Annotated in this window: 47 protein-coding genes, 2 rRNA genes and 1 pseudogene (2 of these 50 running past the window's edge); 16 read left to right on the top strand and 34 right to left on the bottom strand. The window is 39.4% G+C overall.

Features of this window, described 5'->3' with window-relative positions; genetic code table 11:
• From MKX65_RS04235 to MKX65_RS04215, 5 genes are all read right to left on the bottom strand, one after another.
• On the bottom strand, positions 1 to 970 hold the 5' portion of the coding sequence (locus MKX65_RS04235) for an ethanolamine ammonia-lyase subunit EutB (protein ID WP_340902510.1). The gene continues 401 nt to the left of window position 1, outside the view; 970 of the gene's 1,371 nt are visible here — the first part of the coding sequence; the start codon lies at positions 968 to 970; its stop codon lies off the left edge, out of view.
• 16 nt (positions 971 to 986) lie between these two features.
• Positions 987 to 2,423 (bottom strand): ethanolamine ammonia-lyase reactivating factor EutA, encoded by a 1,437-nt coding sequence (locus tag MKX65_RS04230; protein WP_340902509.1) that lies wholly within the window; start codon positions 2,421 to 2,423, stop codon positions 987 to 989.
• A gap of 97 nt (positions 2,424 to 2,520) precedes the next feature.
• Positions 2,521 to 3,093: an ANTAR domain-containing response regulator gene (locus tag MKX65_RS04225; protein WP_340902508.1), complete on the bottom strand. Its 573-nt coding sequence runs from the start codon at positions 3,091 to 3,093 to the stop codon at positions 2,521 to 2,523.
• The gene (locus MKX65_RS04220) at positions 3,090 to 4,175 is read right to left on the bottom strand and encodes a sensor histidine kinase (RefSeq protein WP_340902507.1); all 1,086 of its coding nucleotides are present in this window, start codon (positions 4,173 to 4,175) and stop codon (positions 3,090 to 3,092) included. Before MKX65_RS04220 ends, MKX65_RS04225 begins: the two co-directional genes overlap by 4 nt.
• A gap of 175 nt (positions 4,176 to 4,350) precedes the next feature.
• The gene (locus tag MKX65_RS04215) at positions 4,351 to 5,970 is read right to left on the bottom strand and encodes a choice-of-anchor I family protein (protein ID WP_340902506.1); all 1,620 of its coding nucleotides are present in this window, start codon (positions 5,968 to 5,970) and stop codon (positions 4,351 to 4,353) included.
• A gap of 208 nt (positions 5,971 to 6,178) precedes the next feature.
• Here MKX65_RS04215 and MKX65_RS04210 point away from each other — a divergent pair, with 208 nt between their 5' ends.
• From MKX65_RS04210 to MKX65_RS04185, 6 genes are all read left to right on the top strand, one after another.
• On the top strand, positions 6,179 to 7,087 hold the full coding sequence (locus tag MKX65_RS04210; protein ID WP_340902504.1) for a nuclease-related domain-containing protein: 909 nt from the start codon (positions 6,179 to 6,181) through the stop codon (positions 7,085 to 7,087).
• 815 nt (positions 7,088 to 7,902) lie between these two features.
• A complete protein-coding gene (locus tag MKX65_RS04205) occupies positions 7,903 to 8,634 on the top strand; it encodes an FCD domain-containing protein (protein WP_160547318.1) in 732 nt (243 codons plus the stop codon).
• Complete coding sequence (gene gntK, locus MKX65_RS04200; protein ID WP_340902500.1) at positions 8,627 to 10,165, top strand: gluconokinase; 1,539 nt, start codon at positions 8,627 to 8,629, stop codon at positions 10,163 to 10,165. Before MKX65_RS04205 ends, gntK begins: the two co-directional genes overlap by 8 nt.
• A gap of 22 nt (positions 10,166 to 10,187) precedes the next feature.
• Positions 10,188 to 11,534 carry a GntP family permease gene (locus tag MKX65_RS04195; protein WP_340902498.1) on the top strand — a complete coding sequence of 449 codons (1,347 nt, stop codon included), beginning with the start codon at positions 10,188 to 10,190 and terminating at the stop codon, positions 11,532 to 11,534.
• A gap of 17 nt (positions 11,535 to 11,551) precedes the next feature.
• A complete protein-coding gene (gnd, locus tag MKX65_RS04190) occupies positions 11,552 to 12,955 on the top strand; it encodes a decarboxylating NADP(+)-dependent phosphogluconate dehydrogenase (RefSeq protein WP_160547315.1) in 1,404 nt (467 codons plus the stop codon).
• A gap of 77 nt (positions 12,956 to 13,032) precedes the next feature.
• Positions 13,033 to 14,619, top strand: coding sequence for a bifunctional metallophosphatase/5'-nucleotidase (locus MKX65_RS04185; protein WP_340902495.1), 1,587 nt, complete (start codon positions 13,033 to 13,035; stop codon positions 14,617 to 14,619).
• 43 nt (positions 14,620 to 14,662) lie between these two features.
• Here the strand turns inward: MKX65_RS04185 and MKX65_RS04180 are convergent, their stop codons facing one another.
• Positions 14,663 to 15,232, bottom strand: coding sequence for a hypothetical protein (locus MKX65_RS04180; RefSeq protein ID WP_340902494.1), 570 nt, complete (start codon positions 15,230 to 15,232; stop codon positions 14,663 to 14,665).
• Positions 15,233 to 15,413: 181 nt separating this feature from the next.
• Positions 15,414 to 16,121 (bottom strand): M48 family metallopeptidase, encoded by a 708-nt coding sequence (locus tag MKX65_RS04175; RefSeq protein ID WP_340906159.1) that lies wholly within the window; start codon positions 16,119 to 16,121, stop codon positions 15,414 to 15,416.
• A gap of 172 nt (positions 16,122 to 16,293) precedes the next feature.
• Here MKX65_RS04175 and MKX65_RS04170 point away from each other — a divergent pair, with 172 nt between their 5' ends.
• Genes MKX65_RS04170 through MKX65_RS04155 form a run of 4 tightly spaced genes read left to right on the top strand, consistent with a single transcriptional unit; the run spans position 16,294 to position 19,677 of the window.
• On the top strand, positions 16,294 to 17,196 hold the full coding sequence (locus MKX65_RS04170; protein WP_340902492.1) for an ABC transporter ATP-binding protein: 903 nt from the start codon (positions 16,294 to 16,296) through the stop codon (positions 17,194 to 17,196).
• 1 nt (position 17,197) lies between these two features.
• A complete protein-coding gene (locus tag MKX65_RS04165) occupies positions 17,198 to 17,935 on the top strand; it encodes an ABC transporter permease (protein ID WP_340902490.1) in 738 nt (245 codons plus the stop codon).
• Positions 17,936 to 17,941: 6 nt separating this feature from the next.
• Positions 17,942 to 19,078 (top strand): sensor histidine kinase, encoded by a 1,137-nt coding sequence (locus MKX65_RS04160; RefSeq protein ID WP_340902488.1) that lies wholly within the window; start codon positions 17,942 to 17,944, stop codon positions 19,076 to 19,078.
• The gene (locus tag MKX65_RS04155) at positions 19,075 to 19,677 is read left to right on the top strand and encodes a response regulator transcription factor (RefSeq protein WP_340902487.1); all 603 of its coding nucleotides are present in this window, start codon (positions 19,075 to 19,077) and stop codon (positions 19,675 to 19,677) included. The genes MKX65_RS04160 and MKX65_RS04155 overlap by 4 nt, the downstream gene beginning before the upstream one ends.
• A gap of 50 nt (positions 19,678 to 19,727) precedes the next feature.
• On the opposite strand, the gene MKX65_RS04150 is transcribed toward MKX65_RS04155, so the two are convergent.
• The 3 genes from MKX65_RS04150 to MKX65_RS04140 all read right to left on the bottom strand — a co-directional run bounded on the left by MKX65_RS04150 (position 19,728) and on the right by MKX65_RS04140 (position 22,676).
• Complete coding sequence (locus MKX65_RS04150) at positions 19,728 to 20,477, bottom strand: hypothetical protein (protein WP_340902486.1); 750 nt, start codon at positions 20,475 to 20,477, stop codon at positions 19,728 to 19,730.
• A 2-nt stretch (positions 20,478 to 20,479) separates the two neighbouring features.
• Positions 20,480 to 21,193: a hypothetical protein gene (locus MKX65_RS04145; protein WP_340902485.1), complete on the bottom strand. Its 714-nt coding sequence runs from the start codon at positions 21,191 to 21,193 to the stop codon at positions 20,480 to 20,482.
• Positions 21,194 to 21,725: 532 nt separating this feature from the next.
• Positions 21,726 to 22,676, bottom strand: a complete 951-nt coding sequence (locus MKX65_RS04140; RefSeq protein WP_340902484.1) for a ribose-phosphate diphosphokinase — start codon at positions 22,674 to 22,676, stop codon at positions 21,726 to 21,728.
• A gap of 347 nt (positions 22,677 to 23,023) precedes the next feature.
• Between MKX65_RS04140 and MKX65_RS04135 the strand changes: the two genes are divergently transcribed.
• The 3 genes from MKX65_RS04135 to MKX65_RS04125 all read left to right on the top strand — a co-directional run bounded on the left by MKX65_RS04135 (position 23,024) and on the right by MKX65_RS04125 (position 27,114).
• On the top strand, positions 23,024 to 24,820 hold the full coding sequence (locus tag MKX65_RS04135; RefSeq protein WP_340902483.1) for a CotS family spore coat protein: 1,797 nt from the start codon (positions 23,024 to 23,026) through the stop codon (positions 24,818 to 24,820).
• 79 nt (positions 24,821 to 24,899) lie between these two features.
• Positions 24,900 to 26,042 carry a glycosyltransferase gene (locus MKX65_RS04130; RefSeq protein WP_160548731.1) on the top strand — a complete coding sequence of 381 codons (1,143 nt, stop codon included), beginning with the start codon at positions 24,900 to 24,902 and terminating at the stop codon, positions 26,040 to 26,042.
• A 121-nt stretch (positions 26,043 to 26,163) separates the two neighbouring features.
• On the top strand, positions 26,164 to 27,114 hold the full coding sequence (locus tag MKX65_RS04125; protein WP_160548732.1) for an NAD-dependent epimerase/dehydratase family protein: 951 nt from the start codon (positions 26,164 to 26,166) through the stop codon (positions 27,112 to 27,114).
• Positions 27,115 to 27,203: 89 nt separating this feature from the next.
• On the opposite strand, the gene MKX65_RS04120 is transcribed toward MKX65_RS04125, so the two are convergent.
• Entirely contained in the window at positions 27,204 to 27,641 is a 438-nt protein-coding gene (locus tag MKX65_RS04120; RefSeq protein WP_160548733.1) for an ASCH domain-containing protein, read from the bottom strand.
• A 497-nt stretch (positions 27,642 to 28,138) separates the two neighbouring features.
• Between MKX65_RS04120 and MKX65_RS04115 the strand changes: the two genes are divergently transcribed.
• Entirely contained in the window at positions 28,139 to 29,395 is a 1,257-nt protein-coding gene (locus tag MKX65_RS04115; RefSeq protein ID WP_340902479.1) for a S8 family peptidase, read from the top strand.
• A 143-nt stretch (positions 29,396 to 29,538) separates the two neighbouring features.
• On the opposite strand, the gene MKX65_RS04110 is transcribed toward MKX65_RS04115, so the two are convergent.
• From MKX65_RS04110 to MKX65_RS04085, 6 genes are all read right to left on the bottom strand, one after another.
• Positions 29,539 to 29,706 carry an anti-repressor SinI family protein gene (locus MKX65_RS04110; protein WP_340902477.1) on the bottom strand — a complete coding sequence of 56 codons (168 nt, stop codon included), beginning with the start codon at positions 29,704 to 29,706 and terminating at the stop codon, positions 29,539 to 29,541.
• Between the two features lie 108 nt (positions 29,707 to 29,814).
• Positions 29,815 to 30,504, bottom strand: coding sequence for a response regulator transcription factor (locus MKX65_RS04105; RefSeq protein ID WP_340902476.1), 690 nt, complete (start codon positions 30,502 to 30,504; stop codon positions 29,815 to 29,817).
• Positions 30,501 to 32,582, bottom strand: a complete 2,082-nt coding sequence (locus MKX65_RS04100; protein WP_340902475.1) for a 7TM diverse intracellular signaling domain-containing protein — start codon at positions 32,580 to 32,582, stop codon at positions 30,501 to 30,503. The genes MKX65_RS04105 and MKX65_RS04100 overlap by 4 nt, the downstream gene beginning before the upstream one ends.
• Before the next feature lie 225 nt (positions 32,583 to 32,807).
• Positions 32,808 to 34,166, bottom strand: coding sequence for a M14 family zinc carboxypeptidase (locus tag MKX65_RS04095; protein ID WP_340902474.1), 1,359 nt, complete (start codon positions 34,164 to 34,166; stop codon positions 32,808 to 32,810).
• 51 nt (positions 34,167 to 34,217) lie between these two features.
• Entirely contained in the window at positions 34,218 to 35,240 is a 1,023-nt protein-coding gene (locus tag MKX65_RS04090) for a FecCD family ABC transporter permease (protein ID WP_340906158.1), read from the bottom strand.
• Entirely contained in the window at positions 35,240 to 36,253 is a 1,014-nt protein-coding gene (locus tag MKX65_RS04085; RefSeq protein ID WP_340902473.1) for a FecCD family ABC transporter permease, read from the bottom strand. The genes MKX65_RS04090 and MKX65_RS04085 overlap by 1 nt, the downstream gene beginning before the upstream one ends.
• Before the next feature lie 123 nt (positions 36,254 to 36,376).
• On the opposite strand from MKX65_RS04085, the gene MKX65_RS04080 reads away from it, so the two are divergent.
• Both MKX65_RS04080 and MKX65_RS04075 read left to right on the top strand, forming a co-directional pair.
• Positions 36,377 to 37,339 carry an iron-hydroxamate ABC transporter substrate-binding protein gene (locus tag MKX65_RS04080; RefSeq protein ID WP_340902472.1) on the top strand — a complete coding sequence of 321 codons (963 nt, stop codon included), beginning with the start codon at positions 36,377 to 36,379 and terminating at the stop codon, positions 37,337 to 37,339.
• Between the two features lie 166 nt (positions 37,340 to 37,505).
• Positions 37,506 to 38,306, top strand: coding sequence for an ABC transporter ATP-binding protein (locus MKX65_RS04075; protein WP_160548739.1), 801 nt, complete (start codon positions 37,506 to 37,508; stop codon positions 38,304 to 38,306).
• 113 nt (positions 38,307 to 38,419) lie between these two features.
• Here the strand turns inward: MKX65_RS04075 and MKX65_RS04070 are convergent, their stop codons facing one another.
• From MKX65_RS04070 to MKX65_RS03990, 17 genes and pseudogenes are all read right to left on the bottom strand, one after another.
• On the bottom strand, positions 38,420 to 39,568 hold the full coding sequence (locus tag MKX65_RS04070; RefSeq protein WP_340902471.1) for a glycerate kinase: 1,149 nt from the start codon (positions 39,566 to 39,568) through the stop codon (positions 38,420 to 38,422).
• 99 nt (positions 39,569 to 39,667) lie between these two features.
• Positions 39,668 to 39,890 (bottom strand): annotated as a pseudogene (locus tag MKX65_RS04065) (GntP family permease); the annotation flags it as partial.
• A gap of 135 nt (positions 39,891 to 40,025) precedes the next feature.
• Positions 40,026 to 41,144, bottom strand: a complete 1,119-nt coding sequence (locus MKX65_RS04060; RefSeq protein WP_340902470.1) for a CdaR family transcriptional regulator — start codon at positions 41,142 to 41,144, stop codon at positions 40,026 to 40,028.
• Between the two features lie 186 nt (positions 41,145 to 41,330).
• The gene (locus tag MKX65_RS04055) at positions 41,331 to 41,660 is read right to left on the bottom strand and encodes a DUF2085 domain-containing protein (protein WP_340902468.1); all 330 of its coding nucleotides are present in this window, start codon (positions 41,658 to 41,660) and stop codon (positions 41,331 to 41,333) included.
• Between the two features lie 28 nt (positions 41,661 to 41,688).
• Positions 41,689 to 41,979, bottom strand: coding sequence for a hypothetical protein (locus MKX65_RS04050; protein WP_340902466.1), 291 nt, complete (start codon positions 41,977 to 41,979; stop codon positions 41,689 to 41,691).
• Between the two features lie 215 nt (positions 41,980 to 42,194).
• Positions 42,195 to 43,121 (bottom strand): DMT family transporter, encoded by a 927-nt coding sequence (locus tag MKX65_RS04045; protein WP_340902464.1) that lies wholly within the window; start codon positions 43,119 to 43,121, stop codon positions 42,195 to 42,197.
• A 234-nt stretch (positions 43,122 to 43,355) separates the two neighbouring features.
• Positions 43,356 to 44,327, bottom strand: coding sequence for an agmatinase family protein (locus tag MKX65_RS04040; RefSeq protein WP_340902462.1), 972 nt, complete (start codon positions 44,325 to 44,327; stop codon positions 43,356 to 43,358).
• Positions 44,328 to 44,330: 3 nt separating this feature from the next.
• A complete protein-coding gene (gene hutI, locus MKX65_RS04035) occupies positions 44,331 to 45,590 on the bottom strand; it encodes an imidazolonepropionase (RefSeq protein ID WP_340902460.1) in 1,260 nt (419 codons plus the stop codon).
• 1 nt (position 45,591) lies between these two features.
• A complete protein-coding gene (hutU, locus tag MKX65_RS04030; RefSeq protein ID WP_340902459.1) occupies positions 45,592 to 47,265 on the bottom strand; it encodes a urocanate hydratase in 1,674 nt (557 codons plus the stop codon).
• A 54-nt stretch (positions 47,266 to 47,319) separates the two neighbouring features.
• Positions 47,320 to 48,855 (bottom strand): HAL/PAL/TAL family ammonia-lyase, encoded by a 1,536-nt coding sequence (locus MKX65_RS04025; RefSeq protein ID WP_340902458.1) that lies wholly within the window; start codon positions 48,853 to 48,855, stop codon positions 47,320 to 47,322.
• Positions 48,856 to 48,881: 26 nt separating this feature from the next.
• Positions 48,882 to 50,459: a BCCT family transporter gene (locus MKX65_RS04020; protein ID WP_160548757.1), complete on the bottom strand. Its 1,578-nt coding sequence runs from the start codon at positions 50,457 to 50,459 to the stop codon at positions 48,882 to 48,884.
• A gap of 294 nt (positions 50,460 to 50,753) precedes the next feature.
• Positions 50,754 to 52,238 carry a helix-turn-helix domain-containing protein gene (locus tag MKX65_RS04015; RefSeq protein ID WP_160548749.1) on the bottom strand — a complete coding sequence of 495 codons (1,485 nt, stop codon included), beginning with the start codon at positions 52,236 to 52,238 and terminating at the stop codon, positions 50,754 to 50,756.
• 240 nt (positions 52,239 to 52,478) lie between these two features.
• Positions 52,479 to 52,970, bottom strand: coding sequence for a DUF1456 family protein (locus tag MKX65_RS04010; protein WP_160548750.1), 492 nt, complete (start codon positions 52,968 to 52,970; stop codon positions 52,479 to 52,481).
• Positions 52,971 to 53,190: 220 nt separating this feature from the next.
• Positions 53,191 to 54,573: a 23S rRNA (uracil(1939)-C(5))-methyltransferase RlmD gene (gene rlmD / locus MKX65_RS04005; RefSeq protein WP_160548751.1), complete on the bottom strand. Its 1,383-nt coding sequence runs from the start codon at positions 54,571 to 54,573 to the stop codon at positions 53,191 to 53,193.
• Between the two features lie 17 nt (positions 54,574 to 54,590).
• Complete coding sequence (locus MKX65_RS04000; RefSeq protein ID WP_340902456.1) at positions 54,591 to 55,442, bottom strand: DNA-3-methyladenine glycosylase family protein; 852 nt, start codon at positions 55,440 to 55,442, stop codon at positions 54,591 to 54,593.
• Between the two features lie 124 nt (positions 55,443 to 55,566).
• Positions 55,567 to 55,682, bottom strand: a 5S ribosomal RNA gene (gene rrf, locus MKX65_RS03995).
• A 73-nt stretch (positions 55,683 to 55,755) separates the two neighbouring features.
• Positions 55,756 to 57,671: ribosomal RNA gene (locus MKX65_RS03990) — 23S ribosomal RNA — on the bottom strand (it continues 1,042 nt past the right edge of the window).

Below are 57,671 nucleotides of genomic sequence, written 5' to 3'. Positions count from 1 at the left end.
TCACAATAAAAGGGTTGAACTTTCTTGCTAGGCCGTAGCACCTTGCTTCTAATGTGACCTGGTCTATATCAAAGTGAGCATCAGACGAAAGTTCTGAGCCTTGCCCCGATTCAAAATACCAGCGGTTCGGACCCGTTGCTGTTCCTATTTCATTAATCATGGTGGTGGCCTCTTCTAGCATGGAGAGCGATATTCCAAAAGACTCATTTCCTGCTTGAGTACCTGCCAGACTTTGAAAAATTAAATCTGCCGGAGCTCCTTTTTCGATCGCACGCATTTGACTAGTAACATGGGATAAAACACAGTTTTGGGTCGGAATCTGAAATTGATCAATCACTTTCTTTGTTTCATGTAATAAAGCAGAGATATTTTCCGTGGTATCAATAACAGGATTAATTCCAATCACCGCATCACCAATCCCAAAGCTTAAAGCCTCATATAAGGATGCTGTCATCCCCTTTAAGTGATCGGATGGATGATTCGGCTGTGCTCTTGAAGCAAGAACACCTTGTTGGCCAATTTTTGTTTGACAATGTGTAATAATCTTTATTTTTGATGCCGCTTGAACCAAATCTAGATTAGACATGATTTTTGCTACTGCAGCAATCATTTCACTAGTTAACCCGCTGCCCAATGTGAGCAAATCCTTGCCTGTGTGCTCATCACTCAAAATATATTCTCGTAAATCAGCTACGGTCCAATTCTTAACCAACTGATAAACTTCTTCATTCACATTGTTTTCAATGAGCTGTGAGACATCATCGGTGTCAGGATCTAATAAGGGTGTATTCCGAATATCAGAGAGGAGAATATCAGCTAGCACGAGCTTGGCAGCCATTCTTTCCTTCATATTTTCAGCACTAATCCCCGCTAAATCATCCCCTGAGCGGCTCTCATTTGCTTTTGCCATGATTTCTTTTAAGCTATGAAACTCATAGGTGAGTCCATATAAAGTGGTTTTTCTATACATGCTAGGTTCCTCCTCGTTATCCAAAAGCTAGAGTTTTCACTGATAGAGAGATCGCTTCCCCCGCTATGCGTAATCCCAAATCAATATAATCTCCGTGTAGAAAATCTACCTGATCGATACAAATAATTTGCATTCCTTCATGACTCGTCTTCTTTAACGATTGACCGAGCGCCTTTCCTATATCCCTTTCACAAATGACGACAAGGCAAGTAGCATTCGGGAAATGGTGATGGTAGAGTTGATAAATGGTATTGGTCATAGACTTCATCGTTTGATAAGAGCAGTACTCTCTTCCTAATAAACCTAGAGCTAATGGTGGATCCTGCACTTCATAAAGCTTTCTCGCTTGTTTCATTACATCATCTAGCTGGTTGGAAAAAGCTACGGTATTGAAGTCTAGTGTGTCTACCATGACTCGTACGATTGGAAGATTTTTAAGGGGTAACAGGTCTTCATGAACATAGATCGTCGCCCCACTTAATTCCGTATTTTGCATACCTGCTCCAATGACAGTTGCTCTTGTCGTTTCCTTCGCCTCAGTTATGTTTAATCCCGACACCTTGCTTTCCTTCCATAGTGTGGAAGCAAGTAACGGACCGATATCACCAAACGTTGTCACCTCACTCATCTGAACGGGCTCTTTCTCAGCCATCATATGTCCAACCCCACCGGAAAAAATCACCTCATTTATTGGCGGGAGTGGTTGATTCATTGGTTCAAGAAGCAACAAACCTGCATGATATTTTGGCTCACCAGAGAGAAAGGAAATCAAGCTTTGATTCATACGTGTACAAATATTCTTCAGCTCATTAAATGTAATGCCTCCACCTGTTTGAGTGGAAAAGTGGTTCGCTTCCAGCCAGGGCCTTAGGTATTCCGAAATGTACTCGACTTCCTCTTGGTCATTGATTCGGATTAGTCTTCCGCCTAGATGAAAGGTGAAGGTTTGAAGTGTTCGACCAGCTTCAAACAGAACAACATTGGCCGTTCCTCCCCCTATATCCACATTGGCAACAATTCCTTCAATTTCTTCTGAACGCTCCTTTGCACCAGAACCCTTTCCAGCTAATATGCCTTCTAGGTCTGCCCCTGCTGTGGCAACGACAAAATCCCCCGCTCGGTCAGCTAAATAGTTAATAATTTTTTCCGCATTTTCTTTTCTCGCGGTTTCACCTGTAATAATGACGGCCCCCGCTTTAACATCCTTAAAATGAATACCAGATTGCTCATATTCCTTTGAAAGAATGGTCGCCAAACTTGGCATATCAATATCTTGATTGGATGTTAAGGGGGTTGTGTAGATGGAACTTTCATACACAACTGTACGGTCAATAATTTGAGAGGTTGGCAAATGAAAAGGACTACCTTGTTCCGCAATTGATAGATGACTTACAATAAATTTTGTGGTGCTGGTTCCAATATCTAGTCCGATACTTGTGATCCAATTTCCCAACTTCTCCACCCCCCTGAAAAATAAAAAGCGCCTTAAATCAATTCCCCTCCAATAAAAAGATGGTGAAATTAATTCAAAGCGCCGTTGCTTTGGATGTTTATTTACTTTTCTCTAGCATGCTCTCAGCTAATTTAGCTAACGGAATATGTTTTTCCATGCTCTCTTTTTGCATATGGCGATAAGCTTGCTCCTCGGTACATTCTAATTGTGCCATTAAACTACCTTTCGCCTTTTCAATCAGTTTTCGATCCTTCATTTGTTGCTCTAATTTCCCGATCTTGTTATGTAAGCGAAGGCTTTGTTGTCGCTGAAACAGAGCAATTTCAACAGCAGGGATAAGGTCTTTTTCTGTGATTGGTTTGACGATATAGGCATTTATGCCAACCTCTTTCGCCTGATCAATAAGCTCATCATGACTAAAGGCTGTGAGAAGAAGAATGGAGGTATTTGAGAATCCTTTTATAATAGACGAAGCCTTGATTCCATCCATTTTCGGCATTTTCACATCCATTATTATGAGGTCTGGTTCCAAAGCATATGCTTTCTCTACCGCCTCTTCCCCATTTTTTGCTTCTCCAACCACCACGTACCCTTTGCATTGAAGAATTTCTTTAATATCGATCCTCGTAATGGGTTCATCATCAACTACAAGTATTTTTTCTTGAATCATTTTATCACCCTATCTATGATTGGAAACATAATCGACACTTTTGTCCCTCGAGTTGAAGGAAAGAAAGATATCACTCCCTCTAACTCCTCTTCAACTAGCATTCTTACCAACTGTAATCCCAAGGAGGATGAAGGTTGATCATCGGACTGTTCTGCCATCCCCGAACCATCATCAGATACAATGATATAGACCATTTGCTTTCTACTATTAATGGAAATGTCTATTTTTCCATTTTCACGAGAATGGAAAGCATGTTTTAACCCATTCTGGATCAATTCATTAACAACAAGCGCAAGAGACGTAGCCTTGTCTGATGGTAAAAATAATGTTTCTCCCTGAACAGAAACTTGAATATCCTGTCCTGGAATAGATGATGAAGAGACTAGTAGTGTCGCAATTTGCCCCATTACAAATTTGACATCTACTTCATCTAAGCCATCCTTTGCTAAATAATTGTGAACAAGCGCCATACTTGCAATTCGCGAAAGACTATCTTCAAAAACTTCCCTTACCTCTTGTGAAGGAGATCTTCTCATTTGTAGTCGTAGTAGACTTGAGATAACCTGTAAGTTATTTTTTACACGATGGTGAATTTCTTGCACGACAAGAGACTGCACCAATCTTTCCTTTTCTTGACTGTTAGTTGTTTCCATTAAGGACTTTACTTTTCGTTCATTTCGTATGATTTCTGAAATGTCCCGCTCTTTTATTAAAACAGCTATCGTCATTCCATCACTATCTATAATAGGGACAATATCCTGCTGCATGACGATGTTTTCCTGAGATATTCCCCTTGAACCAATGACCGGTTTCCCATTTTTCAAACTAAATAGGACTCCTGGTTCCGCTTCTTCTACTGCCACCTGTCCAACCACGCTTTTCTTATATAATGAAGTTGCAGTATTCGGATTGGCTTCAGCCACCACAATGGCTTCTTTACCCCCGGGTAATAAACAGTCGATAAATACATCTGCTTGAGAAATATCAGCTATTACTTGAAGATTAGTAGACATGTTTTTGATTATCGCAAGATGTTCATACGTTAGATTTGTTACCTGATCTAAGGTGAGACTCATTACCATGTCAATTGTAATCCTCTCTTTATATGGTCATTTTCTATAGAAACAACAATATCACCCTTTTCTCAGACGACCAACAATTCTGTAAGAAAATCTAACAGATATTATTCTGATAAGTTTCATTATTCTTACAAAATAAAACAGAAACCTTACAAGAAGGTCTCTGTTTTTAGTAAACTTATCTTCCATTGATTTCAAAAACCCTTACATTACCAGATACTTCGTTCGCCACGAGCATTAATGGCTTCCCAGTTGGGCTATTCTTTGCTTCTACCAAGCAGAGCCCTTCTGGTGCGAGATCACCACTTGATGATACATCTGTACCTGAGAAATCTCTTAAGTTCACATAGTCATGAAACTTTACCTTTTGCACATTTGTGACATCATACATCATGATGCCGCCCGTTCTTTCTAATCCGATAAAGGCGAATGTTTTGCCATTTACCTTCATCACTTTTATATCTTCTGGCTCTGGCCCTTTTTTGCCACTACGAGAATCTAGTTCTGTTTTATTATTGGACGAATTAAAGGCTTCAGGATAAAGCTCACCTGTTATTCTTTCAAAATCACTTCCACTATCATAGACTTGCTCCATCGTGTCTGCATCCCAAATGGAAAAAGAACGGCTACCATAAATATACGTTTTATCAGCCTCAAGTCCGTCTCTTTCCGTATTCAATATGGTATCGATTTTAAAAGAGGTGCCAGGGAATGTATAAGACCCTGTATCCTCATACTCCCCCCATTCTCTTCCATCGCCTTCGTTTGCCGTAAAGAGATACCGCTTGCCACCGATTTTTTGCGAGTCAATTCCATCAGGCATGTAGGTGCCATATAAATTTTGGGTGGTGAGGTTAACTTGGCCATCCTTTAATGCATCAAGAGCGTTTTCTTCTACATTATGATCCTTAAACCCAAGCCCTTTCACACTTATAATCTCTTGAGTTTTTAAATCGATGGTCGCTACCGAATTAGCTTCCTGAAGAGATACATATGCGTAACGACTGTTATCAGAAACAGATATGTACTCAGGCTCTAAGTCAACAGAAGGGGCCGCATCAGGCTTCAATAATACCCCATTTTCCACAAGCGTAGCTCTTGCCTCTTGGGAGTCAAACTTGTCAAAACCAATTGTTTGAGCTGTTGCTTTGTTTACACCCTTTTTTATATCAATAATGGTAATGGAACCTTTTGGATCCATTACTCCTGCTGCCGAGTACCCTTCCCGCGGCTCCCCTTCATTGGCAGACAATAAGTATTTAAAGTCATGAGAAAAAGTAACCATGTCTGGCTGTACGCCCGCTTCGAAATGTTTTATGTACTTTCCGTCATAATTCAATATGACAATACTTCCATTATCCTGGTACGTCACCCCTTGTACAGCGATCGCGATTATTTTTTCGCTTGTATTGATATCAATACTAGTTATATCACCGCTCGTAAATCCATGTGCCTGTCCCATCGCAGCAATATCAAGGCGAGTATCGATCTTGAATTCTGTTTTATTGTTGGATGTCATATTCGCTATGCTAACGATATCTACTGATTGTGCTGCACCGTTTACGAGATACATTTTTTGATTGTCTTTGTTGTATTTTACGATTTCGGCAATTCCACCATCTTTGTTGCTCATTCCGGTCTGGTAGTTTCCGATATAGCTCAGCTTCCCGTTGATACTTTCTGTGTGAAGTATTGGTGTCTCATTTTTTGCCAGCACAGGTGTACCACTTAACTGTAGTGTTCCTACTAATACCCCACCTACCATTGCCAACCCAAGAATTGCTTTTGACTTTAACATATACTTACCTCCCAAATATAGGATTTGTTTTGGTTGAATCACTTATGTAGGATAAATTCGCATTCATAATTGTCGCAAATCTAAGCACCAACAAAAACCGGGTTGGGGTAAAAATTTGGTTAATGTTCTGTAAATGTTCAAATCTATTAAAGGGAGGATTTAAAATTTTTTATAGAATAGGATTAGAAATGAAGAAAGGAAGTTGATTATGTTTCTGAAATGTCGAACCGAATCAGATGAGTTACTTACTTTACGATCATTAAACACACGTATGGAGTTAACAGAGAAGGCAAAGTTTCATTATTCTATTCTTGAAAAGGGATTTGCGGGAGAGATGAAATTTGACCAACTAATAAAAAATCTCCAAGAAGAAAGGTATGTATTAAGTGACCTGCTGCTTGAAATCAATAACTCCTATTTTCAAATTGACTCAGTTATTATTACCCAGGCATCTATTTACCTGTTGGATATAAAAAATTTTCAAGGCGATTATTACCTAGAATCGGACAAGCTTTACTCAGTAACTTCTAAACGGGAATATAAAAATCCTGTAATTCAGTTAAAAAGAAGTTCTACTCTCTTCCGCCAATTGCTTCAATTCCTCAAACTAAACTACCTTATTGAATCCTCTGTGATCTTTATTAACCCTGAGTTCACCTTGTATCAAGCCCCAATGGATCAGCCTCTTATTTTACCCACTCAAGTTGATCGCTTTTTAAAAGATTTAAATCGAACTCCATCAAAGTTAAATGATGGACATAAGCATCTGGCTCAAAAATTACTCTCACTTCATCAACCGAAAAACCCATTCACCACTTTACCAAAATATGACTACAATCAATTACAAAAAGGAATATATTGTAAAACTTGTTTCTCTTTTTTCTTATCCGTCAAACACCAAGATTATGTATGTGAAAAGTGTGGAGAACTAGAAAAAATTAATCTAGGTGTTTTAAGGAACGTGCAAGAATATAAACTTCTATTTCCTGAACAAAAAATTACGACTCAAGCCATTTATGATTGGTGCAAAGTTGATTTAAGTAAGAAAACCATTTCAAGGATATTAATAAAGAATTATAGCTCTTGTGGAAAAACTAAAGATACTTATTATCTATGAAAAATCAATATTGAGTCCTAAATCTAGGCTTATTCGGACACAGTTCTGCCCTGCTGACTGTTCCTGTCCGAATGAGCCCTTCTTTCGGACTCTGTTTTCCCTCAATTACCTGTTCCTGTCCGTATCAACTTCTCATTCGGACTCTCCTCTCCTTCTATTACCTGTTCCTGGCCGTATCAACTCCTCATTCGGACTCTGCTCTCCTTCAATTACCTGTTCCTGGCCGTATCAACTTCTCATTCGGACTCTCCTCTCCTTCTATCACCTGTTCCTGTCCGAATCAACTCTTCATTCGGACTGTGCTCTGGTTCTATCACCTGTTCCTGTCCGAATCAACTCTTCATTCGGACTGTGCTCTACTTCTATCACCTGTTCCTGTCCAAATCAACTCTTCATTCAGACTGTGCTCTACTTCTATCACCTGTTCCTGTCCGAATGAGCCCTTCATTCGGACTCTGCTCTACTTCTATCACCTGTTCTCGTCCGAATCACCTCCTCATTCGGACTCTGTTCATCTTCTATTACCTGTTCTTGTCCAAATCACCTCTTCATTCGGACTCTGTTCTCCTTCTATCACCTGTTCTTGTCCGAATCACCTCCTCATTCAGACACCCTTTCAGTTCAGACCTCCTACCTGGCAATCTCATATTCTCTTGATCCTAAAAATAAATCTTTGTTTTCCCTGTCCCCAAGGTATAACCACCTAAGTTGATATTTATTCCAGTTATTCTTTTTGTAAAAGCGCTTGCAAAATTAAATGATAGAGTTTATTATACTTGTATACAAGTATACTTGATTAACAGGAAGGTGTAGAAATGACCACATCTAACAAATTTTTATATCCATCAAAATGGCTCTCCAAGGCTTCAGCTGGCGATCGCGTGACATGCGAGCTTAGAATGCGAATTATTTCTGGTTTGATTGAAAGCGGTGCCATTATTTCCGAAAATAAATTAGCTGCAGATTTTGCTGTGAGTCGTTCACCTGTTCGTGAAGCATTAAAAGTACTTGCATCAGAAAACATCATCCGACTAGAACGAATGGGTGCTGTTGTCATTGGATTAACTGAAAAAGAAATCGAAGAAATATATGATGTTCGTTTACTTATTGAAACGTTCGTGTTTGAACGATTAGTAAAAATGGATGTGACTGAATTAGTAAAGGAACTTAGCAAGATCCTCGAAATGATGAAAGTCGCGATTAAGTATCAAGATGCAGATGAGTTCTCTTATCAGGATCTCCTATTCCATGAAACCATTATTCGTTCCATCAACCATTCGTACATGCTAATGATATGGAACAATTTAAGACCCGTCATGGAAAGCCTCATTCTTTTATCGATGAGAGCGCGTTTCCAGGAAAAATACGAAGACTTTGATCGAATTATAAAAAACCATGAATTATATATTGAAGCCATTCAAACGAAGGAAAGAACCCTCATGGTTCAATCGTTACATCAAAATTTTGATGATGTTCAAGGAAAAGTAGATGATCTCTGGATGTCACAACAAATGCTTTCTAAAGGAGTAGAGAAGGAAAATGACTAGCTATATGTTAGGTGTAGACATAGGAACAACCAGTACGAAAGCTGTTCTTTTTACTGAAAAAGGTGAAGTAATTCAAACAGAGAATTTTGGCTACCCTCTCTACACACCCAATATTTCAACAGCAGAACAAGATCCAGAAGAAATTTTCCAAGCAGTTTTGAAAGCCATTTCAAACATCACAAAGAAAAACCCACAAAAAAATATATCGTTTGTTTCATTCAGCAGTGCGATGCATAGCGTGATTGCTATCGATTCAAATGACCAGCCTCTTACGGCATGTATCACATGGGCGGATAATCGAAGTGAAGCATGGACGCATAAGATTAAAACCGAACTGAATGGTCATGAAGTGTATAAACGCACAGGAACACCTCTTCATCCGATGTCACCATTAAGTAAAATGGCTTGGATCACGAATGATCGCGCTGAAATTGCTACAAAAGCAAAGAAATACATCGGGATAAAAGAATATGTTTTCAAAAAGCTATTTGACCAGTATGTGGTTGATTATTCCCTCGCCTCTGCCATGGGCATGATGAATCTTCAGACCCTGGATTGGGATGAGGAGGCTTTATCGATTGCAGGTGTAACGAGAGATCAACTGTCACAATTGGTCCCAACCACACAAGTTTTCAGCGACATTCATCCTGACTTTGCAAAGCAAATGGGGCTAGATACCAAAACTCCTTTTGTCATAGGGGCCAGTGATGGGGTACTTTCCAATCTTGGAGTGAATGCCATTCGCAAAGGTGAAATCGCTGTCACGATTGGTACAAGTGGTGCCATTCGAACGATTATTGAGAAGCCACAGACCGACGAAAAAGGACGAATTTTCTGCTACGCACTAACAGAAAATCACTGGGTTATTGGTGGGCCAGTAAATAATGGTGGAATGATTCTTCGCTGGATTCGTGATGAATTTGCTTCTTCAGAAATTGAAACAGCCAAAAGACTAGGAATTGATCCATACGAAGTATTAACGAAGATTGCGGAACGCGTCAGACCAGGTGCTGACGGCTTGCTTTTCCATCCTTACCTAGCAGGTGAGCGGGCACCACTTTGGAATCCAGATGTTCGTGGATCCTTCTTTGGCTTAACACTCTCACATAAAAAGGAGCATATGATTCGTGCAGCTCTAGAGGGCGTCATCTACAACTTATACACGGTTTTTCTAGCTCTAATGGAATGTATGGAGGGTCCTGTTACTCGTATTCAAGCAACGGGAGGATTTGCTAGATCAAATGTATGGCGTCAAATGATGTCTGATATTTTCGAATCTGAATTAGTCGTTCCAGAAAGCTATGAAAGTTCATGCTTAGGAGCCTGTATTTTAGGCTTACTTGCAACAGGAAAAATTGAGTCATTTGAAATTGCTTCTGAAATGATTGGCAGCACTTACAAACACACACCGAATGAAGAGGCGGTAAAAGAATATAGACAGCTATTGCCGATTTTCATTAACTTATCAAGAGTGCTGGAAAATGAATATAAACAAATTGCCAATTATCAAAGAGGCTTAATACAAAAATAAATTATTTTAGGGGGAAACTACGATGCCATTAGTTATCGTCGGAGTAGGAATTATTGCATTACTTATTTTGATCATGGGGTTAAAATTAAACACATTTATTTCATTAATCATCGTTTCATTCGGGGTTGCTTTAGCACTTGGTATGCCATTAGATGAAATCGTTACGACCATTGAGGCAGGTTTAGGTGGTACGCTCGGTCACTTAGCATTAATCTTTGGACTCGGTGCGATGTTAGGTAAATTGATTGCAGACTCTGGTGGCGCACAACGAATTGCGATGACCCTAGTAAACAAATTTGGTGAGAAAAATATTCAATGGGCTGTTGTAGCCGCTTCATTCATTATCGGTGTCGCTTTATTCTTTGAAGTAGGATTAGTTTTATTAATTCCGATTGTATTTGCGATTTCAAGACAATTAAAGATCTCTATTCTGTATCTTGGTATTCCAATGACAGCTGCTTTATCAGTAACACACGGGTTCTTACCTCCACATCCAGGACCAACCGTTATTGCTGGTGAGTATGGGGCAAATATTGGTGAAGTGTTACTTTATGGTTTCATTATTGCTATTCCAACCGTTATCTTAGCTGGACCAGTATTCACTAAGATTGCAAAGAAGTTAGTTCCAGCCTCATTTACAAAAACAGGTAATATTGCTTCATTAGGAGAACAAAAAACATTTAAGCTTGAGGACACACCTGGTTTTGGTATTAGTGTATTTACCGCTTTACTTCCAGTAATTTTAATGTCAATTGCTACAATTATCACTTTGCTTCAAAAAACAATGGGCTTTGAGGATAATAGTTTCCTAGCAATGATCCGCTTTATCGGTAATGCAGGTACTTCGATGTTAATTTCCTTATTATTTGCCGTGTATACCATGGGATTAGCTAGAAAAATCCCAATCAAAAACGTGATGGATTCTTGTACAACTGCTATCTCACACATTGGAATGATGCTATTAATCATTGGTGGAGGCGGTGCCTTCAAGCAAGTATTAATCAACGGTGGCGTAGGTGACTATGTAGCTGAATTGTTCAAGGGAACTTCTTTATCACCGATTTTACTAGCATGGATCATCGCAGCGATTCTACGTATCTCATTAGGATCTGCTACTGTAGCCGCACTAACAACAGCTGGATTAGTCATTCCAATGCTTGGTCAAACGGATGTAAACCTTGCATTAGTCGTACTAGCAACTGGTGCTGGTAGCTTAATTGCTTCTCACGTAAACGATGCGGGCTTCTGGATGTTTAAAGAGTATTTTGGTTTAAGTATGAAAGAAACATTTGCTACATGGACATTGCTAGAAACGATTATTTCTGTAGCTGGATTAGGATTTATTTTATTACTAAGCTTGTTTGTTTAAAAGGAGTCGAAAGTTAGATGTACAATACCATTGGTGTCATTGGATTAGGAGTCATGGGAAGCAATATCGCCTTAAACATGGCAAATAACGGTGAGAAAGTAAGCGTCTACAATTATACAAGGGACTTAACTGATCAGCTTGTTCAAAAACTAGATGGTCAGTCTATCCACCCTTTCTATGAAATTGAAAATTTTGTTCAATCGTTAGAAACGCCTAGAAAAATCTTTCTTATGGTCACTGCGGGTGCTCCGATTGATTCTGTGATTCAAGCCTTGCTTCCTTATCTTGAAGCAGGCGATGTTATCATGGATGGTGGAAACTCCCACTACGAAGATACCGAACGCAGATATCAGGACCTAAAAACTAGAGGTATTGGATACCTAGGAATTGGAATTTCTGGTGGAGAAGTTGGGGCATTAACAGGCCCCTCCATCATGCCAGGTGGAGACCAGGAAGTGTACGATAAGGTCGCACCAATTCTGACAAAGATTGCTGCACAGGTAGATGGAACTCCTTGCTGTGTATATATTGGACCAAAGGGTTCTGGTCATTTTGTAAAAATGGTCCATAATGGAATTGAGTATGCCGATATGCAACTTATTACCGAAGCGTATTCATTTTTAAGAGATATCCTGCTTTTATCTGTGGATGAAATTGCTGATATCTTTGAAACTTGGAATCAAGGAGAATTGAAGAGTTACTTAATCGAAATCACCACTGAGATTTTAAGAAAAAGAGATGATTTAACAGGACTCCCACTGATTGATGTGATTCTAGATAAGGTCGGTCAAAAAGGAACAGGTAAATGGACGAGTATTCAAGCGATTGACAATGGCATTGCTACCTCTATCATTACGGAATCCCTGTTTGCTCGTTATGTCTCTTCTTTAAAAGAAGAACGAGTGGCTGCCGAAGAAATGTTAGAAGGTCCATCCACTCTTCACTTGAAACGGAACAAGGATATCTATATTGAATATGTCCGTCAAGCCTTATATATGGGGAAGATTTGTGCATATGCTCAAGGCTTCAACCAGTATAAAGCGACTTCAGAGCTGTATGATTGGAATCTTCCATTAGAAGATATTGCACTTATTTTCCGGGGTGGCTGTATCATTCGAGCCGAGTTCCTGAACGTCATTAGTGAAGCTTATAAAGAAAATCATCATCTTTCTAACTTGCTTGTTGCTCCTTTCTTTGCTGAGAAAGTAAAGAAATACCAACAAGGATTAAGAAATATCGTTTGTGAGGGTATTCAATCAGGAATCTCCTTCCCTTGTTTAAGTGCTTCCCTCACCTACTATGATAGCTATCGAACCGGTCGTTCACATGCGAATCTCTTACAAGCCCAACGTGATTATTTTGGAGCACATACGTATGAGCGAAATGATCGGGAGGGAATTTTTCATACAGACTGGCAATAATCTAATTGGTGCTGACCTTTGTGGTCAAGCACCTTTTTCTGTATAATGACACCATGAAAGGGAAAGGGGCGAGCGTCATGAATCAGAATAAATACGCAAAACTTACGATAGTAGAAACTAGTGATACCCACGGACAGATCTTCCCTATTTTATATGGAACCAATACATACGAATCCATTGGTTTAGCCAAAATCGCTTCCTATATCCGACACCTCCGTAGAACGGAAGAAAACCTCCTTCTCATTGATAATGGTGATAGCATTCAAGGTACACCATTAACCTATCACTATGTAAAAAAGCAAAGTCATCTACCCAATCCCGTGATTCTAACTTTTAACCAACTACATTATGATGCAGCTATCATTGGAAACCACGAGTTCAACTATGGCCTGTCTACTTTAAAACAAAGCGTCTCTGAAGCTCAATTTCCCATTTTATCTGCCAATATACTTAACAATCAAACAAAAGAACCCTTTTTTGGAAAACCCTACACCATAAAAATACTCCCAGAAGGCATAAAGGTGGCCATTTTAGGTTTAACCACCCCTTATATCCCAAACTGGGAAAAAGCAGAAAATATAGAAGGATTAGAATTTGAGGATGCTGTGGTAAGCGCTAAAAAGTGGATTCCTCACATTAAGGAAAACGAACAACCTGATCTTTTCGTTGTTTCCTATCATGGCGGCTTTGAAAGAAACCTAAAAACGGGAGAACCAACCGAAGCAATCACAGGTGAAAACCAAGCCTATCAACTATGCCATGAAGTAGAAGGTATGGATGTGTTATTAACGGGACATCAACACCGCTTGTTGGCCGATGAGCTAAACGGTGTAACCATCGTTCAACCTGGAAACTTTGGAGCTTATATGGGGCAGGTTGATATAGAGTTTACCATGGATCAAAATCATAAATGGAAGTGTCTTTCTAAAAAAGCCTCTCTTGTTCCGGTTAAGGAATGGAAAGAAGATGAGGAGATATTGCGATTGATTCTACCTTACGAAGAGAAAACGCAAGCATGGCTCGATCAACCCATCGGACATATTCAAGGAGATATGATCATAAAAGATCCCTTTCTTGCTCGTATAAAAGAACATCCTTTCGTAGAATTTATCAACCATGTACAGATGGAAGCAAGTAACGTTGATATCTCAAACACGGCTCTGTTCAGTAATCATGTCATGGGCCTTCCAACAAACGTAACGATGAGAGATATTGTTTCAAATTATATCTATCCAAATACGTTGATGGTCATAGAGCTATCAGGTCAGGATATAAAGGACGGATTAGAAAAAAGCGCCACTTATTTTATTGTGAACGATCAGGGAGAAATAGCCGTGAATCCCCATTTCATTGACCCAAAGCCACAGCATTATAATTACGATATGTGGGAAGGTATTCAATACACAATCGACGTGGGAAAACCAGTTGGTGAACGGATTGTTTCTCTTATGAAGAATGGGGAAGCTTTGAACCTGAAGCAAAGGTATCACGTGGTCATGAATAATTATCGAGCCACCGGTGGAGGAAACTATTCTATGTATAAAGGAAAGAAAGTCATCAGGGAAATTCAAACCGACATGACTGAACTGCTTGCTAATTATTTTTCCAAGAATGGAATAGTAAAAGCTACCGTCAATCATAATTGGAAGGTCATCCAAACGTAAAGATGCTAAACGGCAAGGATTCCTTCTTTGCCGCTTAGCTATCTTATAGAAAAACAAAAGATAAGGTGATTACACCAAGGATTATAGCGAGAATAATACCTATTGCCACTCCTATTGCGTTTGATTTTCGCGTATAACCTTTAAATTCCGTACTATTTATGGAGGTGTCAATTTTACGAAAACGAATGATAGAAGCGATATTAATCACTAATAGAATGATAAATAGAACGGTAATTAAAAAGGCGATCTCCCATTCAAAGGATTGCTCCGGCATACGACGGTTCCAGTAGGATTGCATAAACATAAAGCCACCTAGAATGATATTCCAAATAAAATTGGTTTTCCTTTCTTTGTACCATTCACTTCCCATTTTCCCCTTTTCATAAACGGCTACCTTTTCAAAAATGGGGATCACTGACTTGGTTGTGTCACCTCTTACAAGCCCAACAATTCCTTGAAGTGCCAAAATTATGCCCACAACGAAGGTAAATTGAGAGACTGATATGGAAGCGATCTTAACTACAGTGAAAAATAATATTACACTTGAAAATATAAGAATATTGCTCACAAGTAACTGCTTTAACCTCATATTACTTATTTCTTTAGCATTCATTTGTGCCTCCCCCATTTCGATAAGGAACTTCTATATGCTGATACGAACAATTCACCTATACTACGATTCTAAATCGATTATGGTGTCATAATCTTCTATTTTTTTCCTGATAATAAAGCGGACAACACGCCATATTCATGACAAAAGAAAAGAGCCTTCATAAAAGAAGACTCTCACCTTATTACACAGTCATTTTCCAACTCGAAAAAGCTAGCCAATTTTCTTGTTCCTTATAATCAGGCATCATTTTCCCAACTAGTCTCCAAAAAGAACGATCATGATTTAAATGCAACATATGGCACATTTCGTGCACAACTACATAATCGATTACCTTTTGTGGTGCCATCGAAAGCTTCCAGTTAAAAGTTAACTGCTGATTAGAATCACAAGTTCCCCACGTTCGATTGCTGTCATTAATGCGGACCCCCTTGGGCTTTATTTTAAAGTTGCTTTGATAAGACTTGATGCTCTTCTCTACTATTGTCTTACATTGCTGATAGTAGAAACGCTTTAATGCCTGTCTGATTATTTCTTCCTCTAACTCTTTTACATAGATATGCAATTTATGATTTTCGAACTTCACATGATTCTGCGTAAGACTGACGTCGTGAAAGATTTGGATGGGGTAGGTGTTCCCTAAATAAAGAAAACTTTCACCATGGTCATACACCTTTTCCTGCGGTCCAAGCGCTCTATCCTTCATTTCCTTAGACTTCTCTTGAATCCAGTCCCATTTTTCTTCGATAAATTGAAGCACATAATCATTGGGTGTTCCTTTTGGAGCCTGGACCTCAATATTTCCATAAGCATCAATAGAAATTCCAATTGATTTGCGTTTTTTAACATTTATATTGTAACTGATCGTTTCACCTGCATAGTTGTGTATCATATCTTCACCTTTATCTGCGTCATTTATATCCTTCATTTTAAAATGATTTCCTATAAGGCTCAAGAACCTTTGCAAAAATGACATTTGTCATCTGATTTTCATGACATCACTTACTAAAATAACCTTTTCCATGATTATACAATGAATGTATCAAATCAGGAGGTGTTCAAATATGAACGAGGCCATTCGCTTGACTAATGTATCAAAATCTTTCCAGCAAAAGACAGCTGTTAACCATCTCAATTTTTCAATAAATAAGGGAGAAATAGTGGCCATTCTAGGACCGAATGGAGCAGGAAAAACAACTACGATATCCATAATATTAGGTTTACTAAAGCCATCAACGGGTGACATCCACATCCTTGGACAGGACCCCAAAAACAAGACTGTACGTGAGAAAATTGGTGTGATGATGCAGGAAGTAAGTATGATGCCCGGCTTGAAGATTCACGAAATACTCACACTTATTCGAAGCTATTACCCTAGTCCTCGCTCGCTTAAGGACCTTATTGAATTAACCGGTCTGACTGAGCAAGATTTAAAAACACAGGCCGAAAAATTATCAGGAGGTCAAAAGCGTCGAGTGAGCTTTGCCCTTGCACTTGCCGGAAATCCCGATCTCATCATTTTTGACGAACCAACTGTAGGTATGGATATCTCATCAAGAAACCGGTTTTGGCAAACCATCCGTGCCCTAGCCAAACAAGGAAAGACGATTCTTTTCTCTACTCACTATTTGCAGGAAGCGGATGATGCAGCACAGCGGATTCTTCTATTTAAAGATGGAAAGATTGTGGCTGATGGGACACCGTCGGAAATTAAATCAAAGATAACAAACCAAACCGTTTCATTCAGCTTAGATTCTGACATGTCATTCGAAAAATTGTATCAATATCCAGAAATTCAACAAATCACCCGAAACAACGGTCGAATTTATGTGAATTCGACGAACGCGGACAAAGTATTAGCGATTATCTTTCAAGAAAAGCTTGGCGCTCATGATATACAAATCGAACGTGGAAAATTGGAAGATGCTTTTGAACAGCTGACCAGTACAAATAAGGAGGTTATATAGAATGAAAATATTCTTGTTGCAATGCAAAATGGAGATCAAACGAATACTGAGAAATAAGTATTTTCTCTTTTGGTCTTTAGTCATGCCGATTATCTTTTACTATATTTTCACAAATGTAGTCAATACGAATCCAGAAAATCCTTCGGCATGGGACGCTCATTATTTAATGTCCATGACTGTATTCAGCGTCATGGGTTCTAGCATTATGACTCTCGGGATCCGAATGGTTCAAGAACGAGCAGAAGGCTGGTCTAAGTATATTCGCATGACGCCACTATCACAAAGTGTATATTTTGCGGCTCAAATGGTTGGTCAAACCTTCATTCATATGCTTTCCATTACAGTTATTTTTGCCTCCGGTGCTATCATTAATGGCGTATCCCTTTCTGCGTTTGAATGGATTGCTAGCGGAATATGGATTTTATTCGGATCTTTACCCTTCCTAGCTATTGGAACATTAATTGGTTTAATGAAAAAAGTAGAAACAGCCGCTGGTATTAGCAATGTGTTATACATGGTTCTTGCGGTTACAGGCGGAATGTGGATGCCACTAGAGATCATGCCAGAGATGATGCAAACAATTGGAAAATCACTTCCCGCTTTTCATTTTGGGAGTGGTGCATGGGAGATTGTCCAAGGCGGAATGCCCAATTGGAAAAATTTTCTGATATTGGTCGCCTATCTTGCTTTGTTCATGTTACTATCGAAGTATATACGAAGTAAACAAGAAGCGGTGTGATGAAATATGAAAAAGTCAATCGGGATCTTTCCAAAGCAATTTGGCTTTTTCCCCTACATATTTTTGATTTATGTTCTTTTTCCGATTAACTATTTACTTGGGGAAACTGGGACGAAGCAAATCATTGGTTTCGGATTGGTACTCCTGTTTTTAATTACCTACCGGCAGCTCTATTTTACAACTGGAAAAAGGGAATTCACTTATTGGCTAACTGTTCAAATGTTGATTATTCTCATTTTTAGTTGTTTCTACGACTTAAATCATATATTTCTAGGATTCTTCCCAGCTAACTTTATTGGGTATTACCGGGAAAAGGTGAAATTTAAACGAGCATTTTATAGTCTAATTGCTGTCTTATTAGCTCCTTTTGTTTATCATTTTGTCATAGGTAACATCCATTTTACAAAAGACATTCTTTATTTCGTTCCTTTTCTGATCATAATGTTCATTTCACCATTTGGGATTCGCTCCATGAATCGAAGAATGGAGCTGGAACAGAAGCTTGAAAAAGCAAACCAGCATATTGAAGAATTAGTGAAGCGTGAAGAAAGGGTGCGTATTGCTAGGGATCTTCATGACACACTTGGGCATACCTTGTCATTATTGACTCTAAAAAGTCAGCTAGTTCAAAGACTAGTCGCAGTAGATATCGATCGTGCTCGTAAGGAAGCTAAAGAAATGGAAGTCACTTCACGGACGGCTCTAAAGCAAGTCCGTGAGCTTGTATCCGATATGAGAACCATTACGATCGCTGAGGAGTTATTACAAGTTCAACAAATTTTGAGAGCTGCTGAAATTACGTACGAATATAATGGTTCGTCTGACTTTTCTCACATCCCACCCGTTACACAAAACATTGTGAGCATGTGCATTCGAGAAGCTGCAACCAACGTCGTAAAACACAGCAAAGCAACTCATTGTACCATATCTATCTCACAATCTACTGAAAAAATGGACATTACCATTCACGATGATGGAATGGGCATAGAGAAAAACAAACTCTTTGGAAATGGGTTAAGAGGCATGGAAGAAAGGCTTGCTCTGATCGATGGTGGGCTCGGGCTTAAAAACCACCATGGAACCATGTTAAAAATTATTGTCCCTATTATTAAAAAAGCAGAGCAAAGAGGAGCAATTGTATGATTCGATTATTTATTGCTGAAGATCAAAAAATGTTATTAAGTGCACTAGGCTCCCTTCTAGATTTAGAAAAAGATATGGAAGTGATTGGTCAAGCGGTCAATGGAGAAGAAGCACTCTCCTCCATCCTCAGATTAAAACCAGATGTTTGCTTGATGGATATAGAAATGCCGGTACTTAGTGGATTGGATGTTGCTGAACAGCTTTCACAGAGAGGCTCTCACAGTAAAGTAATTATCTTAACAACATTCGCTCGTCCTGGCTATTTCGAGCGTGCGGTTAAAAGCGGGGTGCATGGATACTTGTTAAAGGATGGAGAGATTGACGAGTTAGCAGATGCCATCCGAAAGTGCATGACGGGAAAACGGATATTCAGCCCAGAGCTTACCTTTGACTTAATCCGTGAGGAAAATCCGCTTACCGAACGGGAACAGCAAATTCTACAATTGGCTTCCTTAGGAAAAACCACAAAGGAGATCACTTCAGAGCTGTACCTTTCCTCTGGAACTGTAAGGAACTATATATCGGAAATCATTCAAAAACTTGAAGCTAAAAATCGCACAGAAGCAGCAAGTATTGCCAAGACAAAAGGTTGGATCTAACTTTATTAAATTCTGGAAGGGCCTTTCGCTGGAGAGATCCTTCCTAAATTTTATTTCGGGATTTCTAAATCTACTGTATTTAATATCATCACATGCTCCTGATCAATATCATCTACCACATACGTATTTCCATTTACAGTTTGTTTTGGAAATGCCTCTTTTCCCCACTGGTCATAAGGGAGCCATCCAAAATAGGCACTTTGCAAAGGAAAAAAATCATTGAAGAACAAGCTGGATTGCCCTACTCTATCTTCCATTAATACTGAATTTAAAACGAGAGCCCAATCCTTTGGTAATTGTAATATTCCATAAGACTTTTCTCTTAATGAGATTTCCTTTTCCATTTGAATTCTTGGAGAATAATGTTCCACCCCATCAGTCATCCCATAGTTTCTATTCCTAAGTAAGTAAAACTGAATCGCTTGCAGCTGATCGTCCGGGTGCACATTCCAAACAATAGCGAATGAAGTAGGGTCATTTCCGTTTACCTTCCACACTTTCGGTTCACCTTTTGTATCGATCATTAAGACTTGCCATTTATGATTCCTCCAGCTCCAGTAGCATAGTCCATAATCCTCATTGGCTGAAATATATGGGACAACCACGTGATGTGTGTCAACAAATAAGATATCTTGAATGACCTTTGCTTCTGCTTCTTCATAGGTCCTATTAATCTCTTGAACGATTTGCTCATTAGAGGGAAATGGTTTAGGCGGCCAAAAAAGGAACCAATAAACTAAAAAGGTTGTCAGTGATACTGCACCGAAAGCGATGAGTAGCCACATATTCTTCTTTTTCATGATCAATGGACCTCCTCAAGAAACGAATCGGCTGATCTAAAATAAAACTCCTTTTCCTTTGTTTTAATTAATAATCCTTTTCCATCACCTTCAATATAAATAACTGGGCTTTTCCCACTGCCCCACTTTTCGTTCACCCCTGTAAGCTGATAAGGGAATCGTTCATCTCGTTCGTTAGATTCCATTTCCATATAGGTCTCTTCATACCAATCTTGACTATATACCATTTCAACCGTCATATTAGGGAGTTGTTTCCCTAATGCTACTTTATTGATCTTTTGCTCTGTAGCAGAAGGGTGAATCTGAAGCAGAGAAGCATTTTCTATACTTGATAGATAGGTAGTTGCTTCCTTTTCAGGATAGAATGCATGCTGCAACGGTACAGCAAGTAACGTCGTTGCTATGAAAGTAACATTCGCCCCAAAACCTAACCAAGCATGTGATCGGTATGTCTCCCATCTTCCTTCTTTCCTCTTTAGAATGAAATATAATATCCATACACCCAGTGGTAATAGAGGGATCTTTACTACCGTATCAAACATGGGCCAATTGATATTAAATGAAAATAGTCCTATGTATAAAACGACGATAACTTTCCAAGCTTTTAGTTTGATCTTCTTTTTTTGATAGATGCGAAAGGAGATTAATCCTATACTTACCCACGCTATAAGATTTAGGATGAAGGTAATTAGGTTAAAAGTAAAGTCTACAGTCATTGATCCACCTCCCGTTTTTTCGTCTCAAAACAAACACTATTATTTCCCAATTTTACCATATGTGGTGCTACAATATATGTATTCATTGGTGAAAGGATGGATTCTTCTGCTTATTTATAATTTCCTCATATAAGATTAGAACTACTTAAAAAAAATAAGCGGAAGAATTCCGTTAATTTTGGGAAATAGCAACATTTCCCGAAAATTAAGCGTAGTTTTTCCGCTTATATGAAATTAATCTTTAGATTTAGCTATAAATAAAGAAGTTAATCGGAAAATTTCCGCTTAAATCTGCTTCTTTAGCCCCTACTATACACATTAACCGGAATTTCTCCGCCTATGAATTCCTATACCTCCGCGAAAAAGTCAACAATGAATAACAACAGATATTTTTCCAATTGCCAGCGATTACATTTATCAAAAGCCTTTGGCAAAAAGTTGCAGTCCCATTCAGTTGCGAATGGGACTGCTAATTGGTTTGCTAATTAAGTTTTTGTACTTGAAAATACTGCAAGTGGATAGAGTTTTTCTGTTATTCAAATAATGGACTTACCGCTTTTTCACTATGAATTCGGTCAATTGCTTCTACTAGCAATGGGGCAACTGATAAGCAAGTGATTTTCTCAAGTTGTTTTTCTTCAGGTTGTTCAATCGTGTTCGTCACAACGAGTTCTTTAATTGGTGACTGTTCAATTTTTTCAATGGAGTTCCCTGTTAAGACTGCGTGTGTACAGCCAGCATAGATGGCTTTTGCACCGTGTTCAGCTAATGCTTTTGCTGCAAACGTGATAGTTGTTCCTGTATCAATGAGGTCATCAATAATGATTGCATTTTTACCTTCTACATTCCCGATCACATCGTATGTTGCTTGTCCGCCTTCTTCCGGCTTTCTTTTATCAATAAGAGCAATTGGGGCATTTAAGGTATTGGCTAATTTTCTAGTTCTTCCGATACTACCGTTGTGTGGAGCTACAATGACCATATCTTCTAGCCCTTTTTCCATAAAATATTGTGCAAGAACGGGTACACCGATTAAATGTTCCACTGGGATATCAAAGAAACCTTGTAACTGAGGAGTATGAAGATCCATGGTAAGAATTCGGTTTGCTCCAGCAGATTCTAACAGATTAGCTACTAGCTTAGCCGTGATTGGCTCACGTGAACGCGCCTTACGATCTTGTCTCCCATAAGCATAGTAAGGAATTACCACATTAATGACACCCGCGGAAGCTCTTTTCAACGCATCAATCATAATTAAAAGCTCTAAAATATTATCGTTCACAGGGTACGAAGTGGATTGAACAACAAATACCTCACAGCCGCGGACACTTTCTTCAATATGAATTTGGATTTCTCCATCGCTAAACTGTGTAACAGAACAAATTCCCATTTTACAACCTAAAATCTCCGTCATCTCTTCAACGAGCTTACGGTTTGAATTCAATGAAAACAACCTAAAATTATTACTTAATTGATAAGGCACCTTATATCCCCCATACTTTTTTAAATTCGGTGTTTCAATTCCATACGATTCTTCTTACTTTCTCGCTTAACAATAGAAACTCCTTCTTAAATTGACGAAAAAAGAAGATTTTTGTCGTTGCAATTTATCTCTTCTAATAATATCACCATCTACAGTTGATTGTAGCAAAATCTTTTGATTTTCTTCGAATTGAAAAAAAACCCTGGAATACAGTCAAAAGTTAGTTAAACATAACAAATTTTTGCACTTACCTAAACCCAAGCTCCACGAATGTCCCTTTCAATCTACCCATCCGTGACATATACATAAGAAAGTATCCTTATTGTTTGAGATTGGAGGAAATGAATGTGCACGATTATATAATCGAACCGTGGGACCATCTAGTTGATTCAGCCACTAGTGAAGCAGACTTAGAACAGTATGTCCCACCTGAGTTAGAGCAACTAGCGTATGAAGTAATATCCAAATATGATATGACCGTCTCCGATATGACTCTTATCACTTCTAAGCCAGATAAGGGTGGAGCTATATGGAAAATTGAGACCAATCATGGTCCTCGAAGTATCAAAGTACTTCACCGTCAGCCTACAAGAAGCTTATTTAGTATTGGGGCACAAGTTTATGTAGTTCAACAAGGAGCGAGAGTTCCCGCACTAATACCAACCAAGGATAATAGCCAATATGTAGAAGCCGGAGGGAAGGCATGGATTGTAACAGATTGGGTAACCCCACTTGAGCAGGTTACCAAAATTGATTTGGAAGGAGCTGCTCCGCTTTGCTATGGTCTTGGGGAATTTCACCGCCATACGAAAGGATATATTCCGCCAAAAGGAGCAGCCAAATCTTCCAGATTATATAGATGGGATCAATACTATGAAAAAATGATTCAGAAAATAGGTTGGTTCCGTGATATTGCTCTTGCCTATCCTGAAACTGTTGCTAGTCCACACCTATTATCTGTTGTTGATAAATTTGAACTACAAGCCCTGGATATGTTTAAAAGATTCAAAGATTCGGCCTATCGAAAAATGATAGCAAAAGGAGAGGCAAATTGGGGCTTAGCTCACCAAGATTATGGCTGGTCCAATGGTCAACAAGGTCCTGGTGGAATTTGGGTTATAGATTTAGATGGTGTTTCTTATGATTTACCTATTCGCGACTTAAGAAAGATTATTACTAGTACCATGGATGATATGGGAACCTGGGACCTCGAATGGATTCGTGGCGTTATAGATGCATACCACCAAGCAAATCCAATTGATCAAGAAACATTTGAATTGTTATGGATCGACATGGCCTTTCCAAATGAATTTTATAAACATGTAAAAGAAGTGGTATTTGAACCAGTTACTTTTATGAATACAGAGCTTGATGCTATTTTGGATCGAATTACACAAACAGAATCCAATAAATGGGAAGTACTGTCTGAATTAGCCAAGGACAAAGAGAAATATGCTCCGGGTGATTATACAGAAACTGAAGAGATCTATCACATTAACCCAAGAGAAGTGGTATTAGCAGATTATGTTATGCAAAATTCTCTTATTGACGAAGATCAGCATCCTAAGGTTAAAGCACAAAAACCTGATTCAACTGTAACCAATGAGTCTGAGTCAACTAGTTCTAAAGAAACTGCCACCCAGTCTAAGGAGAAGAGTGAAACTACAGTTGGACATAGAGTTCATAATATTAGAGAGATTATTTTAGAAATTCAAAAATCTCTAATAGACATAAACCGTTTAAAACTTCTGAATAAAACCGAGGCAGAAAAAACAACTCAACCCCTCCGTCACCTTGAAGTTCCATCCTTATTAAAAGAGACCCAGTTGCTAAGGTTGAAACCACCTCAAGAAAACAGTCTATCAAGGTTGATAAGAAAAAAACAAGAACGTTCAGTGATATCTAATCAACCAAGTAACTCTTTGGAAAATAAAATTGATTTCAGCCGAATAAGAAATCAGATTTTTCTAGATCAACCATTAATTAATGATAGTTTCTCCAAAACTTTGAAAAGAATAAAGGAAAGTCAATCTTCTTCTAATAAGGCGACATTAAAAAAAGCCAGTACCGATTATGAAAGTGTTTTATCAAAGATTAGAAGAAAGAATGAAGAAAGTTCATTTAGATCTAAGGAAAAAAACTAAATCCTACTTTCCTATTACCCGAGAACATTGAATCTGAATAATCGATATACAAACGTATAGAAAGAAGGGATTACATTACATGAAAGTATTATTGATATGTACTGAAATGCTCCCTGTTCCTAATATTAGAGGAGGAGCTATTCAAACTTATATATGTGGTGTTTCTGGTTTATTTAGTGAAAAGCACGACATCACCATTATTAGTCGAGAAGATCCCGATCTACCTAATGAAGAGGTTGTTAACGGAATTCGTTATGTCCGTATTCTTTCAAATCGCATACTAGATATATACATGCAGGGGATCATTAATTTTCTTTCAGAAACAAAAGAGCAATATGATATTATCCACATTTTCAATCGTCCAAAGCTAGTGCTTCCAGTAAGCGAATTAGCCCCCACCTCTCGGATTATTCTGAGTATGCATAACGATATGTTTAAGCCCGAAAAAATAAGTAGAGCAGAAGGAGCCGCTGCAATTGAGAAAATCGACACAATTATAACCATAAGCAAATATATCGGTCAGGCAATTGTTGCGTATTTTCCTGAAGCAGCCCCTAAAATACGCCCTATCTATTCAGGTGTAGATTTATCCCGATTCGCCCCTTGGAAAGAATCTGAATCTGCACTGCGGGCTAGAAAAAACATTCGATCCCAATACAATCTGGAATCAAAGAAAGTGATATTATTTGTTGGCCGACTATCCAGAAATAAAGGCCCTCACGTACTGGTAAAGGCCATGTCCCATGTTAAAGATCCAGATGCCGTACTAGTCATCGTAGGAGCAGCTTGGTATAGCGATGATTCGATTAGTGATTACATCGCTTACACTCGTGCACTAGCTGAACGATCACCAATACCAGTTATCACCACAGGATATGTTCAAGCAGATGAAGTACACAATTGGTTTTGTGCCGCCGATATATTCGTTTGTACTTCCATTTGGGAGGAGCCTCTCGCGAGAGTTCATTATGAAGCCATGGCCGCAGGACTTCCTTTTATCACCACTTCTAGAGGAGGAAATCCTGAAATCGTTCAAAACGATAACGGGTACCTTGTTGAAGATCCTGAAGATCCTCTGGAATACGCAAACTATCTCAATAAAATGTTGTCTAACATAGAGGCTATTAGGCAAATGGGGCTCCGCGGAAGGAAATTGGTCGAACAGAACTTTACTTGGAGGCATGTCGCTAATAATATTCTTTCTGTGTGGGCTGACTCTTAGAACACTTTATAGCAGGGATAGGCTTGATTGGTCATTCTCTAGAGTTAGAGCTTTCCCTGCTACAGTGAATACTTCACCTTAAATATTATTGTTCTTTACAAACATAAAGGAGTGTAAAATCATGAAAATACTTGTCACAGGGGCTGCAGGCTTTATTGGATCTCATCTCTGTGAACGCTTGCTTCAAAACCCACAAAATGAAGTACTTGGTATCGATGTATTCCTACCATCAGCAACCCCTAGATGGATACGGGAACGAAACCTTCAATACCTTCATCATTCTCCACGATTTACTTTTATTGAAGCAGACTTACTTCAAATAAATTGGGATACTTTGCTTGAAGGGGTCGATATCATTTACCATCTTGCAGGAGTTCCAGGAGTTAGAACTAGCTGGGGGGAAGACTTCAAATTATATGTCACCAATAACATTCTTGTCACTCAAAAATTATTAGAAGCTAGTGTTAAATATCCGATTAAAAAATTCATTTATACCTCTACTTCTTCTGTTTACGGGCAAAAAGATGGAAAAGTAGCTGAAAACGACAACCCAACTCCCCTTTCTCCATACGGCGTTACAAAGTTGTCCGGCGAACACTTATGTCGTGTATTTTATCAGAATGACGGATTCCCTATCACCATCCTGCGATTATTTACGGTTTATGGTCCAAGACAACGACCAGATATGGCATTTCACCGATTTATTAACAAAATCCTTCTTAACGAACCTATACAAATATACGGAGATGGCACACAAACAAGGGATTTTACTTATATAAGTGATTGTGTTGAAGCAATCGCAGCGGTTACATCTTCAAATGGGGTTGAGGGGGAAACGATAAATATTGGCGGGAAAGAACGCGCCTCTCTTCTTACATGTTTAACTATTTTAGAAGAAGCCTTTGGTCAAAATATTAACGTCCAATTTACCGGATCAACCTATGGAGAACCTAAACATACATGGGCAGATATAACAAAAGCGCAGACCCTTTTACAGTACGATCCAAAGATTACCTTAAGAGATGGACTTAGAAAAGAAATAGTGGATATTAGAGATTTATATAATATATAAGAGTTATTTCCTTCATGTTAAAAATGAAGGTTTTTTCATGCATTTTTGGTTTGAACCATAAGCGGGCATGATAAAACCCCATTTACTAGTTAGTATGAAAATTCTCCACTATATTCCCATAACCCGAGCTGGCCTTTTGCAGGTATATATTCTTTTAGCATATACATATTAGAAACCTCCCAAGCATACCCTCCTACTCGGTAATCTCCCAACAATAAGTCATTCCCAGATATTATTCGCCCATCTTCTAAGACAGCCGATGTGATGTTGTTTTCTATCACCTTTATACAGTTCACTAAATGACAAACACCAATTATTACACCCCTCGGTAAGGTGCTTGGTGTGTAACCATGCTTATCTAGCATCTCTTGAACTCTTTGATAGCTACATGCAGTAAGATCGATTTTTTTACTCGTATGAATAGCCATCGGACCACGATAATGTGTTCGCCAAGTCCTTGTTTCATATTGAGTCTCTCCAAGTACAAATAAACTTGCCCATGGCTGTTTCATTGATAGAACTTTCAATTAACGGGCCTCCATATCTTCAGATTATATGAACATAGGGTTCCCTATAATGGAATTTATATAAAAAATTTCTTAGTTCTCATAATTTTTTTAAAATAATCTAATGATCAACTAAGTCCATACCAATTCCCTATAGAAGTTAGAATATAAATAATGGCATTATTATTACTCGACTAAAAGGTCTAGATCATAAGAGAATGATTGATATTGTAACCTCATTAAAGATCTTACTTCTAAATCAAAATAAATGACTATTTAGTCTTAATATTTATAACATATCCTTCGATTGTCGAAAATATTTCAAATATCGAACAAGTAATGACAAGTTTAAACAAAATGCACCCATTGAGCGTTATGAGAGTGAATTCTATAATTAAGTTGTTGGAAAATTCTTTTAATAGGGGGATTTTAATGAAGAAGAAACTGATTGCTGGTGCGGTAACAGCTACACTGAGTGCCACTGCCTTTTTTGTATAGGAGTTACTCAAGCTCAAGCGGTGGACAAGAATTACATAGTTATCTTTAAATCTGATACAAATCTTCCATCAAACTATCAAGATCTAGTAAAAAATTCTGGGGGGAAAGTAACGAAAGCATTACCCAAATTAGGGGCTGTTAAGGTTAACTCAGATAACCCTAACTTCCTAGCAAACATTGAAAAAAGCACAGTTGTACTAGACGCTGGCATGGAGAGCACCATTTATCCTGAAGCCCCTGTAGATGTGCAGGCCCTTGAAGACGATTTCACTGCTACTCCAGCGAATGATCTATACAACACCTATCAATGGGATATTAAGCAAGTTACCAACAATGGGGCCTCTTGGAATCTCGAAGGCGGTACGGGAGAGGCGAAGGATGGAAAGGATATTGTAGTAGCCGTTGTGGATACTGGGATTGATTATACTCATCCAGATATAAAGGAAAACTATGCTTACGGAAAATCTTTTGTACCAGGTATAACTAGTCCAATGGATCAAAATGGGCATGGAACACATGTGGCTGGGTCATTTGCCGGAAATGGTAGAGTATTAGGAATTGGACCAGAACTAAAAGTAGCTGCCTATAGAGTGTTTGGACCAACGGGAGGTGCGTACACTTCTGATATTGCCAATGCATTAATGACAGCAGCAGATGATAATGTAGACGTTGTTAATATGTCACTAGGTGGTTACGATTGGTTCCAAAACCCTGATTATGCAACACAAGAGGTTGTTGCAGACGTTCGACTCTTCAACCGTGCTATCCAATATGCGATTAAGAATGGAGTAACTGTAGTCGGATCCGCAGGCAATAATGGTGTAGACCTCTCAAGTCCTGGAAAACTTTCAGGAGATGAAAAAGGGGCAACCCATCGAAGCCCAAGCAGCCAAACAATGATCCGTGTTGCTGCTGGTGGTGAAGAAAAGAACCTCACTTACTATTCTAACTATGGTGTTGGGAAAATTGATGTTATCGCACCAGGCGGCGACTACGGTACAGCTTGGCTAGAAACAGGTGACACCACTTTGAGAGACCGTAATAAATTATGCTTATCGACGGTTCCGGGAGGATATGCCTTCTATGCAGGTACATCTATGGCTGCTCCTAAAACAGCCGGGCTAGCTGGAGTCATTATTGCCAAGTATGGGAAAGATGTTCTATCTCCTTCTCAAGTTAAGCACATGATTCAAAATTCTGCTGACGACTGGTTCAAACCGGGCTATGATGGAGAATCTGGGTTTGGAGCTATCAATGCAGTGAATGCGTTAAAATAATATAAGTAGAATAATCCAGAGGACTCTGTTTCCTCTGGATTGTTTTATTATTTATTAAATTTCTCTAGTCATGAAAAACTACATAAATGAGAAGATATATTTCAATGAGGGTTACTTTTGATACCTTAAAGGGAAACGATGATCTATGTAAAGGATACATTTAGACCCATCGTCTTCACGATCTCAGTTACATGTTTCCCATCCATGATAGACTGTAAGAATGTACGAACCTCCTCTATGGACATTCCCATATCTTTAGCCTGTTTGATTAGTTGAATCCATTCTCCGTCAAGATTCTGAATCTCTTTCATGGCTCTCCTCCTATATCATTCCAGTCTCATAGCTTTAATCATAAATGGTGAAGGTTAAATTTAAGTTAAGAAATTGGAAAATTATAATAAAAGGAGAAAATTAAACTTTTATGAAAGAAATTTATATCCAAATCCCCTTACCGTAATAATATACTCTGGTTTTGACGGGTTTTGCTCAATCTTTTTTCGTAAGGTACTAATATGAACAGAGACTGTTTTCAAATCACCATATTGGCCTTCGCCCCAAATTAAGTCATATAACTGCACCGTATTAAACACCCGTCTTGGATTGGAAGCGAGTAAAATTAACAGCTGTATTTCCTTTGTTGATAAGTGGATCGGGTTTCCCTTTACAGTTACCACATATTGTTCAATATCAATATGTAGCTCTCCCCATTTAATCATATGTGTGCTCTCTTCTTCAGTGGCGGTTTGCTGAGTGCTGCGTCGCAAATGTGCTTTTACTCTTGCCATTAGTTCTCCTGGATCAAATGGCTTTGTGATATAATCATCGGCACCGATCTCTAGCCCACGGATTTTTTCACTTTGTTCCCTTTTGGCACTTAAAAAAATTACGGGGACGTGGATTTGTTTTTCTCGTAGCCTCTCACAAACCTTGAATCCATTCATTCCAGGCAGAAGAATATCTAAAATTACAAGATCTGGCATGACCTCCTGAATACCCGCTAGCGCCTCTTCTCCATTCGCAAATGAGATCACACGATACTCCTGTTCGAGATAGAGCTTCAATAAATTCCGAATATCTACTTCATCTTCAGCAATAACAACGGTCCTCATTTATTCTCCCCCATCTCTCCTGTGTAGATAGGCAATGTAAAATAGAAAGAACTTCCCCGTGATTCCAAGCTTTCAGCCCAAATCATTCCGTTATGGTGATCAATAATTTCTTTAGTAATAGCCAGCCCAAGTCCAGCATTCCGATACGTATCATATTGTTCGGCATCCGCTCGATAGAAACGGTCGAATATATATGGAAGTGACTCCGCATCAATTCCTATGCCATTGTCATGAACGCCAATGACTAAGCTCTGATTACGGTGAATATTCCCTATATTGTCTAGGGCCACAGCGATTTCCTCTTGATGTCTGTGTCTTCTATAAAACTCCTCATATTCAATAACCTCAATCTTAATGAAACCATTCTCTTTTGTATACTTAACGGCATTCGAAATTAAATTCTCCATCACTTGCCTCATTCGGTTCAAATCCATGAACAGAACCCACTCGTTTTTTTCTAAGGAAAGCTGATGATCAAACTGAAATTTAAGGTTTTTACTAGTAACATCTGATTTATATTGATACAAAAACTGAATAAACTTTTGAACAGATACTTTATTTAGAGAAAAACTTGCCTGCCTTTCATCTAATCTTGAAAGGTCATGTAGATCCTGTATTAACCGATCAATATAGATGGTTTTTTCATGAACAATTTTTAGATACGTTTGATCACAAGGTTCAATCACTCCATCCAACATCGCCTTGACATACCCCTGAATAGACGTCATCGGCGTACCTAAATCATGGGAGATATTCGATAGTAGATGGCGTCGTGACCTCTCCATACTGACCAGCTTTTCTGTACTTTTTTGCAGCTCTTCCGTCCTTTTTTGTACCCTTTCTTCAAGCTCTTCATTTAATAAAAGCGTGGCTCGTTCTGCATTTTCTTTTTCCATTTGAATGATTTTCACCCGATCAGCCAGTGCCAACGAAAAGAGAATCATCTCGATAAATGATCCTATTAAGGAGGCATATCGTGTAAAAGTATTCAATGGCAATGTTCCTGCATCTGACAAATAAGAGACCAAGCTAGTTAGTAACAAGATAAACCATGCAAAAAACAAGTAACGAGCCGCCTTATTCCCTCTCTTCCAGCAAAGAATTGTCGTAGTAAGTACAACAGGAATAAAGAGAATCGTAGAAAGAGTAACAAGATGTAAGGCAAGAGAATATGACAACATTAATACAACGAGTATTGCTATATTGAACGTGGTAAGCATATGAAGAATTCTGCTCCACCTCTTTGCATAATGTTGAACATTAAGAAATTTATTGACAAATAAGGCACCGGCCATGTTGGAGAGAGCAATGGAAAAAACAATCGAGCGATTATTCCACCATGGGAAGTCCGGCCATAAGAATTGATAAGCAAATCCATTCAGCGTCAATTGAGTCATACTAACGGCGAAAATTAACAGTACATACCATAAATAGCTCCGTAACCGTAAGGAGCTATATAAAAAAATGTTGTAAACAACCATTACAAGTGTTGACCCGTAATAAATACCGAAAAGAAGATACTCTTTTATGCTTTTTTCCGAAAAAGCTTCTTCATCCCAAAGTACAACCGAGAGCTGTAAGGATCCTTCACTTTGTATTCTGACATAATAGATACTAGTTTCCTTTTCAGGTATGATTAATTCGAATGTCACATGTCGATGCTTCCGGTCTCTCTCGGAAAACGGTAGTAAATCACCGCCATTTAATGCTATATACTTATTCGTCCCATTTTGTTCATATAAAGTAATAGAATCGTGAGGAGCATAGGGGAATTCTAGAATATATTCATCCGTGCTCAGATGATTGTCTATTTCGAAGCGCAGCCAATAGACAGACGACTTGTACCCATAGCTAGGAATGCCTTCTTTATTTTCTGTAAACTGGTTGGATAAAGTGGTTGAAGATACATCTTCTATCGTAAGATTCCCCTCTTTATCTTCGAGTATTTCCATATTTTCATAGATGTTATATTTCCCTGTTTTTTCTTGGTTGATGATTACAGAAGCTTGGGCGTCATTTATGATTCCACCACATATGACGATAACTAGTAAGGCAAGTATTGACCATATTCTTTTCATTGTGGAACCTCCGAAATGCACGTTTAAACAATAATTCTATATAAATGTACCAATTTCCTCCAACAAAAGAAGCAATACCTATTACCTACCCTCTACTTTTTTTGTTTAACTTTCTATTAAAGGGAATCCCGCAACAAAGTTTAAGAAAAGAGCCTTAAAAAAAGCCAACTAGTAAAGTTGACTTTTGAAATCTGGTTTATTTTATTGGTAATTGAGGAGATATATCTATCTGTTTTCTCGGATGTAATTCGCTACAATCAATCCGCTCTCTACTTGAATACGTACCAGCTTTTGAATCGGAATAAATGTGTAATCAAGCTCATTCTCTAACTCATGACAATATTCATCTAATAACTTCTCACCACTATCATGCGCTTCCTTCAGCTTACAGAGAGCTTCTTCATCCCTGTTTTCAAGTAGTTGCAGCCGTTCTATTTCATATGCGCATGTTCGGACCGTTAAACCTAGATACAAGCCATTATAAAATTTTGCCGCATACAGGTTATCAAAAACCTCCGCTATTTTCGCCGATTTTTCGAACTCTGGATTGCTTTTGGCCCATTTGATTTTGGCTTCACTGCCCTCTCGAACGTACTGAATGACTTCCTCCACCAGCTTTACAAAAGGATTTTCCTTTTGTACATAGGGGCGAATATCCTGCAAAATCAGGTCTAAGCGAGCAAAATGGGCTTGAGATACTTCCACACCCTTTAAGATGGCTTCTTTTCGTGTCATTTCACTTTCGCTCATATCCTCGATCCGAGAATCAAAGAAATAAGGCAGCTCCGTCAGAAGTGTGACACAATCGGGGTTTATGCTCCCTGCATAGTCTGAACTTGATGTACCATTTTTAATATTTGGCTTCTCTCCACTATATTTCTCTATGAAATCATACGCCTCACCAATGGTCATATTTTTAAATATCGCAGGTGAAAATTTCGTTATGAAAGGTTCCTCCGGCTCACCTAAATTCAAGGGAATGCCTTGTTTGATTGATGAATTCCGTAATCCCTCATATAGCTCTGGATAGTCATGTGTAATGTACCAATAAGCGCCTCCAAAACCAGCATTATGTAACGAGTACATAAACTCTGGTTTGGTTTCTTCTATTAATTTCATTAATGCTTTCGTTTCCGGAAGCGGGTTGTGAAAATGCAGCTCTTTATAGTCAATAGGAAAGGTCCATTCCACCTGGTCATACCCAATTGGCCGGTAATAATTTTTCGTATAGTTATATACTGTAAACGGCCCTTTAAACCAATTTTCATTTAGACGAACACCATCCGGATCGATACATTTAATCATGTACCATGTAAACCCCAACCCATCTCGTAATTCATCATTCTCCGCTAGTGCACGAGAAAAATACTCTAATGTCATCGCTCCAATCGGTTCATTCGGGTGTGGACAAGCAAAACACAAAGCATTCTTTGGTCCATCTCCAATTTTCATACATAAAATGGGATGTCCGTTTCGCGATTTTCCAGCTTCAAAGACGGTAACGATGCCAGGAAACTCCCGAGCAAGCCTCCTACAGCTCTCATCCATTTCTTCTACAGTCAGAAAAGCCTGGTAATCAGGCACATGATCAACAACAGATTGAATATTTATGTCATCGTTCCCCTCTCAACATTTCTATTTGGTCCTAATTAATAGATAAACAAAATATGGGGCACTCAGCAATGAAACGATAATACCAACAGGAATTTCTGTTGGTGCTAACAGATTCTTCCCGATCGTATCAGACACCATTAATAGTAAAGCACCTATTAATGCGGAGACGGGAATTATATATTGATGTAGCGGTCCCATAATTTTTCTAGCAATATGCGGAACAACTAACCCTAAAAAAGCAATTCCTCCACCCGCTGCAACGGAAGCACCAGCTAGGGCAACGGCAATAAGCAATAACAGCCGCCTCTCAGACTCAACATTTGTACCCAATCCAGAGGCTACATCATCCCCTAAATTTAATACATTTAAGGAATGAGCTTTATGAAGAGCGATAGGAATTAATAGTAAAATCCAAGGTAATAGAGCAAACACGAAATTCCAGCTAGCGTTCCATATATCTCCTGTCAGCCAAACCGTCGCTTGTCTGAAGTCTTGTGGATCCATTTTCAATTGAAAAATAGTAAGAAAAGCAGCAAAACCAGCATTTACACCAATTCCAACTAAAACCAGTCGAATCGGGTTGACCCCTCTTTTCCATGCCAACGCATAGATGATAAAAGCAGCGACAATTGCACCCACTAAAGCAGCCACCGGCATGATAAAAATAGTGAAAGAACTCGTCACATCGAGTTGTCCCTTGAAAAAATACATAAATAAAACAACCGCAAGACCTGCTCCAGTGTTGATACCTAAAATTCCAGGATCAGCCAGTTCATTTTGAGTAATTCCCTGTAAGATAACACCTGAAATAGCTAATCCTGCCCCAATTAATAGAGCCAGTAAAATGCCTGGTAAACGAAAATCAAACAGAACAAGCTCCTGCCGTGCCGTACCATGATGAAATAATGTTTTGATGACATCTGCTGGGGCAATTTGAATAACCCCTGTGCTTAAACTAACAAAAAACATGAGTAAAATCGTTATGATTAATAAAACAATGATACCGACCAGCTTTTTCTTCTTTTTTACTTCAACCGCATTCATCATTTTCCACCTCCACTACCTCGAGCTAAATAAAGGAAGAAGGGAACTCCGATAAGAGAGGTAATGGCTCCCACTGGTGTTTCAAAAGGAGCATTCACTAGTCTCGAAACCACATCTGCTAAAACCAGTAACAACGCCCCAAAAAGAATAGATGACGGAATAACCCACCTGTAATCCGTTCCAATAATGAATCTCGTAATATGTGGAACAATAAGTCCGACAAACCCTACGGCACCAGCTACTGATACGGCTGCACCTGTTAGGATGAGAATGGATAGAATCCCAAATAATTTAATCATTAAATTATTTTGTCCTAAGCCTGTTGCCATGTCTTCTCCTAAGCTGAGGACGGTAATGGATTTGGAGATTACAATCGCGATCAATAAACCGATGATACCTGAAATAACCAGAATAGTGACAGAGGCCCAACTTGTCCCATCTAGACCACCAGCAAGCCAAAAGGCCATTTGTTTTTCCAAATTAAAATGTAAGGACAGAATCGAAGAGATGGAACGTAGCATCGTCCCGATTGCCACCCCTGCTAAGGCAAGCTTTACTGGAGTTAACCCACTAGGAGAAAAAGAACCAACCATAAAAACAAGTCCTACAGCTAAACCAGCACCGATAAAGGACGAACTGATTAGCCCCACCGTCGAAATGGTAGGAAAAAATGCTAGCATCAGGACGAGGGCAAAAGCCGCTCCATCTGTTACCCCCATAATGGAAGGAGATGCCAATGGATTTCGTGTCATCCCTTGCATGATCGCACCGGAAACAGCAAGAAAAGCACCAACTAGTGCCGCTGAAAAGGCGCGTGGCAAACGTAGTTCTTGAATCACCTGATGTGTAGTTAATTCTGGATCAAAATGAAACACAGCCTGCCATACCGTTCCTAGTGCTATATTGGTTGACCCGTATGAAACCGATAAGCCAATTGAAACAATTAATAAAAGGATGGTTATAATATTGATGATAAGTTTTGATGTGTTCGAATGATGAATAAATTCGCGCATGGATCTCCCCTGTTTTCTGCTAAATTCTTTAAATTGTCAAAAAAAATTACAAAAGTCGATTGACTGATTAATTGAAAATGATTATCATTGACGAAGAAATTATATCATAAAGGAGAAATTGATTTGAAAACAAATATGAAATTTCGTCGAATATTTACCATTATGATAGTGGGTTTATTATTTATTATGTCAGCATGTGGAAATGATAATTCAGCTTCTGATTCTGAGACAGAAGGCGAAACAAACAATTCCGAAATTACATTAGATTCTGCTATGGGTGAAGTAACCATCCCAGCAAATGCTGAAAAAATCCTTGCTCCTTATCATGAAGATGCGTTACTGGCTTTAGGTGTTACTCCTGTTGCGAAGTGGGCCATTGGACAAGCCGTTCAAGAATATTTAGAGTCTGATTTAAAAGATGTCCCAACAATTGAATGGAATCTTCCAGTTGAACAAGTACTAAATCACGCACCAGAATTGATTATTTTAGAAAATAACATGGAAAGCTATGAAGGTACCTATGAAGATTATAACAAAATTGCTCCAACATATTTAATGACAGAAGAAACCGTTAAAGATTGGAGAAAGCAAATTGAAACCTTCGGGAAGATCCTTGGAAAAGAAGATGAAGCGAAAAAGGTCTTAAGTGACTACGAAGACACCGTTTCATCTGCTCGTGACCAATTATCAGAAGCGATCGGTGAAGAAACAGTAGCTGTTATCTGGGCAGCTGGAAATCAATTCTTCCTATTCGAACAAAACCGTCATAGTGCAGAGGTACTTTACTCTGAATTAGGAATCAAGCAACCAACATTGATTCAGGAGCTAGGTCAGGCTGATACTGCATCATGGAATCCAATCTCCGTTGAAAAGCTGTCTGAACTCGATGCCGACCATGTCTTTTTATTAGCTCTTGAAGGCGAACAAGGAATTGAGACATTGGAAAATAGCTCTGTCTGGCAAAGTACACCTGCTGCTAAAAACGGAAACATCCATATCATCAATGATCCAAGTAATTGGACAAATAAAGGATTACTTGCATCTCAGCAAACCATTGAAGATATTTTAAGTGCATTAGTAAAATAACCATCCAAAAAAATGCTGTCTCCTCATGAGAACAGCATTTTTTTACAAATATTTGGATGTTAATTGTGTCAATTTTTCGACTGATAACAGTTATCATTGACTGCGTAGTGGAAACCAAATAAAATAAAAGTAACATTTTACGTTTTACTTTAGGGGAGAGATATCAATGCACTCATTATCCGCAAAGAATTTAACACTAGGTTATGGGGATACTATCATCATTGATAATTTAGATATCGAAATTCCTAAAGGGGAAATCACTGTTTTTATTGGTGGAAACGGATGCGGAAAGTCCACCCTTCTTCGGTCTTTAGCTCGGTTACTAAAGCCCAAGAGTGGCAATATCCTGCTTAACGGTGAAGAAATCGCCAAGATGAAAACAAAAGAGATCGCAAAAAAGCTAGCCATTTTACCACAAAGCCCAGTTTCACCTGAAGGCTTAACTGTATATGAACTAGTCAAGCAAGGCAGACACCCTTACCGTTCCCTTATCAAGCAATGGTCTAAGGAAGACGAGGATGCCGTTCAGCGGGCCCTTGAAGCAACCAATATGCTTCACTTAAAAGACCGTGCCGTTGATTCGTTATCAGGTGGTCAACGCCAACGAGCATGGATCTCTTTAACCTTAGCACAGGATACAGATATCATATTATTAGATGAACCTACAACCTATTTAGATATGACACACCAAATCGAAATCCTTGATCTATTATTTGACCTAAACGAGCAAAAAGGCCATACCATTATCATGGTTTTACATGATTTAAACCTAGCTAGTCGTTACGCCCATCATATCGTAGCCGTTAAAGACAAAAAAGTATACGCCCAAGGAAAACCTGAAGACATCATTACCTGCCAATTGGTTAGCGAAGTGTTTCAAATGAATTGCAGCATTTCGTGCGATCCTATTTTTGGTACTCCGGTTTGTGTCCCACACGGAAAAGGACGGTCAGTTTTGTCGAATTAGAGCTTTATGTTGCAAATATATCAAACAGCCGACTCTAACATGGGCCGGCTTTTAATATTGTATAAACCACATAAGGATAGCTCCTGTTTTTTTACAAGAAAAGAAGCTGTTATTTAACAGCTTCTCACTGAGTGAATCATTCTCATAGATGAGGCAACATTTCTTGCTGTTCTTTCTATATTAATCTCAGCAAATTCAAATGCCTCTGGAAGTGTGATAATACCTGGAACAATACTGAACAGAGCATCTATTCCGTGTTCAATTACAACATCACTGTCTTGAGATATGGATCCCGCAAGTCCAATAACTGGCACACCATATTTTTTAGCAGCTTTCGCCACGCCGATTGGTGTTTTCCCATAAACTGTTTGACTGTCGATTCGTCCTTCACCTGTGATAACAAGGTCTGCATCTTTAACAACACTCTCAAAATTCATCGCATGAAGAACGATATCAATTCCTCTTTTAAGATCAGCGTTTAAAAAAGCAAGCAGACTTGCTCCTAGACCACCAGCCGCACCGGCTCCCTCAATATCCCGGAAGGACTTCCCAAGAGCTTTTTCTATTACATCTGCAAAATGGGATAGGTTCTTATCAAGTAATTTAACCATTTCAGGAGTGGCTCCCTTTTGAGGACCAAAAATGGCTGAAGCCCCTCTTGGTCCTGTTAATGGATTATCTACATCACAAGCCACATCAATGTGAACATCCTTCAATCTATTATCAAGACCACTCAAGTCAACTGTTGAGATTTGTGAAAGCGCACCGCCTCCAGGACCGATTGTCTCTCCTTCTTCATCCAGCAGTTTTGCACCTAACGCTTGGATCATTCCCGCTCCCCCATCGTTCGTAGCACTTCCGCCGATCCCTATAATAATATGCTTTACACCCAAATCAAGAGCTGCTGAGATTAATTCTCCAGTTCCTCTCGTTGACGTGACTAAAGGGTTTCTCTTTTCCATAGGGACAAGATGCAAACCTGATGCAGCAGCCATTTCAATAACAGCTGTTTTCCCGTCTCCCATTAATCCAAAAAATGATTTGACCGGGTTGCCTAACGGACCAGAAACAATCCGCTCCTCTATGGTACCGTTTGTGGCATCTACGAGTGATTGGACGGTTCCCTCTCCACCATCTGCCATTGGCATTTTATGATACACGGCATTTGGAAAAATAGATTTGAAGCCCCTTTCTATGGCATTCGCGGCTTCTAGAGCCGTTAAACTTTCTTTAAAAGAATCGGGTGCAATTACAATTTTCATATAATCCTATCTTCCTTTCTGTTAGAAGCTTTTCAAAAGTCCGAACCACGACTTTTAGCCAAAAAGCTTAAAAAACTCCAAATATGAGAGTAGAAATAATCGATTCATAGCAATCACACCAATGATTCCTCCAAGTAGCAAAGCAACCATCGGATCGATATTGATATCAAATAATGGGCGTAATGCTAGTAATAGTATCCATAACGGATGTTAACGGCACACCAAATGCATCAGAAGCACCAATAGCATTTGGGTTTGGCGACATAATATCCCCTGACTTACCTCCCCCGATCATTGCTAGCAAAATAGCTATCTTAGAAATCCCCTTTTCTCCTAACGGATACCCACTACTTCTTTTATTATGTTTTTATTGTAAGCGTTTTCCTAATTGCTTTCATTGGATAGGTTGATGAAAAAAGCAGGGCAATAGTTTAAATAAACTGTGCAAATGAACAAATTATCTAATATCATGCAAGAGCTTTGCTGTAAATAACACAATAATATCCTTTATATTTCGCGGGTCTTTTCCAGTCAATTCTTCAATTCTATCAAGACGATACCGTAATGTATTTCGATGTATATACAGCCTTTCTGCTATTTTATTTAATTCTCCGTTTTCTTCTATAAATGCCTGCAGCGTGTCGACTAGTTCTCCCTTCTTCCCTTCATCTAGCAATCGTTGATAAAAGGAGAAAATATTTTTATCCGGTTCCTCCTGTCCCACTTTTGCTAGCATTACTTCTAATCGGAAATCCTCGTAATGATAGAATGGATTATTAGGCTGGATTTTGCTACCCACGAAAACGGCACTTTTAGCCTGTTGAAATGAAAGCTTTACTTCTTTTACACTTTCCGCCAGGCCTCCAGTCCCGATAATGATCTTGCTTCCGGATACTTTTAATAAGCGATGCAAGGAAGGTGTTAACTCCTTTATTGATTCAGATACAGATGATGCTTTTAGGACCACAATTTCATTGTTAAAAGTAACACCTATTAAATCATTCTTATTCATTTCATATTGTATAGACCTTATTAGTTTTTGATTGGTTAGATCTGTATAATCTGATGGTTTTATCACAAGGGCAATCCTTGGCTGCTCCAAGTTGATTCCTAGGAATCTCGCACGATCTTTTACCCACTCTGTATTTAAGTCTTCATCTGAAATAATTTGGTTTACGATCTCACTTTGTAGCCTTTGCCTCCATTGTACCCTTTCTAGTAAAAATGACTGCTCCAACACTAGTTCAGCTGCCATTTTAACAAGTTGGGCATAATTCTTAATTTGCTCAGGCTCTCCTGTAATACCCACAACACCCACGATTTCGTTATTAAAACGGATAGGTAAATTGATTCCCGACCTTGTTCCTTTCATTTTAGCTGCCATGGACTGATCAATTTCAACACTTTCTCCTTTTTTAAGGACGAGAAGAGCGCCATCATGAAGCTGATTAATCCTTTGACTATCACCAGACCCAATAATAATTCCTTCTTCATTCATTACATTAATATTACTATCTAATATTTCCATCGTTCGTTCAACGATTTCCTGAGCAAGTTTATAAGTTAAGAATTGCATCTAATTTCTCTCCTTTTGCTTCACTTCTTTTTTAATTTACCATAGTGCAGATGAACAATAAATGAGGCAACCTAATTCCAGTAGGTTCCTGATTATTATAAAACCTTATAAAGTAAAAAAACCGGCATATGCCAGCTCATTATCCTTATTAGTTTAGTAATTAAATGAAGTGATTTTTTTCATACTCTATTTAAAATATTGAACAATTTCCCAAGTCATAGTTGAAATAAGAAGTGATTGACCGACTCCAAACAGAATTCCAGTTATAAAACGAACAAGATTAGAACTCTTCCTCCACTTCCATTTTTGTGTAAATCCATCCATTACAAGTGGAACAGCCATAATGATTGGCACCCATAAAGGTACAACCATGTTAAAAGCCAAGGCTATCGGTGTAAAGAGATAACCAAGTAGCATAGCAAAGCATCTTGCACATAGAAGCATAGGCTTCCCTTTGAAGTGAAGACATCTTTCATGTATACGATGACATGGGATAGTCATCAAGATTCCCCTCATTATTTTTCCCTCCGATATATAATCACGTTTAATTCGGGGTACAGTCACAATCGAATCCTTTATCTCCATCACAATCGCAATCCATCTTTTTCATTCTTGATAAATTAGGACAATCCACTCCTGCAAAGTTACAGTCGAAACAATCCAAACTCTCCTTCTCTTTTTTACGATTTCTATTTCGATAATATCGGAACATGAAAATTAAAAAAATAATACCTACCCCTGATAGAAGCCCTCCGATTATATAAAAAGCTTCTATAAGCAAAACGATTCCTGACAAAAGCAAAATTAAAGAAACAGTTAATCCAATAAAGAACATATACTCCCTCCAACGATTATTTTCACATTAGTTCTCCTTACATATATTTCTATTTTAATATATATAGAAGATTAATGGGGATTAAAGTGAGGGACGTGGCATTGAAAACAACCATTTTGATAAAGGGCAAGAAAAAGAAGCTGTTATTTATTTTAACAGCTTCTCACTGAGTGAACTATTCTTATAGATACGGCAATTTATATTCGTCTCAGAAATTATCTTTCTAATGACCTTGAAAGATTCCGACGTTTTAGACTGCGAAAAGTTCCCTCAAGCATCCCCGTGCCTAAAATAACTCCAATTACGATTAGTACAAAACCTATTAACTGCTCAAGCACAATCTTTTCTCCTAAGAACAAAGCTGATCCAAGCAATGAAAAGAACGGGGTTAGATTGATAAAAATAGCTGTAGAGCCTGCACCTAATTGTTGGATGGCATAATTATATAGCATATGGCCAAGTCCTGTGGCAAATACAGCTGAAGCTAGTAAAACCAACCATACATACATTGGCTGTTGGAATTGGCTTATCTCCACTGGTTCAATCCACAAACTAAATCCGAACATCATTAATGCTCCAAAGATCAGCATGATTCCCGTCATTTGCCGTGAATCAAGATTAGTAGTTAACTTTTTTATCACAATAAAACTAATCGCTTGCGTGATTACCGCTCCAAAGATGTAGAGATCACCTAGTGAAAACCCAGAGACAGGTCCATTTCCTTTTAAAATGATAAAATAGACACCGCTTAGAGCCGATAAAATGCCGATAACTTTGAAAAATGTTAATAGCTCCTTCAGGAAAATCATAGCAAAAATGGAGGTGAACAGTGGGACTAAGCCCAATATAAGACCTGTATTTGAACCGGTCGTTAGGGTTAATCCGAGTGCTAAAAAAAGATGATGACCAAACACTCCAAATAAGGCAACGACAAATATTCCAAGTGCATTTTTTCGAGAAATCCGCTCAAATCTCTTTGATAAAATAAGGACAACTATTACCACCAACCCCGCCAAAAACACACGAACACCTTGAATAAAAACTGGTGGAAAATACGTCACTAAAATTTTTATGGCCGACACATTGAATCCCCAAATCACCATTAATAAAAATAATAAAATGTACAATAACCCTTTAGACAAACCTAGCCCTTCCTTCTGATCCTTGTCCTTACTTATGAACAATCTTTTCTATCAAGATTACTAGATAGTTAGATACTCTGTAAATAAGTTATGTTACATATGTGATTAATATATTTACACTTGTAAAAAGCAAAAGGGCAATCCTCAGTGAGATTGCCCTAGTTTTAATAAATTTTGTGTAATATTCTCCAAAAACTGTTATTTTGCACTTAAAAAAAAGCAAAACCAATAAATTTACTTTGAACGACAAACCACACCAGTGACAAATTGTAACCACGCATATACACCAGTTTTAACTGTTTCTAAAACCTTAGAATCCTTACTTGGATCCAGGCAAACAAAATCAATATGTCGGACAGATGGATGCTTTCCAATCTCAAGCAAGGAATCGAATAACTCAGCTGTGGACAAGCCTCCTGGTGTGGAAGCTGGCACTCCTGGAGCAACAGATATATCGAGTACATCCATGTCAACCGTGACATAAATCCGGTCAACTTTTTGAGATAGCTGGTTCAGTGCCTCCTGAACAGTATGAACAAAGCCAACTTTGCGAGCATTCTTTAATGTCACCATTTGAATGGAATGATAATTAGCATAAGTGATCAGTGGTTTAGCATTGAAATAACCGTGCAAACCAATATTTATAATATCTTCTCCCTTAACTGTAGATCCATCGATTAATTGCCTGATTGGAGTACCATTTGCTGGCCCCAATTCAGAAGGATCCCGTACATCAAGATGGGTATCGAGTTGCAAGATGCCGATTCTTTCATTTGGAAAAGCTTCCTTAATTCCTCGCACTGCACAAGCCGTCGTTGAATGGTCACCTCCAATCATGGAGGTAACTGCATCAGAATATTTCGAAGCTAGAAAAGTTGTTGCCTCTTCAATACGCTTATGGGACAAAGGTATATCTGTTGTATGCATCACGACATCTCCAGCATCTGCAACAATCAAATCAACTAAATCAACATCTTCATCCAAATTGTAGGTGGCAAACCCCTTCCACATTCGCCGAAATTCCGTCGGATATAGAGATGCACCTGAGACACTAATGGAAGAACGAGAAATTGGTGCACCATATAAAATAAGTTCCGGCTTTCCTTCCATCTCTTTTAGCTGCCTAACCCAATGGTGAACATAAGTTGGGTCGATTGTATTCACATTCCATAACCATTCCGGTTGTTCTAGCCAATGCTCACTCATGTGTTACCCGACCACCTTTACTCCTTTTTTCCAAACAGCTTTTGTGTGATTTACACCAAACAAATACTGTAACTCTTGATAGCTTTTTACATCCCATAACACCACATCAGCTTGTTTCCCAACCTCTAGAGATCCGATTCGATCTTGACGGTTAATTGCGCATGCCGCATTGTATGTCGCAGCGGTTAATGCCTCTGCAGGTGTCATCCTCATCGAGATACAGGCCAAATTCATGACAAGTGGCATCGATGTTGTTGGCGAAGACCCAGGGTTACAATCTGTCGAAATTGCTACTGCTACCCCTTCATCAATCATTTTTCTTCCATTCGCTGCTTCCTCACGTAAATAGAGAGCCGTTGCTGGAAGTAAGCAAGCGATCGTTCCTGCCTTTGCCATTTCTTTAATTCCTTCGTCTGATGCCTTCAATAAGTGTTCAGCTGAAATCGCGCCTACCTTAGCCGCTAATTCTGCCCCACCGTATGCAACAATTTCATCAGCATGGATTTTCGGGATCAGACCGTACCTCTTTCCTGCTTCCAAAATTCTCTCTGATTGTTCTGGGGTGAAAACATCCTTTTCACAAAAGACATCATTAAACTCCGCTAATCTCTCTTCAGCCACAACAGGTAGCATATCATTTATTAGGTGATCGATATATTCTTCCTCTCTACCTTTGTATTCAGGAGGAACAGCATGTGCTCCCATGAAGGTGGGCACAAGGTCAATCACGTGTATTTCCTGTAATTTCTTCATTACCCTTAGCTGCTTTAACTCGGATTCAAGATTCATTCCATATCCACTTTTTCCTTCCACAGTTGTTACACCATGATGTAAAAAGGAATCAAGCCGTCTTGTTGTTTGGCTAATAATCTCTTCTTCCGTACACTCACGAGTCATGCGAGTAGTCGCATGAATTCCCCCACCCGCATTCATAATATCCATATATGGTACGCCTTCAAGACGCATTTCAAATTCTTGCTCCCTACTACCACCAAAAGCAACATGTGTATGAGGATCGATTAATCCAGGGGTAACTAAGTGACCGGTAGCATCCACAATCTCAGCTTCTTCTCTTCTAGCTGCATACTGCTGTTCCAGATCAATTGTCGATCCTACGGCCTGGATGATTCCATCTTCTATCCACAAACTTCCATTCTCAATAATACCTAGCTTCGACATCGCTTCTCTTGAACGAGGACCTTCCTTATTGGATGCAAGGGTTGCCAATTGATGGATATTTTTGATCCAAATCGGTCTTGTCATCTTATTCAATCCCCATTTCTAACATTGGAATGTTTACTCCTCTTTCACGTGCTGTTTTCTTCGCTAATTCATAACCAGCATCAACATGGCGAACAACACCCATTCCTGGATCTGTTGTCAGAACACGTTCAATTCGTGCCTCTGCTTCTTTCGTTCCATCTGCCACAATAACAATTCCTGAGTGCATTGAATAGCCCATGCCCACTCCACCACCATGGTGTAAGGATACCCATGTAGCACCGCCAACTGCATTAATCATGGCATTTAAAATTGGCCAATCTGCTACAACGTCAGATCCATCTTTCATTGATTCTGTTTCACGATTCGGTGACGCAACTGAGCCTGAGTCAAGATGATCACGCCCAATGACAATTGGAGCCTTGAGCTGACCTTTTTCAACCATTTCATTAATGATTTTACCGAAGCGTGCCCGTTCTCCATAACCAAGCCAACAAATCCGAGATGGAAGCCCTTGGAATTGGATTTTTTCCTTCGCCATACGAATCCAGTTACATAAATGGTCATTATCACTAAATTCACGTAATATCACTTCGTCCAGTTTATAGATATCTTCTGGATCACCTGAGAGTGCGACCCATCTAAATGGTCCTTTTCCTTCACAAAATTGAGGACGAATATAGGCTGGAACAAATCCTGGGAAGTCAAAGGCATTTTCAACGCCCTCATCCTTGGCAACTTGACGGATATTGTTTCCGTAATCGAACGTAATGGCGCCTTTTTCCATCAACTCGAGCATGGATTGCACATGTTGAGCCATTGAAGCTTTTGACTTCTTAACATATTCTTCTGGATTTTCAACTCGTAATTTTGCAGCCTCAACAAGAGACATCTTAGACGGAACATAGCCGTTAAGTGGATCATGTGCAGATGTTTGATCTGTCACAATATCAGGGATAAATCCTTTAGCAATCATTTCTGGTAGAATATCAGCCGCATTTCCAATCAATCCGATAGAGAGAGCTTCACCTGCAAGCTTTGCGGTTTTAGCCATTTCGATTGCTTTGTCCAAGGAATCTGTTTTTACATCCGTATAACGAGTTTCAATACGACGATCGATTCGGCTTTCATCTACATCAATGCCAATACAAACGCCACCATTCATCGTTACAGCAAGTGGTTGAGCTCCACCCATACCGCCTAGACCAGCCGTTACCGTGATAGTATTTTTGAGTGTACCGCCAAAATGCTGTTTTGCAAGCTCTGCAAACGTTTCATAGGTCCCTTGGACAATGCCTTGCGAACCGATATAAATCCAGCTTCCTGCAGTCATTTGTCCGTACATCATTAACCCTTTTTTGTCTAGCTCATGGAAAGTTTCCCAATTTGCATAAGCGGGGACAATATTCGAATTTGCGATTAATACCCGCGGTGCATCAGTGTGTGATTTAAAAATCGCAACCGGTTTCCCTGATTGAACCAATAGTGTCTCATCATTTTCTAATTCCTTTAGCGACTTAACGATCGCATCAAAGCATTCCCAGTTTCGTGCCGCTTTTCCAATCCCACCATACACAACGAGATCTTCTGGTCTTTCCGCAACCTCAGGATCTAAATTATTCATTAACATCCGAAGTGCAGCCTCCTGTAACCAGCCTTTGGTATTTAATTCTGGTCCGCGATAGCGGATGACTTTTTCTGTTTTTGTTTGTTCCATCTTGATTGCCTCCTAAACATTCTATATATAATAAACAATTTTTATAATATACATTTACAGTAACTTACCAAGTTTCTCTTCTACGACTGAAATGATCTCACCTGAATGAATAAAATCCTTCAATCGTTCTAAATAAGGGTAAAGATACGTGTCCTCAGCCATATTTGGTATTGATTGCCTAATGCATTCCAAAACCGCTGTTGAAGCAGATCCAGGTGTAAGTTCGCTTTCCACAAATTGATGAGCATTATATATCGACAACAGCTCAATTGCTAAGACATACTCAAGCCTTTGCGCTACTTCCCTAGCTTTTTTCGCTGAATTGTACCCCATCGCTACATAATCCTCTTGGTCAGCACAAGTCGGTATGCTGTCAACTGTTGCAGGATGAGATAATAATTTCATATCGTTTAAAAGTCCTGCTTGTGAATACTGTGGAATCATTAGCCCTGAATTTAGCCCAGCATTCTGGACAAGGAACGCAGGGTATCCTGAAAGATGAGAATTAATCAGACGATTATTTCGTCGTTCTGACATTTTCGCAATGGCTGTAGCCCCGATACATGCAGAATCTAACTCGATCCCCACGTAAGAAGAGTCACAATTACTTCCTGAAATCGCACAACCATCTTCACCCGGCCATAAGATGGGATTGTCAGTGCATGCATTCATTTCGACCTCAAAGGTAGCTAACGCATCAAGAAGCGTTTTTTTTGCGGCCCCATGCAATTGAGGAATTGCCCGTAAAGATAAGGCATCCTGCAAGCGATGATCGACCGACTGTTTAGCCATCATTGAATCATCTAAAATTTTTCTCACATTGGCTGCTGTATTTCGTTGTTGTTCATGCGGACGAGCGATCATCAGTCTGTCATCAAAAGCTCGTGTTGTTCCTCGTAAGACCTCTAAAGCCATTGCACCAATAATATCGGCTGACTTAGCTGCTTGTAGCATATCCGATAATGCTAACGCTCCAATTGCGGTTGGACTCGTTGTTCCACTAATTAACGCTAAGCCCTCTTTGGCTGAAAGTTCAATCGGCTCTAGCCCTGCTTTACGAAGAGCTTCCTTCGCAGGTAATAGCTCTCCATCCACATAGGCTTTTCCTTCCCCGATCATCACCAAAGCGATATGAGCTTCAACGCTTAGATACCCAACTGAACCTTCACGAGGTGCAAACGGGATAACACCACTATTTAAACATTGACGATACATTTCCAACGTGGATATCTGGATTCCAGAATACCCTTGCCCTAAGTTTTGCAGCACCATCAGCATAATTACCCTGACACATTCTTCATCTAATGGTTCACCAACTGATGTTGCATGAGATAAAAGAATATTCTTTTGCAACAATCTTGTTTGATCTCGTGAAATTATTTTTGTTGATAGAGCACCAAAGCCAGTGTTTACCCCATACATGATTCTTTCTTCATCAATCCATTTGTTTACAAGCTGACACGACCTCTCAACTCGCTGGCGGTAAGCATCTGAAAAATCAACATGAACACCATCACGCGCTATGGAGACAAACATTTCTAATGTGATTGCATTTCCTAGGGCTATCTTTTTCATCCCTTGATCTGCCATGTTGACCCCTCTCTTCTTTCCTATAATCATTTTTCAATTTTATCAATAAAGAACATTTTAACTGCCGAACAGACTTGTAAAACAAAGACGAAGAGAACCGCTGAGCCACCTAAGGCAGCCAAATATTTCACACCATCAACGCCTTGTACTCCGCCTGCGAAAGCAACCATCACAAAGGCAATGATCGCAATAGAAATCGCCCAAATCAGCATTTTCCATTTTGCTGGATCTTCATTATAACGAATATTTACGGTACATAACATGGCAATTGCACGAACCATTGAGTCAGCCGCTGTAGAAAATGAAAGGATTAACGCAATCATCACGATAGGAATAATGATGACAGCAAATGGCATATTAGCTAAGAACGCCCATAAACCTGCAACCGCTCCACTTTCATTAATTGTTGACACTAAGTCAACTGTATTATTTTGTTGCCAATGTAGGGCTGTTCCGCCAAAAACACCGAACCATAAGATACTGAACACAGCTGGTAATATCCAGTTGATTATCATAAACTGGCGAATCGTTCGTCCGTAAGAGATAACCGCAAGGAATATTCCCATTAATGGTGCATAGGCAATCCAAATCGCCCAATCATATAACGTCCACCACATCACTAGAGCCTCTCCACCGACTATTCCTGGATCAAGTCCCCAGCTCCAGAAGTTTTGTAGCCATTGAGCCATTCCTGCTGTTGACGATTGGAGAATATATAAAGTAGGGCCAATAATGAACAGTGCAAGTAGCAGGATATAAAACACCTTTGCATTAATATCTGCCATCCGACGAATCCCTTTATCCATCCCTTTTAACGCTGAAACAGTAAACAATCCAGTTATCACAACAACTAGGACGAACCACACTATCGGTCCCTGCTTAATACCATAAAACGTCTCGATTCCCGATCCGACTAATGCTAAACCTGCTCCTAGTGAAGATGCTAAGCCAAGTGCGATTGCTAACACCGCTAATGTGTCGATAATCCCAGGCCAAACCCCCTTTGTAATTTTGCTACCGAACAGTGGGGTTAATGTTCCTGTTACAGACAATGGTGCTTTACGATTAAAATACATATAAGCAACCACGAGCCCACTCAATGAATACATCGCATAAGGAATGAAAGTCCAATTATAAAAAGAGCGTCCCATAGCGTAGATAGCAGCCATTGAAGTACCAGGTTCAACACCTGTATTGGCCATTTCTCCATAAATGTTACCAAAATAGATGATCGGTTCATTTACTCCATAAGTAATGACTCCCGTGGCAATTCCACCTGTTAAAGCCATTGCAAACCAAGCAAGAAACGGATATTTAGGCTTTGCCTCTGATCCTCCCAAACGAATGTTACCTAACTTTGAAAACGTTACCAAAAATACAATGATGAGTGCTGCAATTGAGATGATTTGATAAAGCCATCCAAGTCCACGTAAAGAACCTATAAAACCATTCATTGAAATATCAGTCAACAATTGATTGTTCACAATTCCTAGAATGGCTCCGCCTCCAACTACTAGAAAAGCCGGTAAAAATACAGATAAACGTGTTTGTTGCTTTTTATCTCCGACTACATTAGGAGCCTTTTTTTCTATCTCCAATGACATCATAGATTCCCCCTTTAATCACTATTTTTGGAAAAGATAAAGTAGTCGAATCAGGCAAAATAGTTTTTATTGCCTTTATAGATAGATTTTCTTTATCTAAATATACTGAAAATTATAGAGAATAATTTTGACTAAAAATAGCTAATTAATTTTCGAAATTCAATACTTTTATTCGAAAGGGCTTGTTACATTTATCCTTTTTCACTTAAAATCTTATAATAATTTATGATTCTTATAATTTTTTACGACTCTTATAATTTTTTACGATATTTCATCTAAGCACATTTATCTGGACTACTCCATTCCCTCCCTCATATGTAAACGATAGTCACGCGGAGACATCGATGTCATTTCTTTAAAAAGTCTAGTAAAATAACTAGGATTACGGAAACCTACTTGATTGGCTATTTCTTTAATTGAAAGCTCGCTTGAATTTAAGAGTCGCTTTGCTTCGTTAATACGTTTATTGGCTAATAGCTGTCGAAACGACATTCCTTGCCTCTTCATGATCAAATGGCTGTAATAGGCTGTACTTCTTCCAACCGCTTCAGCCACATTTTCTAATGTTAAATCAGGATCAATATAATGTTTCTCGATATAAAGGAGCCCTCTTTCAACGACATCTTTTTTCGAAAAGACGTCACCATTCTTAGAACGATCAAGTAATTCATATAAGAATAAAAGCATTTCTTGGACGACTCTGTATAGCACACGATTGTACAGAATCTCTGAAAATATTTTCAAATAATATTCTTCCATTTCACCTTGTTCAAGCTCGTACGTTTTCATAAACCGCCTTACTTGGGCTAGAATACTTGTAAGTCTTGTCCTTAACTTTTCCGGATTAGGAAAGGGCGTTTCCATATTCAAAAACTCTTGGTGCATCCATTCTTTTATTTTCTTTTTATCAAAACTATTTAACATCTCCACCCATTCCCGCTGTTCAGCCGAGGTTAAAAACGGATCCATTTCATACCAAGATTTGTATTCTTCTTTTGGTAAAATGACTTGACGATATCCGATAAAAAATGTCATTTCTAACAGTCTTCTAGCTTCTAAATACATGTCATGTACAGATTTCATTTCAGTATTAGGTGGGATAATAACCGCAGCAATAGGTTCAATATTAAAAGCTTCCCATTCCCTCAAAACCTTCCATGCTTCTTCTTTTATATGCTGGGGTGGATTTTTAAATAAGCATACAACCATATCTGTTAATGGTAAGATCGTCGGAGGTTCACTAAATGGGAAATACGTTAAAAATTGTTGTAAATCAGCAAGCTTTTTACTATTTTCCGTATGCAAGAGCATCAACGCGATTTCCCCATTATTTTGTTCTTGATCTAAAAATATTGATTGATAGGAATACCCCTCTTCCTTCTTAGAGGAAAAGACATCCATTGTTTCTCTTTGTACAACGAGTGACAATGCCATTTTAAGACATTGTTTAATTTTTACTGGGTCTAGTGGTTTAACAAGTAAATCAACACTACCTAGCTCAATCGCCTGTTTTGCCCGTTCAAATGTCGCTTCTGCTGTGACAGTAATAATTTTCGGTGAAAAAGTTTTAACATATCTTGTAATTAACGACCAATGTTCGGCTGGTATCATATCCAATTCTAAATAGAGTATCTCAGGAAGTTCTTTTTCAAGTATAGCCATTGTCTCCTTAACTGTTTTTGTCACAAGTACGTTATTAATTGGAATAGAATAGGTCGAAATCAGCCATTCTATCGCCACTCTCTCATGATTATCCCGTTCAGCAATTACTATTTTCATATTTTCCACAAACCCTTTGTATGTACTTTTTTCAATTGTACTCCCACTGTAATTCCTCCCTTGCCTTATAAAAATTATAGAATAGTTACACTCTCTTTTACTACAACATAATGTTTTTTGAGCAACTACAAAAGGAGTTCAGATCACTGAACTCCTCTAATAAAACAAAATTGTTATAATTTCAATTCCTTGTGTTGAGTTTGGTAACTTATTATTTGGAATGGCTTTTTAATTAAAACCCTATCCTCTATATCTAATAGCTAACCCTTTCAAGAAATTTCGAGCATAACGATCTCCACAGAACTTATAGTTTTTATGACCCACTTTTCTTAATAAGGCGCTTAGTTCTCCTTTGGTGATACGAACTCCTGCATCTTCTAAGATTTGAAGCATGTCTTCACTTGTTAATGACAAAGCGATTTTCAGCTTTTTTAATAGAAGATTATTTGAGCTTTCCTTTAGAGATGGAGCCTGTCTTTCAGGTTGACCTGGTTTTGGTTCTTGCTTTCCTCTTTTAAAAATAATAAAGCCGTTTAAAAAGGCATCGAACATCTGATCATCACAGATGATCACATCCTCATTATCCTCTTCTTCTTCATTTATTTTCGTGAGGATCTTTAATACCTCATCTTTGGTTACCTCAACTCCACCAAGTTTAAAGATTTCTACCATGTCTACATTTTTAATATCTAAAGCGTATCTTAATCTGATTAATATATCGTTATTATTCATTGATTTATCCCCCTGAAGATGGTTTACCTTACCTACTATAGCACTTGTCTTTACAAAAATTAAATGGCCCCTGAAAAATAAGGAGCCATTCGTCAAGTTCAGACTTATTAGACTGTGGATAACTTATTTTTTCGGATTTTCCCACGTTTTTTATCCCGATTTTCTGCTCAATGTGAATAAAATTGTGGATATTGTCTGACTTATCCAAAAAAACTGTCATTTATCCCTTTAAAATTAAACTAGTAACACTTTCAATATGACTTGTTTGTGGGAACATATCCACAGGTTGAATATATCCAACCTTATATTTAGAAACCAACACGGAGATATCCTTTGCGAGTGTGGATGGATTACATGAAACATACACAATTTTCTTTGGCTTTACTTTTAAAATTGTGTTTAATAGCTGTTGATCCAAGCCTGTTCTTGGTGGATCAACTACAAGTACATCCGGTTTCCATCCTTCTTTCGCCCACTTTGGTAGGACTTGTTCGGCTTTACCGACCACATAAGTAGCGTGACTGATTCCATGTCTCTCGGCATTTTTTTCTGCATCTTCAATCGAATCCGCAATCACATCCATTCCACGGATTTCATCTGCTCCATCTGCTAACCAAAGACCGATCGTTCCCACTCCACAGTAGGCATCCACAACTTTTTCCACACCTGTTAGTCCCGCTGCTTCTTTTACCTCATTGTAAAGGTTCACGGTTTGCTCCGGATTTAGCTGGAAGAACGTTCTTGCTGAAAGCTCAAACTCGAGTTCTCCAAGTGTTTCTTGGATGAACTCTCTTCCTTCCAATAGTCTAGTTTCATCACCAAAGATAAGAGATGTTTTTTGACCGTTTACGTTTTGCACAATGGATGTAACTTCTGGTAAGGCCTGCTTGATGCTAGCGACGATTTCGTCTTTATGAGGAAGCTCACGTTGACTTGTAATTAATACGATTTGTAGTTCCTCTGTTTTCACACCAATTCGTGCAACAATGGTACGTACGACACCTTTGCGAGTTTTCTCATTATATACAGACACTTTAAGGTCTTGTAAAATCTTTTTCACCGTTGATGTTGCCTTGTTTGTAGCAGAATGCTGAACCGCACAATGTTGAATATCAACAAGCTTGTGTGAGTTGATCCCATATAATCCGGCTAGTAGCTTTCCGTCACGCTGCCCCACCTGAAACTGGCTTTTGTTTCGGTAGTTCCATGGGTTCTCCATGCCAAGTGTGTCACGGATATCTAACTTTTCTACATTTAGCTTGGTATGGCGCTCCAGCGATTGTTTCACGATATCCCTTTTTTCCACAAGCTGTTGACGATAGTCGAGATGCTGGAGCTGACAGCCTCCACATTCCTCGTACACAGGACATGGTGGTGCAACACGATGTTCTGATTTCTTACGGATCTTTTTGATGCGTGCTTCAGCGAATTTCGGTTGAATTTTTGTTGCTTCTACAACTACCTCTTCACCTGGCAGTGCACCTGGTACGAAGACGACTTGCTTTTTAAAGTAGCCCACTCCTTCCCCATTGATGCCGAGTCTCTTAATTGTCAGTGGAAAGGTTTGTTTTTCAGTTATTCTTACGGATTGCTCCTGTTTCATTCTGTTCACTCCATCTATTATTCAATACTTCTCCACAAGTAGAGAGAAGCGTAGCTTGCGTATGGCTCCCAGCTTGGCTTGTAGCCTTCCATTTCTTCCTTCGATGGCTTTCGGTCCATATTGTAAAGCTTTTTGAGAGCATTCTGTAAGCCGATATCAGCAATTGGGAAAAGGTTTGGTCGACCTAAACCAAACATGAGGAAATTTTGTACCGTCCATGGACCAATGCCCTTTAATTTGACGAGCTCTTCCATAATCTCATCATCTGACTTATCGTGCAACTTTTGTAGCTCCAATTTCCCCTCTACAATCGCTCGTGCCACACCAATGGCATACTCCGCTTTACGGCCACTGAATTGAAGCTCACGTAGCTCCTCAATTTTCACATTGGCCAATTTTTCTGGATCTGGGTAAAAGTAAGCCCCGTCTTTTTCTGTGCCAAAGGTTGTAACAAATCGTTGAGTTAATGTGTGGGCAAACTTCAGGTTGAGTTGCTGATGAACGATACATTTTAATAAACAATTGTAAGGATCAAAGTCCAAAACCAAAGGTGTTCCCACATGCTCTTTAAAAATGGGGGCTAAATCTGTATGGCGAAAATGCGCATGAATGTCATCTAAAGGTTGATCCCATTGGAAGATTTCCCGTAAACGAGCGATAATAGTTTCACTTGTCTTACCACTCAAATCAAATGAAGGCTCTACAGTTGTACCCGTTGCGATAACTTTTACAACCTGCTTGTCTCCGTTGACGATGAGAGGAACTTTAACCGAGCGTTCCTGTAGATCTATTTGATTTAATGGATCTAATGCAAGCCTGTTTAGCACTTGATCAAAGTTGTATGGTCCTTTAATATTTATTCTCTCCATAGTTTGTCCCGTCCCCTTGTTTTTTCTGTAAGTATAGCATTTTTATAGGTAATATAGAAAAAACCTACGGGGGAAGTCATGTCATAAACAAAGAGAGTAGTCACATGACTACTCTCTTACAGGTGCCTGGCGACGTCCTACTCTCACAGAGGGAAACCCTCAACTACCATTGGCGCTGAAAAGCTTAACTTCCGTGTTCGGTATGGGAACGGGTGTGACCTTTTCGCTATCGCCACCAGACTATAAAATTTGAAGGTTGTTCCTTCAAAACTAGATAAAGAGTCAAAGTCAAAAGAATGAGTATCATCTAAATTTGGTTAAGTCCTCGATCGATTAGTATCAGTCAGCTCCACACGTCGCCGCGCTTCCACCTCTGACCTATCAACCTGATCATCTTTCAGGGATCTTACTAGCTTGCGCTATGGGAAATCTCATCTTGAGGGGGGCTTCATGCTTAGATGCTTTCAGCACTTATCCCTTCCGCACATAGCTACCCAGCGATGCCTTTGGCAAGACAACTGGTACACCAGCGGTGCGTCCATCCCGGTCCTCTCGTACTAAGGACAGCTCCTCTCAAATTTCCTACGCCCACGACGGATAGGGACCGAACTGTCTCACGACGTTCTGAACCCAGCTCGCGTACCGCTTTAATGGGCGAACAGCCCAACCCTTGGGACCGACTACAGCCCCAGGATGCGATGAGCCGACATCGAGGTGCCAAACCTCCCCGTCGATGTGGACTCTTGGGGGAGATAAGCCTGTTATCCCCGGGGTAGCTTTTATCCGTTGAGCGATGGCCCTTCCATGCGGAACCACCGGATCACTAAGCCCGACTTTCGTCCCTGCTCGACTTGTAGGTCTCGCAGTCAAGCTCCCTTGTGCCTTTACACTCTACGAATGATTTCCAACCATTCTGAGGGAACCTTTGGGCGCCTCCGTTACTTTTTAGGAGGCGACCGCCCCAGTCAAACTGCCCACCTGACACTGTCTCCCACCCCGATTTAGGGGTGAGGGTTAGAATTTCAATACAGCCAGAGTAGTATCCCACCGACGCCTCCACCGAAGCTAGCGCTCCGGCTTCTCAGGCTCCTACCTATCCTGTACAAGCTGTACCAAAATTCAATATCAGGCTACAGTAAAGCTCCACGGGGTCTTTCCGTCCTGTCGCGGGTAACCTGCATCTTCACAGGTACTATAATTTCACCGAGTCTCTCGTTGAGACAGTGCCCAGATCGTTACGCCTTTCGTGCGGGTCGGAACTTACCCGACAAGGAATTTCGCTACCTTAGGACCGTTATAGTTACGGCCGCCGTTTACTGGGGCTTCGATTCAGAGCTTCGCTTACGCTAACCCCTCCTCTTAACCTTCCAGCACCGGGCAGGCGTCAGCCCCTATACTTCGCCTTGCGGCTTCGCAGAGACCTGTGTTTTTGCTAAACAGTCGCCTGGGCCTATTCACTGCGGCTCTTCTGGGCTATTCACCCTGAAGAGCACCCCTTCTCCCGAAGTTACGGGGTCATTTTGCCGAGTTCCTTAACGAGAGTTCTCTCGCTCACCTTAGGATTCTCTCCTCGCCTACCTGTGTCGGTTTGCGGTACGGGCACCTGTTACCTCGCTAGAGGCTTTTCTTGGCAGTGTGGAATCAGGAACTTCGGTACTATATTTCCCTCGCCATCACAGCTCGAGCCTATTGCAAGTGGGATTTGCCTCACTTGCAGCCTAACTGCTTGGACGCGCATATCCAACAGCGCGCTTACCCTATCCTCCTGCGTCCCCCCATCACTCAAACGGTAATTTGGTGGTACAGGAATATCAACCTGTTGTCCATCGCCTACGCCTTTCGGCCTCGGCTTAGGTCCCGACTAACCCTGAGCGGACGAGCCTTCCTCAGGAAACCTTAGGCATTCGGTGGATGGGATTCTCACCCATCTTTCGCTACTCATACCGGCATTCTCACTTCTAAGCGCTCCACCAGTCCTTCCGGTCTAGCTTCAACGCCCTTAGAACGCTCTCCTACCACTGACATCGTGTGACGCCAATCCACAGCTTCGGTGATACGTTTAGCCCCGTTACATTTTCGGCGCGGAGTCACTCGACCAGTGAGCTATTACGCACTCTTTAAATGGTGGCTGCTTCTAAGCCAACATCCTGGTTGTCTAAGCAACTCCACATCCTTTGCCACTTAACGTATACTTTGGGACCTTAGCTGGTGGTCTGGGCTGTTTCCCTT

It is taken from the genome of Robertmurraya sp. FSL R5-0851 (genome assembly GCF_038002965.1).
Taxonomy (GTDB): domain Bacteria; phylum Bacillota; class Bacilli; order Bacillales; family Cytobacillaceae; genus Robertmurraya_A; species Robertmurraya_A beringensis.
The sequence above is the reverse complement of the archived record's forward strand: the minus strand, read 5'-3'. Positions and strand labels throughout refer to the sequence as shown.

Excerpts from the sequence above, each read along its gene's own strand:
- MKX65_RS04225 (WP_340902508.1), bottom strand. The coding sequence starts at position 3,093 with ATGATTCAAGAAAAAATACTTGTAGTTGATGATGAACCCATTACGAGG.
- MKX65_RS04220 (WP_340902507.1), bottom strand. The coding sequence starts at position 4,175 with ATGGTAATGAGTCTCACCTTAGATCAGGTAACAAATCTAACGTATGAA.
- MKX65_RS04215 (WP_340902506.1), bottom strand. The coding sequence starts at position 5,970 with ATGTTAAAGTCAAAAGCAATTCTTGGGTTGGCAATGGTAGGTGGGGTA.
- MKX65_RS04210 (WP_340902504.1), top strand. The coding sequence starts at position 6,179 with ATGTTTCTGAAATGTCGAACCGAATCAGATGAGTTACTTACTTTACGA.
- MKX65_RS04205 (WP_160547318.1), top strand. The coding sequence starts at position 7,903 with ATGACCACATCTAACAAATTTTTATATCCATCAAAATGGCTCTCCAAG.
- gntK (WP_340902500.1), top strand. The coding sequence starts at position 8,627 with ATGACTAGCTATATGTTAGGTGTAGACATAGGAACAACCAGTACGAAA.
- MKX65_RS04195 (WP_340902498.1), top strand. The coding sequence starts at position 10,188 with ATGCCATTAGTTATCGTCGGAGTAGGAATTATTGCATTACTTATTTTG.
- gnd (WP_160547315.1), top strand. The coding sequence starts at position 11,552 with ATGTACAATACCATTGGTGTCATTGGATTAGGAGTCATGGGAAGCAAT.
- MKX65_RS04185 (WP_340902495.1), top strand. The coding sequence starts at position 13,033 with ATGAATCAGAATAAATACGCAAAACTTACGATAGTAGAAACTAGTGAT.
- MKX65_RS04180 (WP_340902494.1), bottom strand. The coding sequence starts at position 15,232 with ATGAATGCTAAAGAAATAAGTAATATGAGGTTAAAGCAGTTACTTGTG.
- MKX65_RS04175 (WP_340906159.1), bottom strand. The coding sequence starts at position 16,121 with ATGATACACAACTATGCAGGTGAAACGATCAGTTACAATATAAATGTT.
- MKX65_RS04170 (WP_340902492.1), top strand. The coding sequence starts at position 16,294 with ATGAACGAGGCCATTCGCTTGACTAATGTATCAAAATCTTTCCAGCAA.
- MKX65_RS04165 (WP_340902490.1), top strand. The coding sequence starts at position 17,198 with ATGAAAATATTCTTGTTGCAATGCAAAATGGAGATCAAACGAATACTG.
- MKX65_RS04160 (WP_340902488.1), top strand. The coding sequence starts at position 17,942 with ATGAAAAAGTCAATCGGGATCTTTCCAAAGCAATTTGGCTTTTTCCCC.
- MKX65_RS04155 (WP_340902487.1), top strand. The coding sequence starts at position 19,075 with ATGATTCGATTATTTATTGCTGAAGATCAAAAAATGTTATTAAGTGCA.
- MKX65_RS04150 (WP_340902486.1), bottom strand. The coding sequence starts at position 20,477 with ATGAAAAAGAAGAATATGTGGCTACTCATCGCTTTCGGTGCAGTATCA.
- MKX65_RS04145 (WP_340902485.1), bottom strand. The coding sequence starts at position 21,193 with ATGACTGTAGACTTTACTTTTAACCTAATTACCTTCATCCTAAATCTT.
- MKX65_RS04130 (WP_160548731.1), top strand. The coding sequence starts at position 24,900 with ATGAAAGTATTATTGATATGTACTGAAATGCTCCCTGTTCCTAATATT.
- MKX65_RS04125 (WP_160548732.1), top strand. The coding sequence starts at position 26,164 with ATGAAAATACTTGTCACAGGGGCTGCAGGCTTTATTGGATCTCATCTC.
- MKX65_RS04110 (WP_340902477.1), bottom strand. The coding sequence starts at position 29,706 with ATGAAAGAGATTCAGAATCTTGACGGAGAATGGATTCAACTAATCAAA.
- MKX65_RS04105 (WP_340902476.1), bottom strand. The coding sequence starts at position 30,504 with ATGAGGACCGTTGTTATTGCTGAAGATGAAGTAGATATTCGGAATTTA.
- MKX65_RS04100 (WP_340902475.1), bottom strand. The coding sequence starts at position 32,582 with ATGAAAAGAATATGGTCAATACTTGCCTTACTAGTTATCGTCATATGT.
- MKX65_RS04090 (WP_340906158.1), bottom strand. The coding sequence starts at position 35,240 with ATGAATGCGGTTGAAGTAAAAAAGAAGAAAAAGCTGGTCGGTATCATT.
- MKX65_RS04085 (WP_340902473.1), bottom strand. The coding sequence starts at position 36,253 with ATGCGCGAATTTATTCATCATTCGAACACATCAAAACTTATCATCAAT.
- MKX65_RS04075 (WP_160548739.1), top strand. The coding sequence starts at position 37,506 with ATGCACTCATTATCCGCAAAGAATTTAACACTAGGTTATGGGGATACT.
- MKX65_RS04070 (WP_340902471.1), bottom strand. The coding sequence starts at position 39,568 with ATGAAAATTGTAATTGCACCCGATTCTTTTAAAGAAAGTTTAACGGCT.
- MKX65_RS04060 (WP_340902470.1), bottom strand. The coding sequence starts at position 41,144 with ATGCAATTCTTAACTTATAAACTTGCTCAGGAAATCGTTGAACGAACG.
- MKX65_RS04055 (WP_340902468.1), bottom strand. The coding sequence starts at position 41,660 with ATGAGGGGAATCTTGATGACTATCCCATGTCATCGTATACATGAAAGA.
- MKX65_RS04050 (WP_340902466.1), bottom strand. The coding sequence starts at position 41,979 with ATGTTCTTTATTGGATTAACTGTTTCTTTAATTTTGCTTTTGTCAGGA.
- MKX65_RS04040 (WP_340902462.1), bottom strand. The coding sequence starts at position 44,327 with ATGAGTGAGCATTGGCTAGAACAACCGGAATGGTTATGGAATGTGAAT.
- hutI (WP_340902460.1), bottom strand. The coding sequence starts at position 45,590 with ATGACAAGACCGATTTGGATCAAAAATATCCATCAATTGGCAACCCTT.
- hutU (WP_340902459.1), bottom strand. The coding sequence starts at position 47,265 with ATGGAACAAACAAAAACAGAAAAAGTCATCCGCTATCGCGGACCAGAA.
- MKX65_RS04025 (WP_340902458.1), bottom strand. The coding sequence starts at position 48,855 with ATGGCAGATCAAGGGATGAAAAAGATAGCCCTAGGAAATGCAATCACA.
- MKX65_RS04020 (WP_160548757.1), bottom strand. The coding sequence starts at position 50,459 with ATGTCATTGGAGATAGAAAAAAAGGCTCCTAATGTAGTCGGAGATAAA.
- MKX65_RS04015 (WP_160548749.1), bottom strand. The coding sequence starts at position 52,238 with ATGAAAATAGTAATTGCTGAACGGGATAATCATGAGAGAGTGGCGATA.
- MKX65_RS04010 (WP_160548750.1), bottom strand. The coding sequence starts at position 52,970 with ATGAATAATAACGATATATTAATCAGATTAAGATACGCTTTAGATATT.
- rlmD (WP_160548751.1), bottom strand. The coding sequence starts at position 54,573 with ATGAAACAGGAGCAATCCGTAAGAATAACTGAAAAACAAACCTTTCCA.
- MKX65_RS04000 (WP_340902456.1), bottom strand. The coding sequence starts at position 55,442 with ATGGAGAGAATAAATATTAAAGGACCATACAACTTTGATCAAGTGCTA.